Origin of the sequence: Ensifer soli, assembly GCF_041928815.1 — a bacterium.
In the GTDB taxonomy this organism is placed as follows: domain Bacteria; phylum Pseudomonadota; class Alphaproteobacteria; order Rhizobiales; family Rhizobiaceae; genus JBHFEI01.
Genome location: NZ_JBHFEI010000021.1, coordinates 1 through 50,920, shown reverse-complemented (window position 1 = coordinate 50,920; position 50,920 = coordinate 1). Strand labels below are relative to the sequence as shown.

General features: G+C 66.8%; 48 protein-coding genes, 1 tRNA gene and 1 pseudogene. 25 read left to right on the top strand and 25 right to left on the bottom strand.

What is annotated here, in order from left to right:
* A partial coding sequence (locus ACEVQ6_RS21530; RefSeq protein ID WP_374891099.1) for a hypothetical protein occupies positions 1–260 on the bottom strand: 260 nt, incomplete at its 3' end.
* A 105-nt stretch (positions 261–365) separates the two neighbouring features.
* On the opposite strand from ACEVQ6_RS21530, the gene ACEVQ6_RS21525 reads away from it, so the two are divergent.
* The 3 genes from ACEVQ6_RS21525 (at position 366) to trmFO (ending at position 2,458) form a co-directional block, all read left to right on the top strand.
* Positions 366–509: a DUF1127 domain-containing protein gene (locus ACEVQ6_RS21525; protein WP_374891098.1), complete on the top strand. Its 144-nt coding sequence runs from the start codon at positions 366–368 to the stop codon at positions 507–509.
* Positions 510–793: 284 nt separating this feature from the next.
* Positions 794–937: a DUF1127 domain-containing protein gene (locus ACEVQ6_RS21520; protein ID WP_374891097.1), complete on the top strand. Its 144-nt coding sequence runs from the start codon at positions 794–796 to the stop codon at positions 935–937.
* Positions 938–1,036: 99 nt separating this feature from the next.
* Positions 1,037–2,458 carry a methylenetetrahydrofolate--tRNA-(uracil(54)-C(5))-methyltransferase (FADH(2)-oxidizing) TrmFO gene (trmFO, locus tag ACEVQ6_RS21515; RefSeq protein ID WP_374891096.1) on the top strand — a complete coding sequence of 474 codons (1,422 nt, stop codon included), beginning with the start codon at positions 1,037–1,039 and terminating at the stop codon, positions 2,456–2,458.
* Between the two features lie 28 nt (positions 2,459–2,486).
* Here trmFO and ACEVQ6_RS21510 read toward each other — a convergent pair whose 3' ends face one another.
* The 4 genes from ACEVQ6_RS21510 to yajC form a co-directional block, all read right to left on the bottom strand.
* Positions 2,487–2,924, bottom strand: a complete 438-nt coding sequence (locus ACEVQ6_RS21510; protein WP_374891095.1) for a hypothetical protein — start codon at positions 2,922–2,924, stop codon at positions 2,487–2,489.
* Positions 2,925–3,027: 103 nt separating this feature from the next.
* Positions 3,028–3,894 carry a phytoene/squalene synthase family protein gene (locus ACEVQ6_RS21505; RefSeq protein WP_374891094.1) on the bottom strand — a complete coding sequence of 289 codons (867 nt, stop codon included), beginning with the start codon at positions 3,892–3,894 and terminating at the stop codon, positions 3,028–3,030.
* Positions 3,891–4,277, bottom strand: coding sequence for an Mth938-like domain-containing protein (locus ACEVQ6_RS21500; RefSeq protein WP_374891093.1), 387 nt, complete (start codon positions 4,275–4,277; stop codon positions 3,891–3,893). Before ACEVQ6_RS21500 ends, ACEVQ6_RS21505 begins: the two co-directional genes overlap by 4 nt.
* Before the next feature lie 38 nt (positions 4,278–4,315).
* Positions 4,316–4,651 carry a preprotein translocase subunit YajC gene (yajC, locus tag ACEVQ6_RS21495; protein WP_374891092.1) on the bottom strand — a complete coding sequence of 112 codons (336 nt, stop codon included), beginning with the start codon at positions 4,649–4,651 and terminating at the stop codon, positions 4,316–4,318.
* 239 nt (positions 4,652–4,890) lie between these two features.
* Between yajC and ACEVQ6_RS21490 the strand changes: the two genes are divergently transcribed.
* The gene (locus ACEVQ6_RS21490; RefSeq protein WP_374891101.1) at positions 4,891–5,754 is read left to right on the top strand and encodes an ATP-binding protein; all 864 of its coding nucleotides are present in this window, start codon (positions 4,891–4,893) and stop codon (positions 5,752–5,754) included.
* A 344-nt stretch (positions 5,755–6,098) separates the two neighbouring features.
* On the opposite strand, the gene ACEVQ6_RS21485 is transcribed toward ACEVQ6_RS21490, so the two are convergent.
* The 7 genes from ACEVQ6_RS21485 to ACEVQ6_RS21455 all read right to left on the bottom strand — a co-directional run bounded on the left by ACEVQ6_RS21485 (position 6,099) and on the right by ACEVQ6_RS21455 (position 14,433).
* Positions 6,099–7,838: a peptidoglycan DD-metalloendopeptidase family protein gene (locus tag ACEVQ6_RS21485; protein ID WP_454952541.1), complete on the bottom strand. Its 1,740-nt coding sequence runs from the start codon at positions 7,836–7,838 to the stop codon at positions 6,099–6,101.
* Between the two features lie 141 nt (positions 7,839–7,979).
* Positions 7,980–8,597 (bottom strand): ABC-type transport auxiliary lipoprotein family protein, encoded by a 618-nt coding sequence (locus ACEVQ6_RS21480; protein WP_374891090.1) that lies wholly within the window; start codon positions 8,595–8,597, stop codon positions 7,980–7,982.
* A 94-nt stretch (positions 8,598–8,691) separates the two neighbouring features.
* Complete coding sequence (locus tag ACEVQ6_RS21475) at positions 8,692–10,062, bottom strand: MlaD family protein (RefSeq protein WP_374891089.1); 1,371 nt, start codon at positions 10,060–10,062, stop codon at positions 8,692–8,694.
* Between the two features lie 9 nt (positions 10,063–10,071).
* Positions 10,072–10,905, bottom strand: a complete 834-nt coding sequence (locus ACEVQ6_RS21470; RefSeq protein WP_374891088.1) for an ABC transporter ATP-binding protein — start codon at positions 10,903–10,905, stop codon at positions 10,072–10,074.
* An 8-nt stretch (positions 10,906–10,913) separates the two neighbouring features.
* A complete protein-coding gene (locus ACEVQ6_RS21465; protein WP_374891087.1) occupies positions 10,914–12,116 on the bottom strand; it encodes an MlaE family lipid ABC transporter permease subunit in 1,203 nt (400 codons plus the stop codon).
* 98 nt (positions 12,117–12,214) lie between these two features.
* Positions 12,215–13,420: an MFS transporter gene (locus ACEVQ6_RS21460; protein ID WP_374891086.1), complete on the bottom strand. Its 1,206-nt coding sequence runs from the start codon at positions 13,418–13,420 to the stop codon at positions 12,215–12,217.
* A gap of 179 nt (positions 13,421–13,599) precedes the next feature.
* A complete protein-coding gene (locus ACEVQ6_RS21455; protein ID WP_374891085.1) occupies positions 13,600–14,433 on the bottom strand; it encodes a UDP-2,3-diacylglucosamine diphosphatase in 834 nt (277 codons plus the stop codon).
* A 181-nt stretch (positions 14,434–14,614) separates the two neighbouring features.
* Here ACEVQ6_RS21455 and ACEVQ6_RS21450 point away from each other — a divergent pair, with 181 nt between their 5' ends.
* Together ACEVQ6_RS21450 and ACEVQ6_RS21445 are read left to right on the top strand one after the other, a co-directional pair.
* A complete protein-coding gene (locus ACEVQ6_RS21450; RefSeq protein ID WP_374891084.1) occupies positions 14,615–16,927 on the top strand; it encodes an NADP-dependent malic enzyme in 2,313 nt (770 codons plus the stop codon).
* 142 nt (positions 16,928–17,069) lie between these two features.
* On the top strand, positions 17,070–18,161 hold the full coding sequence (locus tag ACEVQ6_RS21445) for a DUF2865 domain-containing protein (RefSeq protein WP_374891100.1): 1,092 nt from the start codon (positions 17,070–17,072) through the stop codon (positions 18,159–18,161).
* Between the two features lie 26 nt (positions 18,162–18,187).
* On the opposite strand, the gene ACEVQ6_RS21440 is transcribed toward ACEVQ6_RS21445, so the two are convergent.
* Complete coding sequence (locus ACEVQ6_RS21440; RefSeq protein WP_374891083.1) at positions 18,188–18,964, bottom strand: NYN domain-containing protein; 777 nt, start codon at positions 18,962–18,964, stop codon at positions 18,188–18,190.
* Between the two features lie 123 nt (positions 18,965–19,087).
* Complete coding sequence (locus ACEVQ6_RS21435) at positions 19,088–20,761, bottom strand: NAD+ synthase (protein WP_374891082.1); 1,674 nt, start codon at positions 20,759–20,761, stop codon at positions 19,088–19,090.
* Positions 20,762–21,010: 249 nt separating this feature from the next.
* On the opposite strand from ACEVQ6_RS21435, the gene ACEVQ6_RS21430 reads away from it, so the two are divergent.
* The 4 genes from ACEVQ6_RS21430 to ACEVQ6_RS21415 all read left to right on the top strand — a co-directional run bounded on the left by ACEVQ6_RS21430 (position 21,011) and on the right by ACEVQ6_RS21415 (position 25,880).
* Positions 21,011–22,936, top strand: a complete 1,926-nt coding sequence (locus tag ACEVQ6_RS21430; RefSeq protein WP_374891081.1) for an LTA synthase family protein — start codon at positions 21,011–21,013, stop codon at positions 22,934–22,936.
* Between the two features lie 111 nt (positions 22,937–23,047).
* On the top strand, positions 23,048–23,611 hold the full coding sequence (locus ACEVQ6_RS21425; protein WP_374891080.1) for a DUF1003 domain-containing protein: 564 nt from the start codon (positions 23,048–23,050) through the stop codon (positions 23,609–23,611).
* Between the two features lie 131 nt (positions 23,612–23,742).
* A complete protein-coding gene (locus tag ACEVQ6_RS21420) occupies positions 23,743–24,162 on the top strand; it encodes a TadE family protein (protein WP_374891079.1) in 420 nt (139 codons plus the stop codon).
* Entirely contained in the window at positions 24,162–25,880 is a 1,719-nt protein-coding gene (locus ACEVQ6_RS21415; RefSeq protein ID WP_374891078.1) for a pilus assembly protein TadG-related protein, read from the top strand. The genes ACEVQ6_RS21420 and ACEVQ6_RS21415 overlap by 1 nt, the downstream gene beginning before the upstream one ends.
* Positions 25,881–25,884: 4 nt before the next feature.
* Here ACEVQ6_RS21415 and ACEVQ6_RS21410 read toward each other — a convergent pair whose 3' ends face one another.
* Complete coding sequence (locus ACEVQ6_RS21410; RefSeq protein WP_374891077.1) at positions 25,885–26,286, bottom strand: GFA family protein; 402 nt, start codon at positions 26,284–26,286, stop codon at positions 25,885–25,887.
* A gap of 105 nt (positions 26,287–26,391) precedes the next feature.
* Positions 26,392–27,765, bottom strand: a complete 1,374-nt coding sequence (locus tag ACEVQ6_RS21405) for a class II 3-deoxy-7-phosphoheptulonate synthase (RefSeq protein ID WP_374891076.1) — start codon at positions 27,763–27,765, stop codon at positions 26,392–26,394.
* Between the two features lie 384 nt (positions 27,766–28,149).
* On the opposite strand from ACEVQ6_RS21405, the gene ACEVQ6_RS21400 reads away from it, so the two are divergent.
* Positions 28,150–29,493 carry a pilus assembly protein TadG-related protein gene (locus tag ACEVQ6_RS21400; RefSeq protein WP_374891075.1) on the top strand — a complete coding sequence of 448 codons (1,344 nt, stop codon included), beginning with the start codon at positions 28,150–28,152 and terminating at the stop codon, positions 29,491–29,493.
* Positions 29,494–29,555: 62 nt separating this feature from the next.
* Here ACEVQ6_RS21400 and ACEVQ6_RS21395 read toward each other — a convergent pair whose 3' ends face one another.
* The 4 genes from ACEVQ6_RS21395 to rpiA form a co-directional block, all read right to left on the bottom strand.
* Positions 29,556–29,753 (bottom strand): hypothetical protein, encoded by a 198-nt coding sequence (locus ACEVQ6_RS21395; RefSeq protein ID WP_374891074.1) that lies wholly within the window; start codon positions 29,751–29,753, stop codon positions 29,556–29,558.
* The gene (gene gor / locus ACEVQ6_RS21390; protein WP_374891073.1) at positions 29,753–31,147 is read right to left on the bottom strand and encodes a glutathione-disulfide reductase; all 1,395 of its coding nucleotides are present in this window, start codon (positions 31,145–31,147) and stop codon (positions 29,753–29,755) included. The genes ACEVQ6_RS21395 and gor overlap by 1 nt, the downstream gene beginning before the upstream one ends.
* A 39-nt stretch (positions 31,148–31,186) precedes the next feature.
* On the bottom strand, positions 31,187–31,735 hold the full coding sequence (locus tag ACEVQ6_RS21385; RefSeq protein WP_374891072.1) for a DUF2059 domain-containing protein: 549 nt from the start codon (positions 31,733–31,735) through the stop codon (positions 31,187–31,189).
* Positions 31,736–31,837: 102 nt separating this feature from the next.
* A complete protein-coding gene (gene rpiA, locus ACEVQ6_RS21380) occupies positions 31,838–32,533 on the bottom strand; it encodes a ribose-5-phosphate isomerase RpiA (RefSeq protein WP_374891071.1) in 696 nt (231 codons plus the stop codon).
* 316 nt (positions 32,534–32,849) lie between these two features.
* Here rpiA and ACEVQ6_RS21375 point away from each other — a divergent pair, with 316 nt between their 5' ends.
* A complete protein-coding gene (locus tag ACEVQ6_RS21375) occupies positions 32,850–33,542 on the top strand; it encodes an HAD family hydrolase (RefSeq protein WP_374891070.1) in 693 nt (230 codons plus the stop codon).
* A gap of 99 nt (positions 33,543–33,641) precedes the next feature.
* Here the strand turns inward: ACEVQ6_RS21375 and ACEVQ6_RS21370 are convergent, their stop codons facing one another.
* Positions 33,642–35,537, bottom strand: coding sequence for a L,D-transpeptidase family protein (locus tag ACEVQ6_RS21370; protein WP_374891069.1), 1,896 nt, complete (start codon positions 35,535–35,537; stop codon positions 33,642–33,644).
* 356 nt (positions 35,538–35,893) lie between these two features.
* On the opposite strand from ACEVQ6_RS21370, the gene fumC reads away from it, so the two are divergent.
* Both fumC and ACEVQ6_RS21360 read left to right on the top strand, forming a co-directional pair.
* On the top strand, positions 35,894–37,285 hold the full coding sequence (fumC, locus tag ACEVQ6_RS21365) for a class II fumarate hydratase (protein ID WP_374891068.1): 1,392 nt from the start codon (positions 35,894–35,896) through the stop codon (positions 37,283–37,285).
* Positions 37,286–37,575: 290 nt separating this feature from the next.
* The gene (locus ACEVQ6_RS21360) at positions 37,576–38,649 is read left to right on the top strand and encodes a GGDEF domain-containing protein (protein WP_374891067.1); all 1,074 of its coding nucleotides are present in this window, start codon (positions 37,576–37,578) and stop codon (positions 38,647–38,649) included.
* Between the two features lie 22 nt (positions 38,650–38,671).
* Here the strand turns inward: ACEVQ6_RS21360 and ACEVQ6_RS21355 are convergent, their stop codons facing one another.
* Together ACEVQ6_RS21355 and ACEVQ6_RS21350 are read right to left on the bottom strand one after the other, a co-directional pair.
* Positions 38,672–39,280, bottom strand: coding sequence for a pyridoxamine 5'-phosphate oxidase family protein (locus ACEVQ6_RS21355; RefSeq protein ID WP_374891066.1), 609 nt, complete (start codon positions 39,278–39,280; stop codon positions 38,672–38,674).
* 85 nt (positions 39,281–39,365) lie between these two features.
* Positions 39,366–39,740 (bottom strand): gamma-butyrobetaine hydroxylase-like domain-containing protein, encoded by a 375-nt coding sequence (locus ACEVQ6_RS21350; protein WP_374891065.1) that lies wholly within the window; start codon positions 39,738–39,740, stop codon positions 39,366–39,368.
* A 176-nt stretch (positions 39,741–39,916) separates the two neighbouring features.
* Between ACEVQ6_RS21350 and moaA the strand changes: the two genes are divergently transcribed.
* The 5 genes from moaA (at position 39,917) to mobB (ending at position 44,406) form a co-directional block, all read left to right on the top strand.
* Positions 39,917–40,969 (top strand): GTP 3',8-cyclase MoaA, encoded by a 1,053-nt coding sequence (moaA, locus tag ACEVQ6_RS21345; RefSeq protein ID WP_374891064.1) that lies wholly within the window; start codon positions 39,917–39,919, stop codon positions 40,967–40,969.
* 158 nt (positions 40,970–41,127) lie between these two features.
* Positions 41,128–42,036 (top strand): DMT family transporter, encoded by a 909-nt coding sequence (locus ACEVQ6_RS21340; protein WP_374891063.1) that lies wholly within the window; start codon positions 41,128–41,130, stop codon positions 42,034–42,036.
* Between the two features lie 20 nt (positions 42,037–42,056).
* Positions 42,057–43,268, top strand: a complete 1,212-nt coding sequence (locus ACEVQ6_RS21335; protein WP_374891062.1) for a multidrug effflux MFS transporter — start codon at positions 42,057–42,059, stop codon at positions 43,266–43,268.
* Complete coding sequence (mobA, locus tag ACEVQ6_RS21330) at positions 43,265–43,885, top strand: molybdenum cofactor guanylyltransferase MobA (RefSeq protein WP_374891061.1); 621 nt, start codon at positions 43,265–43,267, stop codon at positions 43,883–43,885. The genes ACEVQ6_RS21335 and mobA overlap by 4 nt, the downstream gene beginning before the upstream one ends.
* Before the next feature lie 2 nt (positions 43,886–43,887).
* Positions 43,888–44,406, top strand: a complete 519-nt coding sequence (mobB, locus tag ACEVQ6_RS21325; protein ID WP_374891060.1) for a molybdopterin-guanine dinucleotide biosynthesis protein B — start codon at positions 43,888–43,890, stop codon at positions 44,404–44,406.
* A gap of 74 nt (positions 44,407–44,480) precedes the next feature.
* Here mobB and ACEVQ6_RS21320 read toward each other — a convergent pair whose 3' ends face one another.
* Positions 44,481–46,544 carry an OmpA family protein gene (locus ACEVQ6_RS21320; RefSeq protein ID WP_374891059.1) on the bottom strand — a complete coding sequence of 688 codons (2,064 nt, stop codon included), beginning with the start codon at positions 46,542–46,544 and terminating at the stop codon, positions 44,481–44,483.
* 417 nt (positions 46,545–46,961) lie between these two features.
* On the opposite strand from ACEVQ6_RS21320, the gene ACEVQ6_RS21315 reads away from it, so the two are divergent.
* The 6 genes from ACEVQ6_RS21315 (at position 46,962) to ACEVQ6_RS21290 (ending at position 50,540) form a co-directional block, all read left to right on the top strand.
* Complete coding sequence (locus ACEVQ6_RS21315; protein WP_374891058.1) at positions 46,962–47,744, top strand: ABC transporter substrate-binding protein; 783 nt, start codon at positions 46,962–46,964, stop codon at positions 47,742–47,744.
* Between the two features lie 171 nt (positions 47,745–47,915).
* Positions 47,916–48,698, top strand: a complete 783-nt coding sequence (locus ACEVQ6_RS21310; protein ID WP_374891057.1) for an ABC transporter permease — start codon at positions 47,916–47,918, stop codon at positions 48,696–48,698.
* Positions 48,695–49,525, top strand: coding sequence for an ABC transporter permease (locus ACEVQ6_RS21305; protein ID WP_374891056.1), 831 nt, complete (start codon positions 48,695–48,697; stop codon positions 49,523–49,525). Before ACEVQ6_RS21310 ends, ACEVQ6_RS21305 begins: the two co-directional genes overlap by 4 nt.
* Positions 49,526–49,678: 153 nt before the next feature.
* Positions 49,679–49,984, top strand: coding sequence for an ETC complex I subunit (locus ACEVQ6_RS21300; RefSeq protein WP_374891055.1), 306 nt, complete (start codon positions 49,679–49,681; stop codon positions 49,982–49,984).
* A gap of 52 nt (positions 49,985–50,036) precedes the next feature.
* A tRNA-Arg gene (locus ACEVQ6_RS21295) sits at positions 50,037–50,113 on the top strand.
* A gap of 172 nt (positions 50,114–50,285) precedes the next feature.
* Positions 50,286–50,540, top strand: a complete 255-nt coding sequence (locus ACEVQ6_RS21290; protein WP_374891054.1) for a hypothetical protein — start codon at positions 50,286–50,288, stop codon at positions 50,538–50,540.
* A 39-nt stretch (positions 50,541–50,579) separates the two neighbouring features.
* Here ACEVQ6_RS21290 and ACEVQ6_RS21285 read toward each other — a convergent pair.
* Positions 50,580–50,920 (bottom strand): annotated as a pseudogene (locus ACEVQ6_RS21285) (hypothetical protein); the annotation flags it as partial.

Genomic DNA, 50,920 nt, shown 5'->3' with positions numbered 1-50,920 from the left:
GTCGAGGCGGACAAACTGGAAGAAGCGCTGCAGCCGCCGATAATGGGAGGAATGGCTGGCAGGACCGGGGCAATGGCGCGCTTCGAACGCGCATGGAAACATGAGATCATCGCGCCGGCACCTGCCCATCCGTGGCGGAGCCCGGAGCGCAAGGCTGAAATCGAGAGGTTGTCCGTTCTTTCGTCTCTCGAGCCTCCCCCTCGAACGGCCGTCAACAGCAGTTGCAGCAATGCGCGGTCCGCATGGGTGCGATGCAGCATTCACGCTGGGTTCGGCGCTGAACGGGCGCTATAGTCAGCGTCATAGAACGACGGCCAGCCAAGAGATGACGAAGCGCTGGCAATGACCCTGGAAAGGATAGGATCATGAACATCGCACGCTCTTTCAGCACCTGGCGCAAGTACCGGCAGACCTGCGTCGAGCTCAACCGCATGAGCGACCGGGAACTGAACGACCTCGGCATCGGCCGCGGCGATATCCCGCAGGTTGCCCGCAAGGCCGTCCGCTAAGCGCGACGCCGAAGCTTTTTGCCTGCTATCATTGAAGCGCCCGTCGGAGCCTCTCCGGCGGGCGCTTTGCATCGGGCGTATCGCCGATCCCATGGGCGGAAGTCTTGCCCGCAAGACGCAGCACATCCCGACGGCATTGCGTCGACATGCCGAGAATTTGGGCGTGCAATGCTTAATCGCATAGCAGATGCCTTCCCTTTGCACTCCCGTTCCACCGCGAAAGGGCGTATATCCGCGCCATGACAGCGTGCCGTCTTGGCCGCACCCATCTTTCGAGGAACCCCATGAACCCCGTCCGCATCGCCAGGAGCTGGCTCAACTATCGTCGCACGCTCGCCGAACTCGCCGGCCTCTCCAACCACACCCTTTCCGACATCGGCATCACCCGGTTCGACATCCGCACGATCGCTTCGCGCTCGTTCCGCTGATCGCGCAGAGCTTGCCGATGACGTTACGGCGCCCTTCGGGCGCCGTTTTTGTTTGAGCGCTGTTGGAAGCCTCCCGTCCCCGTGATAAGGAGCGCGCCCATGAACGAAGACGCAGACAGACCATCCGAGGTCCACATCATCGGCGGCGGCCTTGCGGGCTGCGAGGCGGCATGGCAGGCGGCCGAAATGGGCGTGCCGGTCGTCCTCCACGAGATGCGCGGCGTGCGCGGCACGGACGCCCACAAGACCGACGGGCTCGCCGAGCTCGTCTGCTCGAATTCCTTCCGCTCGGACGATGCCGAATCGAATGCGGTCGGCGTGCTGCATGCGGAGATGCGCCTTGCCGGGTCGCTGATCATGCGCGCGGCCGATGCCCACAAGGTCCCGGCCGGCGGCGCGCTCGCCGTCGATCGCGACGGGTTTTCGCAGGCGGTGACGGCAGCGATCGAAACCCACCCGCTGATCCGCGTGGAACGCGAGGAGGTCACCGGCCTGCCGCCGTCGGAATGGGACCAGGCGATCATCGCCACCGGGCCGCTCACGGCGCCTTTGCTCGCCGAGGCGATCCGCGCGGAGACGGGAGAGGATGCGCTCGCCTTTTTCGACGCCATCGCGCCGATCGTCCACACCGATTCGATCGACATGGGGATCTGCTGGTACCAGTCGCGCTATGACAAGCCCGGCCCGGGCGGCACGGGCAAGGACTATATCAACTGCCCGATGACGGAAGCGCAGTACAACGCCTTCGTCGACGCGCTGATTTCCAGCGACAAGACCGGCTTCAAGGAATGGGAAGGCACGCCGTATTTCGACGGCTGCCTGCCGATCGAGGTCATGGCGGAGCGCGGCCGGGAAACCCTGCGCCACGGACCGATGAAGCCGATGGGCCTGACCAATGCGCACCAGCCGGCCATCAAGCCCTATGCGGTGGTGCAGATGCGCCAGGACAATGCGCTCGGCACGCTCTACAACATGGTCGGCTTCCAGACGAAGCTGAAATACGGTGCGCAGACGGATGTCTTCCGCATGATCCCCGGGTTGGAGAATGCCGAATTCGCAAGACTCGGCGGCCTGCACCGCAACACCTACATCCACTCGCCCGTGCTGCTTGACCGGTCGCTCGCGTTGAAGACGCGGCCGGGATTGCGGTTCGCGGGCCAGATCACCGGTTGCGAGGGCTATGTCGAGAGCGCCGGCATCGGCCTGCTCGCCGGACGCTTCGCCGCCGGTGAACGCTTGGGCCGTGCTCCGTCGCTTCCGCCCGAAACCACGGCGCTCGGGGCGCTGCTCGCCCATATCACCGGGGGGCACCTCGTCTCGGACGAAGAGCCCGGAAAGCGGTCGTTCCAGCCGATGAACATCAATTTCGGCCTGTTTCCCCCGCTGGAGCCCGGCGCCATCGAGAGGCCGGACGGCGCGAAGCGTTTTCGCGGCAAGGAAAAGGCGCTTGCGAAACGTGCCGCAACCGCCAGGCGCGCCCTGGCGGACTGCGCAGACTGGCTGGCCGAAGGCGGGCGCTGAGCCGGAAAACCGCCGGCGTGCGATGCCGTCAGGGCGCAGCGTCCGGCGCCTCGATGCCGCGCGGCGCATAGCCCGACAGCATCCACAACGCCACGTCCGCAGCCTCGTCAGCACTCTTGAACGTATAGACCCCGTCGAGGCCGCGCATGTCGGCAAAGGCGAGCTGCAGCGCATCCTCGCCGATCACCTCGGCACGGCCCCGGCCCGGTTCGACGAGATGGCAGATCGCCCGCCGGCCCTGGGCCTGCATGAACCCGGTCTTGCCGTCGTTGAGGCGCAGAAACGTCGTCCGGCCGTCGCGGGTGACGTGCATGGAGCGGATCGGCTCGCCCGGATAGGCCCGGCCGAATTCGACGATGGCGAGGCCGGCATCCGGGGTGGCGGCGTCCTCGGCGGCGCGGGCACGCATCCAGCGATAGAACAGGGCCGCGGCCGCGGCGAGAAAAATCAGGATCACCCAGGTCACGCCGCGTCCTCCCCTTCCGGTACCATGCGCACTGATTAGAACGAATTACCGCTGGCGACAAATTCTCCCTCGCGGGCACGTTGCCGGCCGGCGGAAGAGCCGTTCAGAAGCGCCCTGTCCGCAGCGTCCGCCACATCCGCCACTGGCGCCGCCATTGTGCCGGCGGTGACGGCGGGGCCAGCATCTGGGCAGTACCCGCGCGCTCCGCCTGTCGGAAGACGGGTTCGCAGAGGGAAACGCCGAGAAAGGCGGGAATGTTGCCGGCCGAAATCGTCTCCGCCGCGCGGCGCGCCTTTTCGAGATGCTCGCGGCCGAGGGAGACGAAGGCGCGGATGGCGGCGTCGACCGCGGCGCGCGGCGCCCCGGCGAGGAACGTGTCACGGTCGAGGCCGGTCGCCCGGAGCAGGTCGCCGGGGAGATAGACCTGCCCCCGCGCCCGGTGGCGCGGCAGCAGCAGCAGCAGCCCCGCGATCGCCTGGGCGACCCCGGCATGGCCGGCGGCGGTCGCTGAGCGCGCCGCCGCCGCCGGATCGAGCACGAGGCAGGCAAGCTGGATCAGGGCCGACGTCGTCTCGCCGGCATAGCCCTCGAGCGCGGTGCGGTCTTCCATCGGATCGTCGTAGAGATCGAAAATGCGCGCGTCGATCATCGCCTCCAGCACAGGCACCGGAAGATCATGGGCGTTTATCGCGTCAAGGAGCTGGTCGGCGACCGGATGGCCGCTGCGCGCCTCCGGCGATGCGCCGGCAAGCACATCGCGCCACCACTGCAGCCGGATCTCGCCGGGAAGGGCTTCGCGGGCCAGATCGCGCACGCGCGCGATTTCGGCATGGAAGGCATAGAGCGCCGCCAGCGCCGGACGGGCCTGCGGCGGCGCGAGCAGGCAGGCGAGATACCGGTCGCGATCGGTGTCGCGCAGCGTCGCGAGACAGTCGCCGGCATCCGCTGAAGGCAGGGACGCGCCGGTCATACGGCGATCAGCGCCGCCGCGACCGCGCGCGATTCGGCCAGCATGACGTTGAACGTGCGCACGGCGGCTCCGGTGCTCATCGGATCGGAAATGATCCCGGCGGCGCGAAGGCTCGCCTTCAGGTCGGCCGGAAGCGGCCGGATCGACACGCCGGTGCCGACCAGCAGCACCTCGATCGCCGAGGCTTCGGAAAGGACCTGCGCCAAGGACTGCGGCGTCAGCGCGTCGCCTTCCGCCATGTCCCAGCCGTAAATGCCGGACGGCAGCATCAGCACGGAGCCGCGATGCGACATATCGGCAAAGCGGAACCCGCCATTGCCATAGGCGTCGACCGGCGCACGCCCGGGGAAATGCGCCTGCCGGATTTCAATGCCCTTGGCCATGCGTGCTTGAGCCCCTGCCCGGCAAACCGCGTCGGCCCTTACTCCTTGACCGGCTCGCCCTTGACGCGGACCTCGCTGACGGCGCTGCGCACGACGCGGGTCTTGATGCCCTCGGCGATCTCGACTTCCAGTTCGGTGTCGTCGACGACCTTGGTGACCTTGCCGATGATGCCGCCGCCGGTGACGACCTGGTCGCCGCGACGGATGTTCTTCAGGATCTCGGCGCGCTTCTTCATCTGGGCGCGCTGCGGGCGGATGATCAGGAAATACATCACGACGAAGATCAGCAGGAAGGGCAGGATCGACATCAGGATGTCGGCCCCTCCGGCGGAAGCCGGTGCTGCCGCCTGTGCGTATGCTTCGGTGATGAACATGAAAATCTCCTGTGGTGATCGGTCGTTTGCGGCCGGCACACGCAGCCTCGCTGCCCCCGTGCCCCCTGGAACTGTCGCCGGCAATATAGGAATGGTGGTCGTGAATGCAACCTCAACCGGCGCTCCGGAACCGTTACTCCCGGGGAATCGCGGGCCTCTCTCGCGATCTGCGCGCTTTTCCCCCCGGCCCCGGCATGCTAGGCGACCGTGACGCGACAAGGATGGGCGGCATGATGGAATTGAACGAGGCGAAGATCGATCTGCTTCTCGGCGAAATGCGCCGGTTGTCCGCGGCGCTGGAGCGCATCGCTGGCCCGGCGCCGGCGGAGAACGATTGGGAGGCGGCGGACTGTTTCGTCTGGTCGCCGGCGCGCCGGCACCTGCAGCCGGTGACGCGGCCGAACCGGGTCGACCTCGACCTGATCCGCGGTGTCGACCACGTCAAGCAGATCCTCCTCGACAACACGCTGCGCTTCGCCACCGGACTGCCGGCCAACAACGTGCTGCTCTGGGGCGCGCGCGGCATGGGCAAGTCCTCGCTCGTCAAGGCGGTGCAGAAGAGCGTCGCCGAGCGGACCGGATCCGCGCTGAAACTGGTCGAGGTGCACCGCGAGGACATCGCCACGCTGCCCGCCCTGATGGAGGTGGTCAAGGACGGCCCGGCGCCGGTCCTCGTCTTCTGCGACGATCTTTCCTTCGACCATGACGACACGTCCTACAAGTCGCTGAAGGCCGTTCTCGATGGCGGCGTCGAGGGGCGGCCGAGGAACGTGCTCCTCTACGCCACCTCGAACCGCCGCCATCTTCTGCCGCGCGACATGATGGAGAACGAGCAGTCGACGGCGATCAATCCGTCGGAGGCGGTGGAGGAAAAGGTGTCGCTCTCCGACCGCTTCGGCCTCTGGCTCGGCTTCTACAAATGCAGCCAGCCGGAGTATCTGGAGATGATCGACGGCTATGCCGACTATTTCGGGCTGGAGACAGACCGGCAGACGATGCATGCCGAGGCGCTCGAATGGGCGACGACACGCGGATCGCGCTCGGGCCGCGTCGCCTGGCAGTTCATCCAGGATCTCGCCGGCCGCCTCGGCAAGGCGATCTAGAGCATTTCCAGCCGAAGCGTGATCGCTTCGGCGCCGGAGAATGCGACAAAAATAACGACTTAGAGCATTGAAGGTGATCCCGTTATCACCTTCAATGCTCTAGCGGATGGCTCGCACGTGCGTGCGGCGGTTTTGCGAAAGAAAAGAGTAAAAACAAAAATCGAAGCGTAGGCGCGGATCTCGAGGGTGGCGACGCACGTTAGAGCGCAGGTCGATCCGACGGCGTCAGAACGGCGTCCTGAACGCGTTGTTTCGAGTGTGATGGTGAGACCCGCTTCAAACCGGTCGGATCATGCCCTCCGGATCGCCCGTCGCTGAACGGGTGATCCGGAGGGCAAGCCGTTCTATTCGAGATAGGTGGCCGGATTGACCGGGGTCGCGTTCTTGCGCACCTCGAAATGCAGTTGCGGCTGCGTCGCCTTGCCGGTCATGCCGGAGGAGGCGATGGTCTGGCCACGCTGCACCTTCTGGCCGCGCTGGACGTTCAGCGTCGCGGCGTTGCCATAGACCGTGACCGTGCCGTCGTCGTGGCGCACGAGCACCGCATTGCCGAGCTCCTTCAGGCTGCTGCCGGAATAGATGACGACGCCGTTCTCGGCCGCCTTGACCGGGGTTCCCTCGGGCACGGAGATGTTAATCCCCTCGTTGCGGGTGCCGTCGACATTGGTGCCGTAGCCGGCGGTGACCGCGCCGCGCACCGGCCAGCGATACTTGCTGATGCCGGTCGACTTCGGCGAGGCCTCGGCGACGTCCTGCTGCGCGGCCTCCGTCACGCTCTTGCGCGCGACAGGCGGCGTGTATTCGGCCGGCGCCTTGCCGTCCGCCTTGGCGACCTGCTTCGGCTCGGCCTTCGTTTCCGCCTTCTGCGGCACCGAGGCGGTGCGGATCTCGTCGGTCGCGACCTTGCCGCCCTTCGGCACGACCAGCGTCTGGCCGACGCGGATCGCCGGGGAATTGAGGCCGTTCGCCTGCTTCAGCGCCTCGACCGGCACGCCGGTCGCCTTGGCGATCTTGTTGAGGGAATCCCCCGGCTTGACGACGTATCCGCCACCTTCCGGTGCGGCGGCGACGCGGGCAGGCGCCGCCTTCTCGATGGACGCCGCCTTCTCGGCCGGCGCCACCTTCTCGAGCGGCGCGACCTTTTCGGGGCTCAGCGATGCGGTGCGCTGCGGCCGGCCGGTGGGAACGGCCGCGCGTTCGACGGCGTCTGCCTGCTCCGGCGGCTTGCCCTCGCCGCGATCGCCGAGCTTGCCGCTCGCCGTCTCGCCGGCACGCGCACCCTTTTCGCGGGACTGCGTCTGGCCCGGCAGGATGGCGACCTCCCGGCCTTCGGTTGGAACCGGGACCGGCGCGTTGCCGCGTCCGTCGAGCGCGGCCGCGCGGTCGGAGGCCGCGGCCTTCGCCGGGCTGCCGGCGACGCCGTAGACGGGGATGACGAGGCGCTGGCCGGGCGCGGCCTGGCCGGCCGACGTCAGATCGTTCGCCTTGAGAATTTCCTTTTCCGGAACGCCGAACCGGCGCGACAGGCTCGCCACGGTGTCGCCCTGCCGCATCATCACGCTCGGCGCGTTGGCCGTCGTCCATCCCGGCCGGCCGCTGCCCGTCGTTACCGGGTCGGGCGTCGCCTGCTGGCGCTCTGCCTGGCGCTCTTCCGGGAACGGCTGCACGGCGGGACGCGCCCGCTCGGCGAGCGTCGGCGTCGCGATCTCGGAGCGCTGGACACGCATCGGCGTCGATGCGAGGCGGGCGCCGCCGGACACGGGCGTCGTCGCGGTGCGTACGGGATCGTAGGCGGGAAGCGCCTGACCCTGCTCCGGGAAGGGCTGGCTCAGCGCCTCGTCCCGCGCCACGGACGCGGCGACCGACGGAACGCCGCCGACGTCGCGGCGCGGCACAGGCACGTCGCCGCCCATCCCGCGGGCCGGAATCGAATTGGTGGTGATCTGATCGGAAGAGCGGGAGAAGAGACCGCCGCCGAAACGCGACACGTCGGAACTGCAACCACCCAAGGCACTGGCCAGAAGAACGACTGCGCTGACCCGGATCAGTGATTTCGTTGCAGTCGGCGGTACTCTGTTACGCATGACGCTAACCCGTAAAGACGCATTTCATTGGATTCGATTAAAACGCATCAGAGTTACCGCGCGGTTAAGGTCGGCCGTCCTCTCCCCGATTTTGCCGAAGTGATAACCATCCGCGCCGCGGCACGGCATGGCCGGTGGCGATCAGATCGCGCCGAGCGTCCAGTCGACGATCTCCGCCGCCACCTTGGAGAAGGCCTGGTCAAGGGCGCGCACGAACTGGGCGTTGCCGCTGCCGGAAACCGGAGAGAGCGCACGGAAAAGGCGCTGTGCCTTGACGGTACCGTTGCGGTCATCGACGATCTTGGCGAAGATCTCGACGGTGGCGGTGCTGCGCCCGTCGGTCGCCACCTCGAAGGCGCGGATGTCGGTGATCACCTGGAAATCGATCGCAAGCCCCTCGCCCGGCTTGCCGACGCCGCCGACACGCCCGGTGTTCTCGAAGGTGCGCACCAGCGCCGACTGCACCATCCGCGGCAACCGGTCGCTCCACTGGGAGCGGGCGAGATACTGGATCTCCGAGGAGGAGAGCCTGACGACGATCTGCTCGCTGTCGAGCGCCTTCAATGCGGTCGGTTCGGGCACGAGGATCTGCCGGCTGGCCGAGGCGCGGCCCTTGACGACGGGCGCGGCGGACAGGCCGAACGTGTCGTTCACCGCCTGTCCGGCGCCGCAGGCGGCAAGAATCGGCAGGAACAGCAGCATGACGGCCGTTCCGAGACGCGCGACCCGGCTGCCGCGCCTTGCATTGCGATGTTCCATGCCCCTCAAGACCCTCTTCTGCCGCGTCGCAATGTAGATGCGGCCATCGCCAAGGCAAGCCCGAATCGCTGCGGGCCCGCCGTTCTGCCGGTCGTCAGCGTCGCGTGCGGCCGTCATACTGCTTGACCGTGTCGCCGCCGAAGAGCAGGCGCTGCGGATCCTTGTCGAATTTCGAGATCGTCGCGTCGAGGCCCTGGACCGTGCGCCGCGTGTCGTCGATCAGGGCGTCGAGATTGCGCAGGCCCGTGCCCGAGAAGCGGCGCAGGTTTTCCGCGATCGGCCCGATCTGGGCGTTGAGATTGTTGGCGAGCGTGCGGAAGGATTCGAGCGTGGCGCGCGCGTCGGCCGACAGCGACTTGCCGTCGGCATCGCCGATGAAGCCGTCGAGCTTGGCAAGAAGGCCGTCGACGCGGTTCGACGCCGCGTTGAGCTTCTGCGCCATCTCGGTGACGTCGGTGATCGCCTCGTCGATCTCCGGACGGCGCTTTTCGACGCCCTCGGCGAGGCGGGCGACGGAGGCGGCCGCCTTGCGGGCGTCGGCGCTGGCGACCGACACGTCGTTGACGACGTTTCCGACCTTCTGCGTGTCGACGGAGCCGATCAGCGCATCGACCTTGTCGAGCGAGGCGGTCGCCTTGCGGCCGAACGCGTCATAGGTATCGACGGTCCGGCGGATGCTGACGAGCGTCTCGGAGACGCTGCCAGTGGCGTCGGCGACGTCGGAACTGACCTTTTCGGCATTGCTGACGATCAGTTCGATCTTCTGCGGATCGACCGCCTTGACGAGGGAATCGACCGAGGCGAGCGTCGAATCGAGCTTGTCGGCGGCCGCATTGATCGATCCGGACAGCGCGCTGACGCTTTCCAGGAACCGGTCGATGCCCTCGCTGTTGTTGGCGAGCGCCTCGGAAAAGCGCTCGGCGTTGCGGATCGTCTGGGTCAGGGGCTGGCGCACGTCGCTGACGAAGCCCTGCAGGTCACCGATCGCCTGGTTGGCGCGGTCGAGGATGGCGTCGGCGGTCGCAAGCAGGCTGTTGACGCTCGACTGGTCGGCGGTGAGCCGCGCGGGCTGCTCGCTTTCGAGCGCCTGCCGCAGGATGTTCTCGTCACCCTTGTTGCCCCCCGAAAGCTCGATATAGGCGGCCCCGGTCAGGCCCTGGATCTCGAGCGTCGCCTTGGTCGAGGTCAGAACGGGCGCATTGGCCGAGACCTCGGTTTCGGCGACCGAATAACGCGGATCGTTCGAATCGATCGCCAGGCTGCGCACGGAACCGACCGGTATGCCGTTGAAGCGGACCGGGGAGCCGACGCTGAGGCCGTTGGCGGATCCCGGAATGCTGATGACGAGCCGCGCCATCTCGCCGCCGCGGCCATATTGCGACATCCAGTAGACGAAGCCGAAGGCCGCGAGCGCGACGAAGACGGTGAAGAAGCCGACAATGGCGTAATTGGCTTTTGTTTCCATGGCAGCCGGTCACCTCCGGGACTGAAGCGCCGGGTCGACGGACCCGGCTGGCACGATGGAGCGGGCGCGCTTGCCCTGGAAATAGGACTGCACCCAGGGATCGTCAAAGGCGAGCATGTCCTCGATCGTCCCCTCGACGATGACACGCTTCTTGCCGAGCACGGCGATGCGGTCGCAGACGGAAAAGAGGCTATCGAGGTCGTGGGTCACCATGTAGACCGTCAGGCCCAGCGTGTCGCGCAGCTTGGCGATCAGGTCGTCGAATTCGGCCGCGCCGATCGGGTCGAGGCCCGAGGTCGGTTCGTCGAGGAAGACGAGGTCCGGGTCGAGCGCCAGCGCGCGGGCAAGGGCCGCGCGCTTGATCATGCCGCCGGAAAGCTCGGAGGGAAAGCGGTGCGCCGCCTCGGGCGCGAGGCCGACCAGTTCGATCTTCAGCCGCGCCAGTTCGTCCATCATCGCCTGCGGCAGGTCGAGATATTCCCGCATCGGCACCTGGATGTTTTCCATCACCGTCAGCGACGAGAAGAGCGCGCCATGCTGGAACAGCACGCCGAGGCGGGTGTCGAGCCGGATCCGCTCGGCCGCGCTCACCGTGTCGAATTCGGTGCCGAGCAGGTGGATCGTGCCCGCCCGCTTCGGCAGGAGGCGCAAAACCGTGCGCATCAGCACGGATTTCCCCGTGCCCGAGGCCCCGACGAAGCCGAGAATCTCGCCGCGATAGACGTCGAGGTCGAGCCGGTCGAGAACGATGTTCGAACCGAAACCAACGGTCAGCCCGCGCACGGCAAGAACCGTCTCGCGCCGGGCGGCCTGCGTCTCGTCGGTCGGTGGCGCGTCGTCCATCCCCATCCTCAAAAATCGATCGCGGCGTAAAAGATGGCGAAGAGGCCATCGACGAGGATGACGACGAAGATCGCCTTCACCACGGAGGCGGTGACGCGCTTGCCGAGCGATTCGGCGCTGCCGCCGACCTTCAGCCCCTCGACCGCGGCGACGATGCCGATGATCAGCGCCATGAACGGCGCCTTGATCATGCCGGCGGCGATGGACGAGAAGTCCACCGCCTCCTGCAGCCGCGACAGGAAGGTGGCGAAGGTGATGCCGGAATAGCTCCAGGCGACGAGCGCCGCCCCGGCGAGCGCGGCGAAGTTGGCGATGACCGTCAGGAGCGGCAGCACCACCGTCAGCGCCACCAGACGCGGAAAGACCAGGATGCCGATCGGGCTGAGGCCCATCACCTTCAGCGCGTCGATTTCCTCGCGCATCTTCATCGAGCCGATCTCGGCCGTGATCGCGCTTCCCGAGCGCCCGGCGATCATGATCGCGGTCAGGAGCACGCCGATCTCTCGCAGCTGGAGAATGCCGACCAGGTCGACGACGAAGAGCTCCGCGCCGAAATACCGCAGCTGGAACGCGCCCTGCTGCGCGATGATCGCGCCGATCAGGAAGGACATCAGCGTGATGATCGGCACGGCCTGGACGCCCATGCGGTCCATCTGGCTGACGATCGCGGCCGGCGACATGCCGCTGTTCCTGCCGGACTTGACCTGGGCGCCGCGCACCGCCGAGCCGATGATGAACATCGCGGCGAGCAGGTCTTCCCAGATCGCCGCCATCGCCTCGCCGAGCGGCGCGAAGAGGCGCTGGAACAGGGTGGGCCGGGTCTTGCCGGATTTCGGCTGCGGCAGGCGCTCCGGAAGCGCGTTGATCAGTTCGGCGAACCGCTCGGCACCCGGTTCCAGCCGGACCGAGCCGCCCGCGTCGGCGATGCGCGTCATGAAGCGACGGATCAGCCAAGCCCCGGCCGTATCCATGCCGGTGATGCCGCCGAGGTCGAGGGCGCAGTCTCCCCCGGCCTTACCGGCGAGGCCGTCGAGCGCGGCCGCCATCGCCGGCATGGTGCTCTGCCGCCACTCGCCTACCAGCCGGAGCAGCGCCACGCCGTCGCCGGTCGTGTCGGCCGGTTCGACGGCGGCGTTTTGGGGAGCGGCGTTGCGGACCAAAGGCGGCGATTCTTTTTCTTGGATTTGAGGTTGTCGGATCGGCTCCGTCATAGCGGCTCGGCGCAGTCCTGTCACCGAACCAACCCGAATTCGGACTGCGGCGCTGCGGCAATTGCGAGGATGCGTTGCAGAAATGGCCCCATCCGGCCCTATGCCATGGCCATGGCACGATCGCGCCGCTCGACGAGGCGGGCGCAAAGCACGAAACCGGCGCCGATGCAGACGATCAGCGACATGCCGTAGAAGCCTTCCACACCGAATCGCTCATAGAGCACGCCCGAAAGCAGCGTGAACAGCGCCAGGAAACCACCATTGTAGAAGAAGTAGAGCCCCTGCGCGGCGCCTTCCTGTTCCTCCGGCACCTGCTGCACCAGCTTGTTCTGCATCGCGGCATGCATGATCGCGAAGGTGAAGGCGTGGAAGCACTGGAGAACGAAGAAGCCCGCGAAGCCGGGATCGAGCGGGAACAGGATCCAGCGCAGCGCCGCGAGGCAGGAGCCCGTCGCCATCATCGACCACAGGCTGAAGCGCCGCAGCATCCGGCGGGCACACAGGAACATCACCACCTCCGAGGCGACGCCCGCGCTCCACAACAGTCCGATCTCCGTTCCGCCGAAGCCGATCGCCTGCCAGTGGATCGCGGAAAAGGCGAACAGCATGGCATGGCTGCCGTTGATCATCGTCACGCCGACCATCAGCAGTTGCAGGTCGAGCTTGCGCAGTGCGCGCGGCGGCGCCTGCGTCAGCGTCGCGACCGGAGACGGCCGCCGCGGACGGCCGACCCGCGGCGCGAACAGCGCCATGGCGAGCATCAGCACGGTGCCGACGACGATCGCCGGCACCACCATGGCGCCGCCGACGATGCCGATCAGCACGCCGCCGACCATGTTGGCGGCGATGAAGGCGATCGATCCGCCGAAACGCATGCGGCCATAGTCGAAGCGCCAGCGCCGCACGCCGGTGAGCGCGATCGCCTCGACGATCGGCACATAGGGCGCGAAGAAGGCGGATTGCAGCGTGTAGACGATGAGGACGGGCAGGAAGCTTCCGGTGAAGAGCAAAAGGACGGCGCTGACGAGCGCCAGCGCCGCCGTCCAGACCAGCACGTTGGCCCGCTCGCCGATCCGGTCGGCGATCAGGCCGGCGACCGGCGCGGTCAGGACGCGGATAAAGAGCGCGGTCGACAGAACGATGCCGATCTCGACGTCGCTTAACGAAAGGGAGCGGAGCCAGACCGGAAAATACGGCATGGCGAAACCGTTGAGGATCAGCGGCGCGCAGAAGAGAAGGGCGATGCGCCCGGCGAAATGACGGGGCGCGCCCCCGGCGGGCGGCAGTGCGGAAGAGGCATTCATGAAACGGACCCGACGACGGCATCGCCGAGGGCGCCCGCATTCGTTGGCGCGCGCCTGTCGACGGCGCCGACGGTCGCATGTTCGCGGGCCCGTGTCGACGCCGGCGAACGCCACGCTTTCACATGGGGCCGCCGGCGTGGCGAACCGGCATCACCCGCCGCTTTGCCGCCGATGCCGGCTCAGGCGGCGCGATCGGCCATCGGTGGCGCCAGCAGCCGGAGGCGGCGCTCGGCCGAGGCCGGCGTCGCGCTGGCGCGCTGCCAGGTGATCAGTTCCATCGTGCCGTCGTGATGCTCGGCGATCGCCGTGCAGCTTTCGACCCAGTCGCCCGTGTTGATGTAGCGGATGCCGTCGATGTCGTCCTCGATCACCGCATGGTGGATATGGCCGCAGATCACCCCTTCCGCGCCGGAGCGCCGCGCCTCGTCGGCCACGACACTCTGGAAGGCGCCGATGAAGTTGACCGCGTGCTTCACCTGCAGCTTCGCCCATTGCGAGAACGACCAGTAGGGCAGGCCGATGCGGCGCCGGATCGCGGCCAGGCCGATATTGACGACGATCGCCGCATCATAGGCCCAGTCGCCGAGATAGGCGAGAAGACGGGCATTGCGGACGACGACGTCGAACTCGTCGCCATGCAGCACGAGATAGGTCCGCCCGTCGGCGCCCTCATGCGTGAACCGTTCCGCCACCTCGATGCCGCCGAAATGGACGCCGGGGAAATCGCGCAGGAACTCGTCGTGATTGCCGGGGATGTAGACGATCCGCGTACCCTTGCGTGCCTTGCGCAGGAGCTTCTGCACCACGTCGTTGCAGGCCTGCGGCCAGTGCCAGCTCCGCTTCAGCCGCCAGCCGTCGACGATGTCGCCGACGAGAACCAGCGTCTCGGCCTCGTGATGTTTCAGGAAGTCGAGCAGATAGTCGGTGCGCGCCGCCTTGGAGCCGAGATGCACGTCGGACAGGAACAGGGTGCGGAAGCGCCGGGGCGCGTCGTCGTCGGTCTCGGCGGTCATGCCTGATCTCACAGATTGATCGTGATTGCCTGACTGCCGTGAAGACCAGACTCCTGTATCAGGATGATGACATGACAGGGCGATGACAGGCACGGCGCGCAGACGCGGGCCGATTGCGATGTTGTGCGCGGCCGCCCTTCATGCCAGAACGGCCGCAACCGAGAGACGGAGATCCAAGGCGATGACGAGCGGCGACAATTCTCGCAACCCCGGTCCCCCGACGAGCGGCGACCTCGACCAGCAGGCCCTGTTCTTCCATCGCTATCCGCGCCCGGGCAAGCTGGAGATCCAGCCGACCAAGCCGCTCGGCAACCAGCGCGACCTGGCGCTCGCCTATTCGCCGGGCGTCGCCGCCCCCTGTCTCGCCATCCACGAGGACCCGGCCAAGGCCGCCGACTTCACCGCCCGCGCCAATCTCGTCGCGGTCGTGTCGAACGGATCGGCCGTGCTCGGGCTCGGCAATATCGGCCCCCTCGCCTCCAAGCCGGTGATGGAGGGCAAGGCGGTGCTCTTCAAGAAATTCGCCGGCATCGACGTCTTCGACATCGAGATCGACGCGCCCGGCATCGAGCGCATGGTCGACGTCGTCTCGGCTCTGGAGCCGACCTTCGGCGGCATCAACCTCGAGGACATCAAGGCGCCGGAATGTTTCGAGGTCGAGCGCCGGCTGCGCGAGACGATGGACATCCCGGTCTTCCACGACGACCAGCACGGCACGGCGATCATCGTCGCCGCCGCGATCCTCAACGGCCTCGAACTCGCCGGCAAGGACATTTCCGAGGCGAAGATCGTCACCTCCGGCGCAGGCGCCGCGGCCCTTGCCTGCCTCAACCTGCTGGTCACGCTCGGCGCCCGGCGCGGCAACATCTGGGTGCACGACATCGAGGGCCTCGTCTACGAGGGCCGAACCGAATTGATGGACCAGTGGAAGGCCGTCTACGCCCAGCCGAGCGACAAGCGGACGCTCGCCGAATCGATCGCCGGCGCCGACGTCTTCCTCGGCCTGTCGGCGGCCGGCGTGCTGAAGCCGGAGCTGCTCAAGGAAATGGCGGAGAAGCCGCTGATCATGGCGCTCGCCAATCCGAACCCGGAGATCATGCCGGCGGTCGCCCGCGCCGCGCGGCCCGACGCGATGATCTGCACCGGGCGGTCGGATTTTCCGAACCAGGTCAACAATGTCCTCTGCTTCCCCTACATCTTCCGCGGCGCGCTCGACTGCGGCGCGCGCACGATCAACGAGGAGATGAAGATGGCGGCCGTCAGGGCGATCGCAGGGCTCGCCCGCGAGGAGCCGTCCGATGTCGCCGCGCGCGCCTATTCCGGCGAGACGCCGATCTTCGGGCCCGACTACCTGATCCCCTCGCCCTTCGACCAGCGCCTGATCCTGAGGATCGCGCCGGCCGTCGCCCGTGCGGCCGCCGAAAGCGGCGTCGCCGCCCGGCCGATCTCGGACGTCCCCGCCTATCTCGACCAGTTGAACCGCTTCGTCTTCCGCTCGGGCTTCATCATGAAGCCGATCTTCGCCGCCGCGAAGGATGCGCCGAAGAACCGCGTCATCTTCGCGGAAGGCGAGGACGAACGCGTTCTGCGCGCCGCGCAGGTGCTCCTCGAAGAGGGGACGGCGCGGCCGATCCTGATCGGCCGTCCCCCGATCATCGAGGCCCGGCTGAAGCGATACGGCCTGCGCATCCGCCCCGACCAGGATTTCGAGGTGGTCAATCCGGAAGGCGATCCGCGCTACCGCGACTATGTCGACGAATATTTCGCGCTGGTCGGTCGCAAGGGCGTGATCCCGGAGGCGGCCCGCACCATCGTGCGCACCAACACGACGGTGATCGGCGCGCTGTCGGTGAAGCGCGGCGACGCCGACGCGCTGATCTGCGGCGTCGAGGGACGCTATGCCCGGCACCTACGCGACGTGTCGCAGATCATCGGCAAGCGGGCAGGCGTCGGCGCCTTCTCGGCGCTGAGCCTGTTGATTTCGCAACGCGGCGCCACCTTCTTCACCGATACCTATGTCACCTACAGCCCGTCGGCCGAGGAAATCGCCCAGATGACGGCGATGGCGGCCCGCACGATCCGCCGCTTCGGCATCACGCCGCGCGCGGCCCTCGTCTCCCATTCGAACTTCGGATCGCGCGATTCCGACAGCGCCTTCAAGATGCGCCGCGCCATGGAACTGGTGCGGGAACTGGCGCCGGACCTCGAGGCGGACGGCGAGATGCACGGCGATTCGGCGATCTCGGAGGCGCTGCGTCACCGCGTCATGCCGCAATCGACGCTGACGGGCGAAGCCAACCTTCTCGTGTTTCCGAACCTCGACGCGGCGAATATCTCGCTCGGCGTCGTCAAGAGCATGACCGACAGCCTGCATGTCGGGCCGATCCTGCTCGGCGCCGCCCTGCCCGCCCATATCCTTTCGCCCTCCGTCACCTCGCGCGGCGTGGTCAACATGGCGGCGCTCGCAGTCGTCGAGGCGACCTATCCGCAATAAGCGGAGCAATCACGCGATTGTTGGGCAAGATCGTTGCGGCCCGGACCGCGCTGCATTGGCGCGGCCACCGTTTGGCTGTATCCTGCATGCTCCGGCCGACGGCGCCCTTCCCGTCGGCGGCGACGGCATTTCCGGAGACGATATCGTGCGGCGTCTGAGCAGCCTTCTTTCTCTCGCCCTCCTCGCTCTGCTGGCGACGGCGGAAACGTCGGCGGCGCTGACGCTCTGCGAGCGGCTGGAGCGCAAGCTCGCCAGTCTCCCGGAAACCTTAGCCTCCACCGGCGGCGCGCGCGAATTCACCAGCGCGATCTCCGCCCGCGGCATCGAGCTGCGCCGGGCGCGCAACGAGCGGCGGCGCCTGGGATGCGGCGGCGGCAGCGTGGTCGTCATCGGCGGCCCCCAGGCCGAGGCCTGCCGGGAGATCGCCGATGAGATCGCGCTGATGGAACACAATCTGGAGCGGCTGAAATCGCGCCGCCGCGAGGCGATCAGCGGCGGCGACACGGGCGACGAGCGCCGGCGCGTCGTCGCGGCTCTTGAAGTGAACCGCTGCGCCGAAAAGCAGGTCGAGCGCATGGAGGCGGCGGCGCGCGAGCCGGAGACCTTCCGCAACATCATCAGCGACCTGCCCCCGGCCGGCATGTCGGTGCCGCCCGGCGGCGGCGGCGTCATCGACCTTTCGGTTCCCGGTGCAGACCAGGCCGGGCCGCTGCGCACGGTCTGCGTGCGAACCTGCGACGGCGCCTTCTTCCCGATCTCGTCGCAGGCGACACCTGCGGACTTCCCGCGCGACATCGCGGCGTGCGAGGCGCGCTGCCCGGGCGCCGAGACGGAACTTTACTACCATGCGCTGGCGACGGAGGAGAGCGACGACATGGTCTCGGCGATCACCGGCAGGCCCTACCGCGACATGCCGAAGGCGTTCGCCTATCGCACCGCCGCGCGCGGCAGCCAGTGCGGCTGCTCGCTGCCGACGCTTGCTCGCGAGCACGACGGCGAGAAGGCGCCGCCGCAGGCGACGGCAAAGACCCCCTCCGTCGTCGACGTGACCACCGCGACGGCGGCGGTCGACAGCGAGGCGACGAAACCGCCCGTCGTCATCGAGGAGCGGCCCTACGATCCGGCCAACAGCAAGGTCAGGGTCGTCGGCCCGACATACCTGCCGACGGAGGAATCGAAGATCGACCTGAAGAACCCCGCCGGTCCCCGCTACCAGCCGCAGCAGGAAAACTGAACTCGATCTGCATAGGACGTTCGCCCTCAGGCGTTCTTGCGCTCTTCCACGCTGCCGCGGAGCCGGAAGACCATCCCCCTCTTCTCGTCGATGCGCACCTCGATCCCCGGCATGGCGCGAAGCGCCTTTCCGAGCGCCCCGCCATAGGGCGCCAGCGAATATCCGGGGTGATCGCGGCTGAGCGCGGCGCCGAGCAAACCCGGATGCAGCCAGCCATCCTGGTCGGGCTGGAGGGAGGCGGCAGCACGCCGCACGAGATCAACCGCCTGCCGCTGTTCCTTCGTCAGCCTACCGTCTTGCGCGAGCGCGGCCTTGGCTATGAGCGGAAGCGCGACCACGGTCGCCGTCTTTACCGGCGCCACCGCTGCGGGCGGCGACACGGCGACGAAACGGTCGCAGGCCGCGCGAAACGCGTCCGACACATCCGCCTTGCCATAGGCGGTGACGCGGACGCCGGCACCGCGCAGATAGCTCGCGAGCGGCGCGAAATCGCCGTCCGACGAGACGAGGCAGACATGGTCAACGCCGTCACGGCGAAAAAGCTCGATCGCATCGATGGCGAGGCGGATGTCCGTCGCGTTCTTCGTCCTGCCGGCCGACGGCACCTGCACCAGATCGAAGCCCAGGCTCCAGGCGGCATTCAACCATGCCGTGCCGCGCCCGCCGGCGAAGTCGGCGAAGGCGCGGCGCGCGACGACGCGGCCGGCGGCCTCCATCTCGGTGACGATCCGCGCCGCCGCGTCAGCCGCCATGTTCTCGGCGTCCACCAGAATTGCGATTGTCGCCCTGCCCCCTCGATCCATGCCGCCTCGATCCATGCCGTCCCTCGCCGCTCGGTCGCAAGCAGCATCGCCGATGCGAGATGCGTGGGCAAGGCGGCGAGGACCCGTATGGCGTGTCCTGGTTAATGCGACGGCAACGCCGGATCAGCGGTCACGGAAGCGGTTGGTGATCGGATAGCGGCGGTCACGGCCGAAATTCTTGCGGGTGATCTTCACGCCCGGCGCCGACTGGCGGCGCTTGTATTCGGCGATATAGAGCAGGTGCTCGATCCGGTGCACCGTCGCCACGTCATGGCCGCGCGCGACGATCTCGTCTACCCCCATCTCGCGCTCCACCAGGCATTCGAGGATATCGTCGAGAACCGGATAGGGCGGCAGGGAATCCTGGTCCGTCTGGTTCGGCCTGAGTTCGGCCGAGGGCGCCTTGTCGATGATGTTCTGCGGGATGACGACGCCGGAAGGACCGAGCGCGCCCGGCGGCACATGGGCGTTGCGCCAGCGAGACAGGGCGTAGACCTGCATCTTGTAGAGGTCCTTGATCGGGTTGAACCCGCCGTTCATGTCGCCGTAGAGCGTGGCGTAGCCGACGGACATCTCCGACTTGTTGCCGGTGGTGACCACCATCGAGCCGAACTTGTTGGAGACCGCCATCAGGATGGTACCCCGGGTGCGGCTCTGCAGGTTCTCCTCGGGGATGCCGCTCTCCGTCCCCTCGAACATGTCCGAAAGGGCATCGAGAAATCCCTGTACCGGCGCCTCGATCGGGACGGTGTCGTAGTGGCAGCCGAGCGCCTTCGCGCAATCGGCGGCGTCCTTGAATGACTCTTCCGAGGTGTAGCGGTAGGGCAGCATCAGCGTGCGCACGCGCTCCTCGCCGAGCGCGTCGACGGCGAGCGCCGCGCAGATCGCCGAATCGATGCCGCCCGAAAGCCCGAGCACGACGGTGCGGAAACCGTTCTTGTTGACGTAGTCGCGCAGGCCCTGCATGCAGGCGCGGTAATCCGCCTCCTCCGCCTCCGGCAGGCGCGACATGAGCCCCGGCCGGCAGGCCCAGCCGTCCGGTCCCCGCTCCCATTCGGAGACGGAAAGCGCCTCCTCGAACTGGCTCATCTGGAAGGCAAGCGTATGGTCGGCGTTGAAGGCGAAGCTGCCGCCGTCGAAGACGAGCTCGTCCTGGCCGCCGAGCTGGTTGGCATAGAGCATCGGCAGTCCGGTCTCCATCACCCGGCGAAGGACGACCTGATGCCGGATATCGATCTTGCCCCGGTAATAGGGCGAGCCGTTCGGCGACAGCAGGATTTCCGCCCCGCTCTCGGCGAGCGTCTCGCAGACGCCGAGCTCGCCCCAGATGTCCTCGCAGATCGGGATGCCGAGGCGCACGCCGCGAAGATTGACCGGACCGGGCATGGCGCCGGGCACGAAGACGCGCTTTTCGTCGAATTCGCCGTAGTTCGGCAGGTCGACCTTGTCGCGGATCGCCACGATGCGGCCGGCATCGAGGACGGCGACGGAATTGTGCCGGCCGGCCTCGCCGAGCCTCGGGAAACCGACGATGACGGCGGGGCCGCCATCGGCCGTGTCGGCCGCAAGCGCCTCGACCGCCTTCAGGCAGGCGCCGAGGAAGGCCGGCTTCAGCACGAGGTCCTCCGGCGGATAGCCGGAGAGGAACAGCTCCGTCATCAGGAGCACGTCGGCCCCCTCGCGCGCCGCGTCGGCGCGCGCGGCACGGACCTTGGCGAGATTGCCGGCGATGTCGCCGACGGTCGGGTTCATCTGCGCGGTTGCGATGCGGAGGAGATCGGTCGTGTCTACGGTCATCGGCAGGCCTGCATGTCATGGGCGGGACGCGCGGTGATGCGCGGGTCCAGTCTTAGCGCATCGATGGCGGCGATAGACAGGCCCGGCGCGGATTTTTTCGGGTGGATGAAGACGTGGGAGATTGGTGGAAGGCGGGACGTCCGCATGGTTTCCGCGCGATCGCGCCTGCCGGAACAAAACCATTCAGCTTCTGTTCAAGGTGACATCCCTATGACAGTTTGATGACATTTGCATGAAATGGAGTGCATCTTGGCCGGAGTCGATAGTCTCGCCGTCCCGTCGACCCACCGCCTCGGCGCAGAAGGGTTCAGCCTCGACGTGCGCGTCGCGCGACTTCCGGGCCTCTTTAAGCATCTCGCCCTGACGCTGTTGATGGCGGCGGCGCTGGTCGCCACGATCGAACTCATCACCCGCGCCTCCCTGTCCGAGACGGTCGCCTATGTCCTCGACCCGATGCGCCCGGCGACGACGGCGATCGGCCTGGTCTTTCTGGTGCTGATCGCCTTCGATGCCCTCTTCGGCCGGCGGCACATGGGGGTGCTCGTCCTTGCGCCCTTCGCCGTCATTCCGGCGCTGATCTCCAAGCAGAAGCAGATCTTTCTCTCTGACCCTCTCTATCCGACGGACCTTCTGTTCGGCCGCCAGATCGTCGAGCTTTTGCCGGCGATGGTGCGGGACCGGCCGGGAACGGCAATCGCGATCGCTGTCGGCCTTGTCGCCGGCGTGGCGCTGCTGACCTTCGCGCTGCGCCATGCCTGGCGCCGCTTCGCCAGGATCGGCCTTCAGGGCCGGCTGGTGCGGCTCGCCGTCGCGCTGCCGCTGATCGCCGGCTTCGTCAGCATCATGGACTACAACCAGTTCTCCTGGTTGCGTGACCGGCTGCGCGTCATCCCGATCATGTGGGACCAGACGGAGAACTACCGGCACAACGGTTTCCTGCTCGCCTTCTCGATCAACGTGCCGATGGCCAATGTCAGCACACCGTCCGGCTATTCGCTCGACGCGATCGAGCGGATTGCGTCCGAACCGCTGCCTGCCGGCACGACCCACCGGATGAAGCCGGACGTGATCGTCCTAATGAGCGAATCGCTGTTCGACCCGACGCGCCTGCCGAACGTCACGCTCGAACCCGATCCGATGCCGACCATCCGCGCGATGCAGGGCGGCAACGTCTTCTCGCCGGAGTTCGGCGGCATGACCTCCAATGTCGAGTTCGAGGCACTGACCGGGTTCTCGAACGCCTTCCTGCCTTATGGCAGCATTCCCTACCAGCAGTATATCCGCGAATCGCTGCCCTCGCTCGCGACCTTCTTCCGCGGAGAGGGCTATGTCTCGCGCGCGATCCACCCGTTCCAGAAATGGTTCTGGAACCGCGGCTCGGTATACCAGTCCTTCGGCTTCGATGCCTTCGCGTCCGAGGAAACCATGCCGCCGATGGTCAAGCGCGGCATCTTCGCCTCCGACGAATCGCTGACGGGGGAGATCATCCGGCAGGCGGACATACTGGACGATCCCTTCTTCTTCTTCGCCGTGACGCTGCAGGGGCACGGCCCCTACGAAGCGAACCGCTACGCCCACAACACGATCAAGGTCACCGGCGACCTGCCGCAGGCCGACCGCCAGGTGCTCGAGACCTATGCCCAGGGCGTCAAGGAGGCCGACGACAACCTGCGCCGCCTGATGGACTGGGCGCGCGAGCGCGACCGGGAAACGATCATCGTCATCTTCGGCGACCATCTGCCGCCGCTGAACACCGTCTACACGTCCACCGGCTTCATGCCGCAGGTGACGGCGTCGCGCAAAGGCAGCCTCGACGAGATGAAGATCCAGCACGAGACGCCGCTCGTCGTCTGGTCGAACAAGACGGGCGCGCGAAAGGACATCGGCACGATCAGCCCGGCCTTCCTCTCCTACCAGATCCTGAAGACCGCCGGCTACGAACATCCCTATTATACCGGCTTCCTCGGCACCGTCTTCGAGCGCTTTCCTGTCATCGACCGCTATATGCTCATCGACCGGCGCGGGCGCGAAACGGTCGACTGGCTGCGCAGGCCGAAGATCGTCTCGACGATCCGCGACTACCGCTTCCTCCAGCACGACATGATGTTCGGCAAGCGCCACGGCATCGACCGCTTCTTCCGTCCGCAGGACCTGCCGCATCTGCCGCAGACCTGAGCGGCGCGCAGCTCCCCCAATCCGCCCCTTGGGGCAGAGCGCGTGCATTTTTGCTTGCGATGGGTTCGCGGCTGCGAATGATGCGGCGATCATCATTCGGGAATCGGTGCGATGCGGACATTCAACGAGGCGGCGAAGGCGATCTTCGGCAAGAGCGGCGAGACACTCGGCGAGACGGAGCGCCATGTCCTCGACCGGGTTCGGGAAAAGCGCCCGGTCTCGGTCGACACCAACGTCGCCTTCAGCGCCGGCCAGACATTCGGCGCGCGGCTTGCGGACGGGATCGCCCGGGTCGGCGGTTCCTGGGGCTTCATCATCGGGTTCCTGCTCTTCCTCGTGCTCTGGACCGGCATCAACACCGTGCTTCTGACGGCGGATGCCTTCGACCCCTACCCGTTCATCTTTCTCAACCTGCTGCTGTCGATGATCGCCGCCATCCAGGCGCCGATCATCATGATGTCGCAGAACAGGCAGGCGGCCCGCGACCGCTTCGAGGCGTCGAAGGACTACGAGGTCAACCTCAAGGCGGAGGTGGAGCTGATCGCGCTCCACCACAAGATCGACGGCGTGCTGCTGAAGGAGATCGCCGAGCTCAGGAACGAGATCCTCCGCCTGCACGCCCGCCTTGACCCCCAAGCCGGACAGGATGCGGGCCGACAAGACCGAGAGCCGTAAAACACAACCCCTGATTTATTTCTCTCCGGAAAAATCTGCTTCCGATCGTATCAAACTGTTTACGCCTCTTCTGCACCATATGCGTGTTTCACAATTTTATGCACGCATTAGGGGATGAAAGGGGTTTCAAGATGCACTGGCCGAGGGTGACGACGGATCGGAGCGGCACCGCCGCCGTCGAGTTCGCGATCGTGGCGCCGATCTTCCTGATGATGCTGATGTCGCTGATCGGTTACGGCATCTTCCTGAGCGCCTCGCATGCGATCCAGCAGATCGCCGCCGATGCGGCGCGCACGGCCGTCGCCGGACTGACCCTCGACGAGCGCGTCATGCTGGTGCGAAGCTTCATCGACCGCGCGACGCTGGACTATGCCTTCATCGACCGGCGCGACCTCGTCGTCAACCTCGCCGGCGATGCCGCCGATCCGAGCCAGTTCACCGTGACGCTCTCCTACGACGCCGGCGATCTGCCAATCTGGAACATGTATGCCTTCGCCATGCCGGAGCGGACCATCACCCGTTTCTCCACCATCCGCCTCGGAGGCCTGTGATGCGCCTGCGCCGTCTCCTTGAGCACACGGGTGGCAATATCGGCGTCCTCTCGGCCATGGTGATGCCGATGGTGATCGTCACGCTCGGCCTCGGCGTCGATTACGGCGCGCTGACGCTGGAGAAGCGCCGGTTGCAGTCGATCGCGGATCTGAGCGCCATCGCCGCCGCCGCCGCGATCGCCGACCCCGAGGCGGCGGTGCGCCGCCATTTCCGCGACAACGGCGTGACGATGCTGATCGAGACCCGCTCGGGCTTCCTCGACGGCAACGGCATCCCCGTCACCGATGCCGCGACGATCGCCGCACGCGGCTCCGTTTCGATCGTCAAGGGTCATTACGCACCGGATCCGGCCATCGCGGCCGCGCGGCGCTTCGCGCCGCTGGCGACACCCGCCAATGCGGTCGAGATCCGCGCCCGCAAACAGGGATCGCTGTTCTTCGCCGCGATGTTCGCCGATCCGCCGCCGATCACCGCGACGGGGCGGGCCGCGCAGACGCCGCTCGCCGCCTTCTCGATCGGTTCGCGGCTGGCAAGCCTCGACGGCGGCATCGTCAATGCGCTTCTCGGCACCCTTCTCGGCGCCTCGGTCTCGCTCGACGTGATGGACTATCGGGCGCTCATCGACACCGACATTGCGGTTCAGCCCTTCCTGCGGACCCTGTCGACCGAGATCGGCCTGACGGCGGCGACCTATGACGCGGCTCTCGATGCGGACATCGCGGTGCCACGCCTTTTCCGCGCGCTTGCGGCGACGCCCGGCGTGCGCCCCGCGGCGGCGGCGGCCCTGCACGCCCTTGCGACGGCGACCGGATCGAACCGGCGGACGATCCGCCTGCTGCGCATCCTCAACCTCGATCCGAAGCGCGGCCTCTCGCTCGATGCGGGGTCCCATCTCGGCATGTCGGTCAATGCGCTCGACCTCGTCACGGCGGCGGCGGGCATCGCCAATGGCGGCAGCCAGATGGCGCTCGATCTCGGCGCCACCCTGCCGGGGCTCGCCTCGACGCGTGTCCGCCTCGCCATCGGCGAGCCTCCGGTGGCGACCCCCGCCCATCGTCTCGGCGCCCCGGGTTCAGCGGTGCGTACCGCCCAGACCCGCCTTGCCGTCGATGTGTCCGTCACCGGGCTCGCCGCGCTCCTCGGCCTGCGCATCGAGCTTCCGCTCTATGTCGAGGTCGCCTATGGCGAAGCAAAGCTGGCGGCGATCCGCTGCACCCCCGGCAACGCAGCGAGCGCCGGCGTCGGCATCGACACGGTGCCGGGCGTCGCCGAGGTCGCGATCGGCGCGGTCGATGCCGCCGTGCTTTCCAACTTCGACACGGTGCCGCGGGTGACGCCCGCCCGCATCCTCGACGCGACGCTCGTCAGGATCGACGCGGTCGCGCATGTCGAGGCGACCAACCGGACGGCGACGCGGCTCGGCTTTTCCGGCGCCGAGATCGCCGCCGGCACGGTGAAGACCGTCTCGACCCGCGAGATCCTCACCTCGACCACGCAGAGCCTTCTCGAAAACCTGCGCGTCGAGATCCGCCTGCCGCTGATCACCCTGGTCACGCCGACCCTTATCCAGCAGGCGCTCGCCCAGACGCTTGCGGCCGTGACGCCGCAGATCGACAGGCTGCTCTACAACCTGCTCCTCGTCGCCGGCGTGCGCGTCGGCGAGGCGGATGTTCGTGTCACGGCCGTCGACTGCGCCCGACCGGTGCTGGTCCAGTAGGCGGTCACGATCGCCCGCGCGCAAATTGCGGCAGGCCGTCGGCGATCGGGTAGAAGTCGCCCTTGTCGTCGCAATGGATGTGATAGCCGCCCTGAAGGCCGGAGGGCATGTCGAGGAGGCCAGCCATGATCGAGACCTCGCCGGCGCCGTCCTCGCGCCAGAACAGCGCCGAGCCGCAGCGGCGGCAGAAGCCCCGTTCCGCCGTCTCGCTCGACCGGTAGATCGAGGCCTGTTCGAGCCCGTCCCAGACGAGCGCGCCCTTGTCGACCGTCACGGAGGCGTAATAGAGGCCGGTCTGCCGCCGGCACTGCGAGCAATGGCAGTAGCCAACCGCGGGCAACGCGCCCGAAAGCGTGAAGGAGACGGCGCCGCAGCCGCAGCGGCCGTGGTGGATCGGTGGGTTCATGGCGCATCTCCGCAAAAGACAAGGGGCGCGGACATCCTTTCCGGATCTCCGCGCCCCGTCAAATGCCGAAGACTGATGCCGCCGTCAGCGCTGCTGATCGCCGCCTCAGCCGTTGACCGCCAGCTTCTTCTCGTCGCGACCGCCCTTCATCCGCTCGGCGAGCAGGAAGGCAAGCTCCAGCGCCTGGTCGGCGTTGAGCCGCGGGTCGCAATGGGTGTGGTAGCGGTCGGCGAGATCGGCGCCGGAGACCGCGCGGGCGCCGCCCGTGCATTCGGTCACGTCCTTGCCGGTCATCTCGATATGGATGCCGCCCGGATGGGTGCCCTCGGCACGGTGGATCTGGAAGAAGCTTTCGACTTCCGAGAGGATCCGCTCGAAGGGACGGGTCTTGTAGCTGTTGAGCGTGATCGTGTTGCCGTGCATCGGATCGCAGGACCAGACGACCTTCTTGCCTTCGCGCTCGACGGCGCGGATGAGACGCGGCAGGTGCTCGGCGACCTTGTCATGGCCGAAGCGGCAGATCAGCGTCAGGCGCCCCGCCTCGTTCGCCGGGTTGAGGATGTCGATCAGTTCCAGAAGCCCGTCGGCCGACAGCGACGGCCCGCATTTCAGGCCGAGCGGGTTCTTGATGCCGCGGCAATATTCGACATGGGCATGGTCCGGCTGGCGGGTACGGTCGCCGATCCAGATCATATGGCCGGACGTGGCGTACCAGTCGCCCGAGGTCGAGTCGACGCGCGTCAGCGCCTGCTCGTAGCCGAGCAGCAACGCCTCGTGGCTGGTGAAGAAATCGGTCTCCCGCAGGCTCGGATTGCTCTCGGCATTGATGCCGATCGCGCGCATGAAATCCATCGTCTCGGAGATCCGGTCGGCGAGCTTCCTGTAGCGCTCCGCCTGCGGGCTGTCCTTGACGAAGCCGAGCATCCACTGATGCACGTTTTCGAGATTGGCGTAGCCGCCCATGGCAAAGGCGCGCAGAAGGTTCAGCGTCGCGGCCGACTGGCGATAGGCCATGATCTGGCGCTCCGGATTGGGAACGCGCGCCTCCGGAGTGAACTCGATGCCGTTGATGATGTCGCCGCGATAGCTCGGCAGCTCGACGTCGCCCTGCTTCTCGATGCCCGAGGAGCGGGGCTTGGCGAACTGTCCGGCGATGCGGCCGACCTTGACGACCGGCTGCTGGGCGCCGAAGGTCAGCACCACCGCCATCTGCAGGAAGGCGCGGAAGAAGTCGCGGATCGTGTCGGCGCCGTGCTCGGCGAAGGCCTCGGCGCAATCGCCGCCCTGGAGCAGAAAACCCTTGCCCTCGGCGACCTTCGCCAGCGAGGACTTCAGGCGGCGCGCCTCGCCGGCGAAGACGAGCGGCGGAAAGGTCGCAAGCTGCGCCTCGGCCGCCTCCAGTGCTGCCTGTTCCGGATAGTCGGGCACCTGGCTGATCGGCTTCTGCCGCCAGCTCGTCGGGTTCCAGTTCTGTACCATGTCGTCACCTGTCCTTGGCGGGCGGCTCTTGTCGCTCAACGCCCCGTGGTCTGCCCTCTCCCGTGCGCCCGTCGTGCCGAAGGGCCTTTCGGCCTTTCGCGTCGTCCGCATCGATGGCGGACGGTCCCGGCGTCTTTCCCTCGGGGCGCGGATGCGGGCTTATAGAGCCTTCAGATGGTGAATGCAAAGTCAATGTGCCAGGGGAGCCCCGGCGCGCCGCAAAGGTGCGCCAAAAACGACAGTCGTTCAAATCCGAACGATTTGCTTCGGCAATATTTAAACTCTCCGACGCAACGTGGCGGTCAGACTTCAAGACCACATCAACACGCCTCGCCGCCGGACCGAACGCCGCTCCGGCCGCTTCGCGATTGCCGGAGATCCCGCATGCGCCGTCGGTTCAAATCGCTTTTCCTCGACCGGTCGGGCAATTTCGGCATGCTGGCCGCGATCAGCATGGTGCCGATGATCGGCATCGCCGGCCTGTCGATCGATTTTACACGGGCGCTGCAGACCCGCGCGGAGGTGCAGGAAAGTGCGGACGCCGCGGCGCTCGCGGTGCTTGCCGAAGGATCCGTCGGCATGCTTCAGGCGCTGGCGATGAGCGGCAACGGCGAGGTGCCGCTTGCGGAAGAGGACGCGAAGGCCTTCTTCCGCGCCGCCGCCCGCGCGAACGGCCAGGCACCTGAAGACACGAACGGCAGCGCCGAACTCGCCCTCTCCAACCTTTCCGTCAGCGCCGTGGTGACGAAAAGCGGACGCGACCTCAAATCGGTCATCCATTACGAGATGACCATCCCGACCAGCCTGCTGCGGGTCATCGGCAAGGACAGCCTGACGGTTTCTGGAACGGCGACCGCCGTCTACCAGACGAACGCCTTCATGGATTTCTACATGCTGCTCGACAATACGCCGTCGATGGGGCTCGGCGCCACGACGTCGGACATCAACCTGATGGTGCAGAACACGCCGGATGCCTGCGCCTTCGCCTGCCACATCGTGTCCGAGGCGGGCGTCGACAACGCCAACAGCTACTACCATCTCGCCAAGCGCATCGGCGCGAAGATCCGCATCGACGTGGTGGCGCAGGCGACGGCGGCGCTGATGGACGAGGCGATCCGCCAGCAGAAATACGTCCAGCAGTTCCGCGTCGGCGCCTTCACCTTCGGCAAGAACGCCCAGAACGTCACGCTGCAGACCATCTCGCCGCTGACCGACAACCTGCGCGACGTCAAGCAGAAGGCGACTGAGATCGGCCTGATGAGCATTCCCTACCAGAACTACGACAACGACCAGCAGACGAGCTTCGACAAGGCGTTCTCGCAGGTGAACAGCGTCATCGACACGCCCGGCACCGGGGATTCGATCACAGACCGGCAGAAGATCGTCTTCTTCGTCTCCGACGGCGTCGGTGACAGTTCCAAGGCGTCGAACTGCACGAAACGGCTGGCAGGGGCCACGCGGTGCCAGGAACCGATCGATGTCAGAGCCTGCCAGGCGCTGAAGGCGCGCGGCATCAAGATCGCCGTGCTCTACACGACCTACCTGCCACTGCCGACGAACAGCTGGTACAACAGCTGGATCCGCCCCTTCCAGAGCGAGATCGCGACGAACATGGAGGCCTGCGCCTCGGACGGACTGTTCTTCGAGGTCACGCCGAGCCAGGGGATTGCCGAGGCCATGCGCGCACTGTTCATCAAGACGATCAAGAGCCCGCGCCTCGCAAGCTGAGCGCGCCTGCGTCACACAAAGCGCGAGACCCTGTGCCGAAAGGCGCCGGGTCGATGCGTTTTTCAGAGGAAGCCGAACAGGATGCCGGCGAGAAGGTAGGCCGAATAGAGGATGGAGGCCACCGTCGCCAGCATGACGACACCGATGATGCCGAAAGTGAGAATGAGCGTCCAGTTGCGCCCGCCGCCGCCGGCTTCGCCGCCGAGCGCCGCCTCGTCCTCGGCCAGCAGCATCATCCGCCGGGCGAACGGCGCCTGCATCACGCCTCCGCCTTCACGCCGTCACGCAAGATGTAGCTCGGCCTGTACATGGTGACGAGTTCCTCGGCGGCCGTCGGGTGGACGGCCATTGTCCGGTCGAAATCGTCCTTGGTGCAGCCCGCCTTCAGCGTGATGCCGAGGAGCTGCGCCATCTCGCCGGCGTCGTGGCCGAGGATGTGGACGCCGACGACCTTGCGGTCGGCGCCGTTGACGAGCAGCTTCATGATCATCCGCTCCTCCCGGCCCGACAGCGTCGCCTTCATCGGACGGAAGTCGGCGCGGTAGACCTCGACATGCGGATAGGCCTCGCCCGCCTGCGCTTCCGTCATGCCGACGGTGCCGATCTCGGGCTGCGAGAACACGGCGGTCGCGATCAGGTCGTGGTCCGGCGAGGTCGGGTTGCCCTTGTATTCGGTCTCGATGAAGCACATCGCCTCGTGGATCGCGACCGGCGTCAGCTGCACGCGGTCGGTGACGTCGCCGATCGCGTAGATGCCTGGGGCGCTGGTGCGCGAGAAGGCGTCGACGAGGATCGCGCCCTTGTCGTCGGTCTTGACGCCGGCGGCCTCAAGGCCGAGGCCTTCGGTGTTGGGCACGCGGCCGATCGCGAGCATCACCTGGTCGACGGCGATCTCCTCGCCCCGGCGCGTGCGCACGATCCGCCGCCCGGCCTCGTCGCTGGCAATCGACGCGATCACGTCTTCCGTCACGATGCGGATGCCCTTGCGGGTCATCGCCGCCGCAAGGCCGCGCCTCAGATCATGGTCGAAGCGCGACAGGATCTCCTTGCCACGGTAGATCAGCGTCACGTCGACGCCGAGACCATGGAAGATGTTGGCGAATTCGACGGCGATGTAGCCGCCGCCGGCAATCAGGATCGAGCCGGGCAGCTCCGGCAGGTCGAATGCCTCGTTCGAGGAGATGCAGAGATCGTGACCCTCGACTTCGGGAAGCGCGAAGGGACGGCCGCCGGTGGCGATCACGATGCGCTCGGCCGTCACGGTCTCGCCGGTCGCCGCGAGGCGGATCGCGTTCGGGCCGGCCAGTTCCGCGCGGCTGTTGAGGATGGTCGCGCCGGCGCCGTCCAGCCCCTTGCGATAGAGGCCTTCCAGCCGCGTGATCTCCGCGTCCTTTGCGGCGACAAGGCGCTTCCAGTCGAAGCGCGCCTCGCCGACGTCCCAGCCGAAACCGCGCGCATCCTCGAAATGCTCGGAGAACTGCGAGGCATAGACATAGAGCTTCTTCGGCACGCAGCCGCGGATCACGCAGGTTCCGCCATAGCGGAATTCCTCCGCGATGGCGACCTTGCGGCCGAGCGAGGCGGCGACGCGGGCGCTGCGGACACCGCCCGATCCCCCGCCGATGACGAAGAGGTCATAGTCGTAACTGGTCATGTCGCTCGCCGTTCTTCGCGCCTTTTGCGGCGCCGGTGATCACTGCTTGGGAACGAGCTCGCCCGGCGCGATGGCGTCGGTCGGGACCGCAGCGCCGACCGTCGGCTCCAGCGCCTTCGTCACCTCGGTGTTCAGGTCGCGCGAGACGCCCGCGGCCCAGATGTCGGCGGCCCTCAGCAGTTCGCGCGCCGCGATCGGCCCGTCGTTCAGCAGCTTCTTGCCGGCCGGCGAATTGTAGAAGGCGGCGATCGCGTTCAGCTCTTCCACCGTGAACGTCTTGGCATAGATCGCGGCCGCCTCGTTCTCGAGGTCGGCACGGCGCGGCGCAAGGCCGATCGCCTTCTCGTCGACGGCGCTGGTGATCACGTCCTGGAAGTTCGGCGACTCCTGGATCAGCGCGTTCTTCAGCCGCGCGGCGAGGTTCGGCAGGATGTTGTCGAAGGCGTTGGTCGCGCCGAGCGCGCCGATCGTCGCCCGCGCCGCCTTCAGCTGCTCCGCATTCACATCCTGGGCGCCCGCGGTCGATACGCCGCAGAGGAAGGCGAACGCGGCTGCGAGGGAGAGGCCTGCGCCTGCAAATCTGGTCATACTGTCAAAGCTCCTGTCGGTTCGCCCGCGCGAGGGGTGGACGCGATCCGCCTGCCTCGAGCGCATGTCTTCATCACCGGCTTCATTCGGGACGCCGGCACGTCACTGCGGCGTCATCACCCGCACGCCCTGCGGACCCGCGATGATCGCGAGCGTCGCGATGCCGATGAACAGGCCGTGCTCGACCACGCCGGGAATGTCGTTCAGCGCCTGCGCCAGCGCACCTGCATCAGGAATGCGGCCAAAAGATGCATCGAGAATATAGTGCCCGCCGTCGGTGGTGAACGGCCCGTCGCCGGAGGCGCGCACGACGATCTCGCCCGAAAGTCCGAGCCGGCGCGCCGCCGCCTCGACCGCGAGCCGCGTCGCCGCCAGGCCGAAAATATTGACCTCGATCGGCAGCTTGAAGGCGCCGAGCGTGTCGACCGTCTTCGTCTCGTCGGCGATGACGATCATCCGCTTCGAGGCCGCCGCGACGATCTTCTCGCGCAGCAGCGCGCCGCCGCCGCCCTTGATCAGGCTCAGCGCGCCGTCGACCTCGTCGGCGCCGTCGATGGTCAGATCGAGCTCCGGGCACTCGTCGAGCGACTGCAGCGGTACGCCGAGCTCCAGGCAGAGCCGAGCGGTGCGCTCGGAGGTCGGCACGCCGATGATCTTCAATCCTCCGGCGACCCTCTCTGCCAGCAGCCGGACGAATTCATTGGCCGTCGAACCGGTGCCGATGCCAAGCCGCATGCCGTCCCCGACATGTTCCAACGCCGCCGCCGCGGCCTTGATCTTCATCTGAAGCGGGTCCATGCGCCTCCTCTCGCCTTCCGTCACTGAGCGCGCACCGGCCCGAGAGCCCGCCCGCCAAACCGGTGAGAGACTTACACGCTGGACCGCGCAAACAAAAGTCCAATTCGGCGGGCAGACACAAATGCGGGGCCGTGTCGCCCCCTCATGCTCGGGATTGCGCCGGGGACGACCACACGCCTATAGACCCTTTAGAAACCTCAAGCCCGGGACCGCGCGCGAGACGGCCGGTCGCCCTCGAACGCCCCGCCGAGGCGGAACGCCCGCACGATCGGCGCGCGTCCCGGCCGGAACCCACGGAACCCACGGAACACCCTTCTTGACCCGACCGACCATTCTTTTCGATCTCGACGGCACGCTGGTCGACACCGCGACCGATCTCATCGCCAGCCTCAACCATGCCGTCGGCCAGGCCGGGATGGAACCGGTGACCTATGACGACCTGACCCATCTCGTCGGCCATGGCGCGCGAGCGATGATCGAGCGCACCTTCCGTCTCAGGGACAGGCCGCTCGACGACGAGACGCTCGCCTGGCAACTGAAGGAATTTCTCGATTTCTACGAAGGGTCGATGCCGGGCCTGTCGCTGCCCTATCCGGGTGTCATCCAGGCGATCGAGCGGCTGGGCCGCGACGGCATGGTCTTTGCCGTCTGCACCAACAAGACGGAGAGGCTGGCGCGAACGCTGGTCGACACCCTCGGCCTCGGCCATCTCTTCGCGGCGATCGCCGGCGGCGACACGTTTCCCGTGCGCAAGCCCGACCCCGGCCATATTCTCGGAACGATCGCGATGGCGGGTGGATCGCCGCAGCACGCGGTGATGATCGGCGACAGCCGTTCGGACATTCTCGGCGCCCGCCATGCCGGCATCCCGTCGATCGGCGTGCCCTTCGGCTATTCCGACGTTCCGGTTGCCGATCTCGAGCCGGACGCGCTGATCGAGCATTTCGACCAGCTCGACGCCGCGCTGGTGCTCCGGCTCATGTCCGCACGCAACGCTCCGGCCCGCTAGAACACGTTCGGTGAACACCGGTTCATCGGACGTGCTCTCTCCTTTTGTTTCTGCCGCATTGTCCGGCGCCGAAGCGATCCCGCCTCGGCTGGACATGCCCTAGCTGCGCGCGCTGCGGGCCGCGCGGGTCGCCTCGATCGCGCGCTGCATGTAGCCGTCGCGCTCGTAGACGTCGTCGAAATATTCGACCCGGCCGTCCTTGTCGGGCCAGGCGGTGAAATAGGACACATAGACGGGGATCTTCTGCGAGAGCTGGCGCGCCTTGTTGCGCCCGCCGGCGATCTCCTTGGCGACGTCGTCGACGCTGATGCCGAGGACGGCGGCCGCCATCTTGCGCGGCTCGGCAAGGCGCACGCAGCCATGGCTCAGCGCCCGCATGTCCTTCTTGAAGAAGCTCTTCGACGGCGTGTCGTGCATGTAGATCGCATGGGCGTTGGGGAAGAGGATCTTAAGCTCGCCGAGCGCATTGTCGCTCGAGGGCGGCTGGCGGACGGCGACGCCGCTGGTCGAGCCGTGCCAGTTGACCGCAGACGACGAGACGGGACGACCGCCGAGCTCGACCTGGTAGCCCATCCGGTCGAGATAGCTCGGATCGTTGCGCAGCTTCGGCAGCATCTCGTTGATGATGATCGACTGCGGCACGCCCCAATAGGGGTTGAATTCGACCGTCTGGATCTCGTCCTCGAAGAAATAGGTCTGGTTCGACTTTGAGCCGACGACGACGCGCATCGAAAACTGCTCGCGATCATCCTCGTGATAATAGGCCATGAAGGCCGGCTGGTTGATGAAGACGTAGCGGCTGCCGAGATCGGCCGGCAGCCAGCGCGCCTGCTCCATGGCGATCCGCACCTTGTCGATCTTGCTCGCGGACGTGTCGCCGCCGGTCAGCACGCGGATCGAGGCGCGACCGACGATCCCGTCCGGCTTCAACCCGTGTTCCGCCTGGAAGGCCTCGACCAGCGCCACGAGGTCCGGCGTATAGTCCGGCGTCGCCGCATAGGCCGCAAGCGTCGCCGCGTGCGCCGCCTTCAGCGCGTCCGATCCGCGCGCGCGGATCGCCGCGACGATGTTGGCGAGCTCCGCATTGCTCTCGCCCGGCTTCAGCACCGTCCCGGGCGCGATGCGGATGACGGTGTCCGCGCCGTTTTCCGCCCTCAGCCTCTGGAGTTCAGCCTTGAGCGCGGCGAATTCCGGGCCGGACGGCGTGCGGCTGGCGATATAGGCGGCGGGCGCATGGCTCGCCGCGAGAACCGTGACGACGCGGGCGAGATCGACGGGCTTGCGGACGAAATCGTGGTAACCCGAAATCCGGTTCGGATCGATGCGGCCGCGCACGGTGTCGCGCATGTAGGTCAGCGCGGCGGCCGAAAGCGCGAGCTCGAAACGGGCGAGTTCCTTCTGCCGGGCGGTGGCATCGAGCGGATCGAGCGCGGTTTCCGGCAGCGCGACCGCATAGTCGGCGGCATCGAGGCCGACCGTGTCGGCGGCGGCGAGCACGGCGATCACCGCGCGGGCACGGTCGTTCGGGCCCGTCTCGTCGACCCAGAGGAAATCGGGATGGCCGGCATAGAATGCCTCCAGCGCCGCCGCGACATCGCCCTCCGCCATCACCTTGACGTCGGCGAGATAGGGACGGATCGGGTTTTCGGCGGCATGCGCCGCCGCCGAGGCATCGAGCGAGCCGGTATAGACGGGATCGACGAGCTTGCCCGTGTCGACCGCGCGCAGCGCCGGCGCCTTGTAAGTGTAGTATTGCGGCCCGGTGACGCGCGGCAGCGGCTTGGCGGCGACCTTCGGCTTTGCCGGCTGCGCCTCGGGATAGGCTACGCCGGCATCGACCCCCGGCAGGCTTGCAGGCTCTTCGGCGACCACGCGCTTCTTGCCGCCCCGGATCAGGTCCATCAGCGTGATCGCCGCCGAGGGGCGAACGTCGACGGTCGCGACCGCCGTTCCCGCGAGGAGTGCCAGAAGTGCTGCGGTTCTGATCATGCCCATGAAATCGTCTCGTTCCCGTCTTGTCGCCCGCGCGCCCCGGCCGGACCGACCCGGCACGCCCTTCCGTTATGACAAGGCTTGGTGAATGAATCGGTAACGCAACCGAGCCTTAGCCCTGACCACCGGCCACGACAATGACGAAGCAGGGAGGGGAATTATTTGCGCATCCGACAGCGATTCGCCGTGGCAGAAACATCACGTTTGCGTCAAGCCAGACCGACGATCGTCTGAGGCGGCCCGGCCGCCTGCCCCTTTACAAGGCGGCCGGGCTCAGCCAGAGAGAGGGCCGAGCGGCAGGGGGTGGGTCGCCGCCCTCCGCTATTTCCGCATCCGCGAGCACGAAGGCAGGGATCGAGATGACGTCAACCCGCATCGAAACAGACACGTTCGGCCCGATCGAGGTCGATGCCTCGCGCTATTGGGGCGCGCAGGCGCAGCGTTCGCTCGGCAATTTCAAGATCGGCTGGGAAAAGCAGCCTTTGTCTGTCGTCCGCGCGCTCGGCATCGTCAAGCAGGCCGCCGCCCGCGCCAACATGGCGCTCAGCCGCCTCGATCCCGCCGTCGGCGATGCCATCGTCCGGGCAGCGCAGGAGGTGATCGACGGCACGCTCGATGACCACTTCCCCCTCGTCGTCTGGCAGACCGGCTCCGGCACGCAGTCCAACATGAACGCCAACGAGGTGATCTCCAACCGGGCGATCGAGCTTCTCGGCGGCGTGATGGGCTCGAAGAAGCCCGTGCATCCGAACGACCACGTCAACATGAGCCAGTCGTCGAACGACACCTATCCGACGGCCATGCACATCGCCTGCGCCGAGCGCATCGTCCACGGGCTGCTGCCGGCGCTGAAGCACCTGCTCGCCGCGCTCGAGGCCAAGGTGAAGGCCTTCGACCACATTATCAAGATCGGCCGCACCCACACGCAGGACGCGACGCCGCTAACCCTCGGCCAGGAATTTTCCGGCTACGCGGCCCAGGTCGCCTCGTCGATCCGGCGCATCGAGATGACGCTTCCGGGCCTCTGCGAACTCGCCCAGGGCGGCACCGCGGTCGGCACCGGTCTCAACGCGCCGGTCGGCTTCGCAGAAAAGGTAGCCGAAGAGATCGCCGCGATTACCGGCATCGCCTTCGTCACCGCGCCGAACAAGTTCGAGGCGCTCGCCGCGCATGATTCGATGGTGTTCAGCCACGGCGCGATCAATTCGGCCGCCGCCGCCCTCTTCAAGATCGCCAACGACATCCGCTTCCTCGGCTCCGGCCCCCGCTCCGGCCTCGGCGAACTGTCGCTGCCGGAAAACGAGCCGGGCTCCTCGATCATGCCGGGCAAGGTCAACCCGACCCAGTGCGAGGCGCTGACGCAGGTCTGCATCCAGGTCTTCGGCAACCACGCAGCACTCACCTTCGCCGGCAGCCAGGGCCATTTCGAACTCAACGTCTTCAATCCGCTGATGGCTTACAACTTCCTCCAGTCGGTGCAGCTCCTCGGCGACGCGGCGGTCTCGTTTGCCGACAACTGCGTCGTCGGCATCGAGGCGCGCGAGGACAACATCAAGGCCGCGCTCGATCGCTCGCTGATGCTCGTCACGGCGCTCGCGCCGAAGATCGGCTACGACAACGCGGCGAAGATCGCCAAGACCGCGCACAAGAACGGCACGACCCTGCGCGAGGAGGCCGTCGGCGGCGGCTACGTCACCGATGCGGAGTTTGATGCCGTGGTCCGCCCGGAAACGATGATCAGCCCATCCTAAGGTGAGACAGGCCCGGCCTTGCCGCCGGGCCCCTTCGCCGCCCGCCGCAACAACCTGAAATGGTGCGCGTTTTCGAACATCCTGAAATAATCATATTTTTATCGCGCTCGCCCTGCCACGCGAACCGTTAAGACTTCTCAAAGCATTTATCCCTAACACTGGCAGCACTCGGGGCGAAGGCCCCGGCGGCCTCGGGGGAGGCACGCGCCGGACCCGTTTCCGGTGGTTCCCGCGCGGGCGGACCGCCGCCGGCCTGGCGACAATGCGTATGTTCAAAGGGAGTTCGGGTGATGGCATCTGCAGCCGCCTCGGCGAAAGTACAGGTCCCGGATATCGCCGCCCAGGTGACCCATGCGATGCGGGTCATGGGCGTCCCGCCGATCCCGCGCAATTACGAACTCTATTATGAAGCCTATATCGGTTCCAATCCGCGCCTGACCAAGGAACTGGCGGCGCTCGGAAGCCGGGCGACCCAGGAAGAACTCGACGCGATCGGACAGCAGTATTTCAGCCAGCACCATCGCCCGATCGGCATCGACCGCGCCCACCAGAGCATTGTCTCCCAGCTCACCGACCTCCTGAAGCTGCTGCGCGAGGAACAGAACGCGCTCGAGACCTACAACAGGGTGCTCGGCGACACCTACAGCAACATCACGACGAAGAGCCAGACAAGCTCCGAACTCCTGCGCAACGCCATCACCATCATCAGCGAAGCCACCGAGGACACCATGTCCCAGGGCAAGGACCGGGTGGAGAACGTCGTGCAGAAGTCCTTCGAGATGGAGGTGATCCGCCAGGAGCTCGACGAGTACAAGCGCATCGCCAACACGGATTCGCTCACCCGCCTCGCCAACCGGCGCGCCTTCGACGAGAAGCTGGCGGCGATCTTCACGTCCGAACAGACCCGCGCCACGACCGGGCTGCTCGTCGCCGACATCGACCACTTCAAGAAGATCAACGACACCTACGGCCATCCGGTCGGCGACAAGATTCTCGCGACCGTGGCGACGATCATCCGCACGAACCTGCGTCGCGACCAGTTCGTCGCCCGGACCGGCGGCGAAGAATTCGCGATGATCATCACCGATTCGACCGAGGAGGATTGCCTTGCCATCGCCGAGCGCATCCGCAACGCCCTCTCGATCACGCCGTTCAAGAACTCGAAGACCGGCGTCAATTACGGCCCGATCACCATCTCGATCGGCATCTGCATGGGGGGCTCGGCCGACGACGCGATCGACCTCTACAACAAGACCGACATCGCGCTTTACTGCGCCAAGAATTCCGGCCGCAACCGCAGCATGCTGTTCGAGGACGGAATGAAGAAAGAGTCGGGCAAGAGCTGGCTCATCTACCGCAAGTAGGCCTGGGTCCGCGCGCCGTCGCTCACCACATCGTCTTTGCCGCCCGTCCCGGCCAATCGCTGTCATACGTGTCGCCGTCGAAGCCGGCTTTCGCGGCTTTCAGCATCGCGCCCGGCGTCGGCAGCGCCCCGGGCGCGACGAAGCGCGCGGGATCCCAGAGCCCCGCCCTCATCACCGCCCGGGCGCACTGGAAATAGACCTCCCGGATGGTGATGACGACGACGCTGCGCGGATGCGCTCCCTCCATGGCGAAGGACGTCAGCAGGTCCGGATCGACGCTGACGACCGCCGAGCCGTTGATCCGCATCGCGGTCGTGACGCCCGGAACGAGGAAGAGCAGCGCCACGCGCGGATCGCGGACGATGTTTTCGAGCGAATCGATCCGGTTGTTGCCGCGCCAGTCGGGCAGGAGCAGCGTCTTCGCGTCCGCGACCCTGACGACGCTGTCCGCATCGCCGCGCGGCGAGCAGTCGAGCCCTTCCGGACCGACGGTCGCGAGCGCGACGAAGGGCGAGGCCTCGATCATGCGGCGGTATTCTGGCGTCAGCGCCGGCGTCACCTTCGCGGTCGAGGCCTCCGCCGTCGCGCCGTAATGGCGTCGAAGGTCCTCAACCGAGTGGATGATGGTCATCGTCTTGCCCTTTCTTGTCCGGTCGAGGCGGCGTGACCGGTTCCGGTGACAGGCTTAAGACAGTCAACGCCGGAAAGCGCCGGCGTCAGCGCGGCCGCTCCGGTGTGTCGCGGTTCATCCCCTTCTCCGCGAGCGCGCGTTCATAGGCGGCGAAGCGCTCGGTCCCCTCCCGCCCCAGCTCGTCGAGATAGGTCCAGGTAAAGATGCCGCTGTCATGGCCGTCGTCGAAGCCGATGCGCACCGCGTAATTGCCTGTCGGCTGCACCGTGCGGATGGCGACGCTCCGTTTTCCCGGGACCGTGACCGCCTGGCCCGGGCCGTGGCCCTGGACCTCGGCTGAGGGAGACAGCACGCGGAGCATTTCCGCCGGCAGCGCGACGACGGCGCCGTTTTCGAAGGAGACGGTCAGCGTCCGCCGGTCCCCGGAGATCTTCAGTTCGCTCGGCCACACATCGCCCATCGGTCCGTCCCTGCTGCATCCGTCTTGAAGGTCCGGCGACGCTGCCGGCGTGAGGATCGTGATTGAAAACGTTGGCGGGCGGCTGTCAACGTTCTATATGAAGGAAAGAGGAAAGGGCGCGGCCCGGCCCGGTGCGGCGCGATGGCGCGGCCGGGGAGGACGAGGGAGGCTCAGACATGACGATTGCCCGGCCCGACGCCCTGTCGGGAACCCCGCTCGGCGAGACGACGAGGGCGCCGATGATCGACCCGTTCGGCCGGTCGGTGACCTATCTTCGCGTCTCCGTCACGGATCGCTGCGATTTCCGCTGCACCTATTGCATGGCCGAGGACATGACCTTCCTGCCGAAGAAGGATCTCCTGACGCTCGAGGAGCTCGACCGGCTCTGTTCCGCCTTCATCGCCAAGGGCGTGCGCAAGCTGCGGCTGACGGGCGGCGAGCCGCTGGTGCGCAAGAACGTGATGTTCCTCGTCAAGGCGCTGTCGCGCCACCTCGAAAGCGGCGCGCTGGAGGAGCTGACGCTGACGACGAACGGCTCGCAGCTCGCCCGCCACGCGGCGGACCTTGCCGGGCTCGGCGTACGCCGCATCAACGTCTCGCTCGACACGCTGAAACCCGACCTCTTCCGCCAGATCACCCGCTGGGGCGATCTCGCGCGCGTCATGGAAGGGCTTGATGCGGCACAGGCGGCCGGACTGCACGTCAAGATCAATGCGGTGGCGCTGCGGGGCCTCAACGATGCCGAGATCCCCGATCTCCTTCGCTTCGCGCACGGGCGCGGCATGGACCTGACGCTGATCGAGACGATGCCGCTCGGCGAGACCGGGGAAGACCGCCTCGACCGCTACATGCCCCTTTCCGAGATGCGCGCCCGGCTCGAGGAAACATTCACGCTCGTCGACAATCCCTATCGCACCGGCGGGCCAGCCCGCTACGTCACCATCGCCGAGACCGGTGGGCGGCTTGGCCTGATCACGCCGATGACCCACAATTTCTGCGAAAGCTGCAACCGCGTCCGGCTGACCTGCACCGGCACGCTCTATATGTGCCTCGGCCAGGAGGATGCGGCGGACCTGCGCGCGGCGCTCAGGGCATCCGACGACGACGCGCTTTTGAGCGCGGCGATCGACGGCGCCATCGGCCGCAAGCCGAAGGGCCACGACTTCGTCATCGACCGGCGCGCGAACGCTCCCGCCGTGCGCCGGCATATGAGCGTGACGGGCGGTTGAGGCCCGCCGTGAGGGCTGCCCGCGACCGGCCCGGTCCGGGCCCGTTCGATGGAAAAGGCCGAATTTGGCGATTGCTTTCGCAACGTCAGCTGGTCTACGCAGCGTCACGACCCGTAGCCTTTTCCGCCGTAGCGGGCGCCGACCCGGTGGACTGACCGATGCCCACTTCCGCCAATCTTCGCGGCGCCCTGTTCATGTGCCTGGCCATGGCGGGCTTCACGCTGAACGATGCGCTGGTCAAGTCGGTCAGCGGCGCCATGAATGCCGGGCAGATCATGTTCGTGCGCGGGTTGCTGACGACGCTCCTCGTCTTCCTCATCGCCCGGCACATGGGCGCGCTCCGGCCGCTCTCCGTGCTGGCGCTGCCGGCGGTGGCGCTGCGCATCGCCGCCGAGGTCATCGCCTCCGTCAGCTATATCTACGCGCTCGGCCGGATCCCGCTCGCCAACGCCTCGGCGATCCTGCAGGCGCTGCCGCTCGCGGTCACGCTCGGCGCCGCGCTGTTTCTCAAGGAGCCGGTCGGCTGGCGGCGCTGGCTGGCGATCCTCGCCGGTTTTGCCGGTGTCCTCGTCGTGCTGAGGCCAGGCCCGGACGGTTTCGGCTTCGCCGCGCTCGCCGCGATCCTCAGCGTCGTCTTCGCCGCGACGCGCGACCTTTGCACCCGCCGGATCCCGCTCGAGATCCCCTCCCTCCTCATCAGCGCCGTCACCGCGGCCGTCATCACCCTTGCCGGCGGGCTGCTGATCATGCCGCTCGGCGGCTGGCAGCCGGTCGGCGCCGCCGAGCTCGGCCATCTGGCGGTCGCGAGCGTGCTCCTGCTCCTCGGCTACCAGTGCATCGTCATGGCGATGCGCACCGGCGAGATTTCCCTGATCGCGCCTTTCCGCTATACGAGCCTGATCTGGTCGATCGGCATCGGCATGCTCGTCTTTGCCGAGCTCCCGGATCGGACGATGGTCGTCGGCATCGCCATCATCGTTACGTCCGGTCTCTACACCTTCCATCGGGAAAGACGGCGGGGTGCGACGCCGGTCGCCCGCGTCTCCTCTCCCGGATCGCCGAAATGAACGGGGCTCGGAACCAGGGCATGCAGACGCCACGCTTTCTCGACCGCACGACACCGCCCCACATCGTCACGCTGGTGCTGATCGCCGGCCTCAGCGCGCTGAACATGAACATCTTCCTTCCCGCGCTGCCGGCGATGGCGCGCGGATTCGACACGAGCTATGCGACGATCCAGCTGACGCTGTCCGGCTACCTGACGGGAACCGCGATCCTGCAGCTGCTGCTCGGCCCCCTCTCCGACCGCTTCGGCCGCAGGCCGGTGCTGATCGCAAGCCTCGCGATCTTTCTCGTCGCCACCGTCGTCTGCATCCTCGCCCCCTCGATCCAGCTCTTCCTCGCCGGCCGCTTCGTCCAGACGACGCTGATCGCCGGGCTCGTCCTGTCTCGCGCCATCGTGCGCGACATGGTGCCGATGGAGGAGGCGGCGTCGATGATCGGCTATGTGACGATGGGCATGACCATCGTGCCGATGGTCGGCCCCGTGCTCGGCGGGCTGCTGGTCGATGTCTTTCCGTGGCAATCGACCTTCGTCCTCGTCTTCGCCTTCGGCCTCGCCGTGCTCGCCGTCGTCTGGCTCGACCTCAAGGAAACGAACCGGAACCGGCCGGAGAGCTTCGCGGCGCAGTTCCATGCCTATCCGGCCCTGCTCGGCTCCGGCCGCTTCTGGGCCTACACGCTGACCACGACCTTTGCCTCCGGGGTGTTCTTCTCCTTTCTCGGCGGCGCCCCCTTCGTCGGCACGGTTCTGCTCGACATGACGCCGACGGCGCTCGGCCTGTGGTTCTTCCCGATCGCCTTCGGCTACATGGTCGGCAACTATGTGTCGGGCCGCCACGCCCGGCACCTCGGCATCGGCACGATGATGCTGTCGGGCGGGCTGATCGCGCTGGCGGGCACGCTCATCGCCGCGGCCTTCTTCCTTTCGGGACACGCATCGCCGCTCACCTTCTTCGGGCCGATGGTGCTGATCGGCGTCGGCAACGGCGTCGCGCTGCCGAGCGCCAATGCCGGCATCGTCAGCGTCCGGCCGGAACTCGCCGGCTCTGCCTCCGGGCTCGGCGGCGCGCTGACGATCGGCGGCGGGGCGGCGCTTTCGGCGCTCTCGGGCGCCGTGCTCAGCGTCGAGACCGGCATCTATCCGCTTCTCGCCATCATGGCGGCATCGAGCCTCCTCGGCATCCTCGCCTGTCTCTTCGTCCTTTCGCCGGGCGGGCGCGGCGCGGCACGCCAATGACCGTTCCCGGCTATGTGCTCGCCGGGGGCCTCTCCTCGCGCATGGGGGAGGACAAGGCCGGCCTTGCGCTTGCCGGCGAACCCCTCGTCGCCCGCGTCGTCGCCCGGCTCGCGCGGCAGACGGGTTTCGTCGTCGTCAACAGCAACGAGGCGTTCCTTCCCGGTCTTCCGCCGGGAACGCCCCTCCTGCCGGATGTCGTCGCCGGCCGGCCGGGCCCGCTCGCCGGCGTGCTGACCGCCCTTCTGGACGCGCGGGCGCGAGGCATGGCCCATGCCGTCACAGTTCCGGTGGACGCGCCCTTCTTTCCCGCCGATCTCGTCCGGCGGCTGACGGACGCGGCGCGCGGCCGGATTGCGGTCGCGGCATGCGGCGGGATGCTGCATCCGGTCTTCGCCCTCTGGCCCGTCACGCTCGCCGAGCCGCTCGCGCGCTTCATCGCCACCGACGACACGCGCCGGGTCCGCCACTTCATTGCCATCAATGACGGCGCGACGGTCGATTTTCCGGCGACCGGCGCCTTCGATCCCTTCTTCAACATCAACACGCCGGAAAACCACCGCACCGCCGAAGCCTGGATCGCCGGCCGGACAGGCGGCGACGAAAACGGGGAGGCTTGACCATGGGGCCGAAGATCCTCGGCATCGCAGGCTGGAAGAATTCCGGCAAGACGGGCCTTGCCGTGCGGCTCGTCGCCGAACTCACCCGGCGCGGCTACCGGGTGTCGACGATCAAGCATGCCCATCACGATTTCGACATCGACAAGGTCGGCGCCGACAGTTTCCGCCACAGGGAGGCGGGGGCGCACGAGGTCGCGATCGTCTCCGGCACGCGCTTCGCCATCATGCACGAGCTGCGCGGCGCCGCGGAGCCCGCCTTCGACGAGATCCTCGCGCGGCTCGCCCCTTGCGACCTCGTGCTGATCGAGGGCTACAAGCGCGAGCCCGTGCCGAAGATCGAGGCGCGCCGGCGCGACGCGCGCAACCGCGAGCCGCTCGCCCCGACGGATCCCTTCATCCGCGCCATCGCCACCGACCATCCGGTCGAGGATGCCGGCGGACTGCCGGTCTTCGATCTCGACGACACGCAGGCGCTCGCCGATTTCGCCGAACAGGTCACGGGCCTGACGCCCACCCGATAAAGTGACTCGGACGACACGAAAAAGCCGCCGGATCGGCACCCGGCGGCTTTCTTTACGATGATGCGCGTGCAGGATTACTGCTTGGCGCTCGCCACCGGCTTCACGAGCGCGGTGACGCGGCGGATGGTGACGCGGCGGTTGAGCTGCTCGGGACCTTGCGTGTTCACCTTCAGGTAACGCTCGCCATAGCCCTGCGTCGTCAGGTTCTCCGGCGGCACGCCATAGACGTCCGTCAGCACCTCGGCGACCGATTCCGCCCGCTCGTCCGACAGGATCAGGTTCGACTCGTCGCTGCCGACCGCGTCCGTATGGCCTTCGATCAGGAAGGTCTCGGACGGGTCGTTGTCGAGCACCTTCAGGATCGCGTCGGAGAGCTTGCGCAGCGTCGCGGCCTGCGCCTTCGACACTTCCGCGCTGCCCGTGGCAAAGGTGATCGTATCGAGGTCGATACGGCGGACCTTGTCGCGGACGCGGGCGGAATACTTCACCTCGTCGAGCGAATAGACCCGCTCCACCTGCTCGACCGGAGGTTCGCGCAGGAACTGGTAGTAGTCGCGGTCGGGGTTGCTCGACGTGTCGATGATGTAGTCCTCGACGGGGATTTCGAGCTCCATCGGCGGCAGGTCGTCATAGATCTCGCGCACCGCCGGCGGCCGGCCGGCATCGGCCTCGGGCGAATAGACGAGCAGGTATTCGCGACCGTCGCGCTCCAGGCGCGAACGCTGCACCACGTCGCCATAGGCATTGCGGATGGTGATGATGCGCACGCCGTTCGGGCGGATGATCGTCTCGCGGACGCGGCCCCGCGGCAGCCGCTCGACATAGGTCTCCTCGGCGCCGCGGCCGAGGCGGCGGTCCTCGTCGCCGCGCACCCAGATATCCGGCCCGATGCGGAAGACCTCGCGGTCATCGTCCAGGCGACGGTCGATGCGGTAGCCGTCGGGCTCGCGATATTCCGGTCGGCCGTCGATGCGGCGTCCTTCTTCCGAAATGATCGAGCCGATGCGCACGGGATCGCGGCGGCGGATGCGGCCGTCCTCATCGATCACACCCTGGGCATCCGCGTCCGAACCGGGCGTGACGTCGCGCGTCTGCTGGCGGCGCGCATCGAGGCGCTTGCGACGCTCCTCGATCCGCCTCTCGCGCTCGGCCCGGCGCTCCGCGCTCATCTCGCGATCGTCGGCGCGCTTGTCGCTGTCGAGCACCGCCGCGCCGTTCTTGACGGGAAGAACGACCTCGCCATCCTCGTTGACGCGGTTGCCCTGCGCTTCCTGGCGCTTGCGCCGTTCCTCAACCCTCTGGCGGATCCGCGCGTCGCGGCGCTCCTGGCGGATGGCATCGGGATCGCGCGCTTCGCCGGCCTGCTCGGCCTTGCCGCCGGCATCCTCGCCCTGCTGCTGCGCCTCGCGCTGCTTGCGACGTTCCTCGATGCGCTGCTGGCGGCGCTGTTCGGCGGCATCGTCGCCACCGCCCTGCTCGGCATTGCCCTCGCCCTGGCGAGCACGTTGTTCCTCGCGCTGCTTGCGCCGCTCCTCGATGCGCTGCTGGCGCCGCTGCTCGGCGGCATCGTCGCCACCGCCCTGCTCGGCATTGCCATCGCCCTGGCGAGCACGCTGCTCTTCCCGCTGCTTGCGACGTTCCTCGATGCGCTGCTGGCGGCGCTGTTCGGCAGCATCGTCGCCACCGCCCTGATCGCCATTGCCCTCGCCCTGGCGAGCGCGCTGCTCTTCCCGCTGCTTGCGCCGCTCCTCGATGCGCTGCTGGCGGCGCTGTTCGGCGGCGTCGTCACCACCGCCCTGTTCGGCATTGCCCTCGCCCTGGCGAGCACGCTGCTCTTCCCGCTGCTTGCGACGTTCCTCGATGCGCTGCTGGCGGCGCTGTTCGGCGGCATCGTCGCCACCGCCCTGCTCGCCGCCGCCCTCGCCCTGCCGGGCGCGCTGCTCTTCCCGCTGCTTGCGCCGCTCCTCGATGCGTTGCTGGCGCCGCAGGAGCTCTTCTTCCTCGTCGCCGGCCTGCGCGACTTCATAGGCGCCGGACCGCAGGTCGAGGCCGGCGGCGTAGGCCGCCGGCGGCACGATCGACGTGATCGTGAACACCGGTATCGCGACGGTCGCGAAAAGTCTGGATTTGATCGTCATCTTCCGTTTCCTCCTTCGAGGGATATACCGCTCGTTGTCTGCGACACCTTGTCGGGACACCTCGCCCGCCATGCCGGCATTTTCATGTCCCGTCCGGACACTGCGGACCGGTTGCACCCTTCCGCTCGTCCTGAGAACGGGCGACACGCCGCCTGTCATCGTCGAATTGTCTAAAATACCCGTCATTAACTCGCGATGAACGCATCGTTCATCGAGGTTAGGTCCCCGTGCGACGCGGATGCGCCGGTCCGCGTTAAAGCCCGGCCTGTGCAATCGTTCCATCAGCACACCGATTCCCAGTTGATTTTTTTCGCGGAAGCGTAGGAATATCGAAACAGGCGACGTCACCGGGCCGGACGAGGGGCAACGGAAACAAGGATCAACAAGCGACGTCCGCTTCAAACCGAGAGGATAATCATGCGTATCTCCAAACGTCTCGCCGCCGCGGCATCGGCCGTCATGCTGATGGCCACCGCCGGCACCGCACTGGCCGAGGGCGAGAAGATCGTGATCGGTACCGAGGGCGCCTACCCGCCCTTCAACGCGCTCGCCGCCGACGGCACGCTGTCGGGCTTCGACATCGACATCGCCAAGGCGCTCTGCGAGGAAATGAAGGCCGAGTGCACCTTCGTGACGCAGGACTGGGACGGCATCATCCCGGCGCTGATCGCCAAGAAGTTCGACGCCATCGTCGCATCGATGTCGATCACGGCGGAACGCAAGGAACAGGTCGACTTCACCCACAAATATTACAACACGCCGCCTGCGATCGCGGTGCCGAAGGACAGCGACATCACCGAGGCGACCGCCGCCGCCCTTGCCGGAAAGACGCTCGGCGCGCAATCCTCGACCACCCATTCGAACTATGCCGAAGCGCATATGAAGGACTCCGACCTCAAGCTCTATCCGACCGCCGACGAATACAAGCTCGACGTCGCCAACGGCCGCATCGATGCCGTCATCGACGACGTCGTCGTTCTGTCGGAATGGCTGAAGAGCGATGACGGCGCCTGCTGCAAACTGCTCGGCACCCTGCCGATCGACCCGGTCATCAACGGCGAGGGCGCCGGCATCGCCATCCGCAAGGGCGAGGATGCGCTGCGCGAAAAGTTCAACGCCGCGATCGATGCGATTCGCGCAAACGGAAAATACAAGGAAATCAACGAGAAGTATTTCGCCTTCGACGTCTACGGCGGCTGAGGCGCGACGATGGCGATCCGCGTGGCGGCACGAAGCCTGAAAGACGAGGCGCGCGGATCGACGCGGCATTGACGAGACGGCGGAAGACCAGGTCTTCCGCCGTTTTCGTTGGCAGGGCACCACAGAAAAGAGCCGGGAGAAAAAACCCGGACGACAGGGGATACAGAAGCGATGAGCGGATATCTTGCCGCCCTTTTCAGTTGGATCGATCCGTTGTGCGGGCCGATCGGCATCTTCACGCTTTTCGGTGAAGGCACGCAGCTTGCCTGCAGCGGCGAGGGATGGGGCGACGAGATCGCGTCGGGCTTCATGGTGACGGCCGGGCTCGCGGTCGCGACGCTTCCGATCGGCCTCATGCTCGGCTTCCTGATCGCGCTCGCCAAGCAATCGGACGAACGCTCGCTCCGGCTCGCATCGAACATCTACACCACGCTGTTCCGCGGCCTTCCCGAACTTCTGACGCTCTTCATCATCTATTACGGGCTGCAGATCGGCCTGCAGCGCGTCCTCGATCTCTTAGGCTTCGGTGGCCAGTTCGAGATGAACCCGTTCGTCGCCGGCATGGTCGCGCTCGGCGTCGTCTTCTCCGCCTATTGCTCCGAAGTTCTGCTCTCGGCGTTCAAGGCGATCCCGAACGGGCAGTACGAGGCGGGCGACGCGCTCGGCCTGCGCCGCAGCCGGACGATGCTGCTGGTCATCCTGCCGCAGCTGGTGCGCATCGCGCTTCCGGGCCTCGGCAATCTCTGGATGGCGCTGCTGAAGGACACCGCCCTCGTCTCGATCATCGGCCTGCCGGACATCCTGCGCCAGACCGGGATTGCCGCGCGCGTCACCAAGGAGGCCTTCCAGTTCTTCGGCATCGCCTGCCTGCTGTTCCTGATCCTGTCCATGCTCTCCTCGGTGGCGATCGTCGCGCTTGAACGCTGGAGCCGGCGCGCGGAGATGAGCCGATGACCCATGTCACCGTGATGCTGCCGCCGCAGGCCCCTCCGCCCGCGCCCCCCCGCCCCTACACGCTCGCCCGTTTCGCCGGTTCCGTCTGGCTCGGCATCTGGCTCGCGGCCGCCGTCGGCATCTTCCTCACCGTCACCGGCGGGTGGGACAGCGACAAGTTCGTGCGCTACGGACCGGCCTATCTCTCGGGGCTTGGCGTGACGCTCTCGCTGGTGACGCTGTCGATCCTTCTCGGGGCCGTGCTTTCGGTGCCGGTCGCGCTCGGCCGCATGTCGACGAACCGGTTCTTTTCCGGGCTGGCGTTCACCTATGTCTATTTCTTTCGCGGCACGCCGCTGATCACCCAGCTCTTCCTCGTCTATTACGGGCTCGGCGCGTTCCGGCCGGAACTCCAGGCGGTCGGGCTCTGGTGGTTTTTCCGCGAGGCCTGGTATTGCGCGCTCTTCACCTTCACGCTGAACACCGCCGCCTATCAGGCCGAAATCCTGCGCGGCGCGATCGCGAGCGTGCCGCGCGGCCAGCGCGAGGGTGCTGCCTCGCTCGGGCTTCCGGCGCGCGTCGCATTCTTCAAGGTGATCCTGCCGCAGGCACTGATCGTGGCGTTGCGTCCCTATGGCAACGAGATCATCCTGATGATCAAGGGATCGGCGATCGTCGCCATCGTCACCGTCTTCGACCTGATGGGCGAGACGCGCCGCGCCTTTTCCCGCACCTTCGACTACCAGACCTATATCTGGGCGGCGCTCCTCTACCTCCTGATCGTCGAGGCATTGCGCAATCTCTGGGCCTGGCTCGAACTCCGCCTGACGCGGCACCTGAAGCGCTGAGGACGGGCAACGCGACGCGGACGCGGAACAACGGCCCGGCGCGGGAATTTTGTGGCGGATGGTCATTCCGTTCCGCCGCATTCTGCGCTATGGAATGGCCCGGATACACGGCCGCACGCATGGCCGCCACAACGGGATCGGGTACGTTCGGATATGTCAGCAAAAATCTTCAAGCCGGCAAAGACCGCGATGCAGTCGGGCAAGGCGAAGACCGGGCTCTGGGTTCTTGAATTTGACCAGGACGTGGCGCGCAAGATCGATCCGGTCATGGGATACACGACGTCGAGCGACACGCGCCAGCAGCTGCGACTGAATTTCGAGACGGCCGAGCAGGCGATCGGCTATGCGGAAAAGCACGGCATCGACTATCGCGTGATCGCGCCGAAGGAACCGGTACGCAAGAACGTCTCCTACAGCGACAACTTCCGTTTCAACCGCCAGCAACCCTGGACGCATTGACGCAAAGGCGCGCGACGACGACGCATCCGCGTCGAAGCAGCGCACTACCGCCGGCCCCTTAGCTCAGCTGGATAGAGCACCTGCCTTCTAAGCAGGTTGTCGCAGGTTCGAGCCCTGCAGGGGTCGCCAATCAACCACCTGAAAAGACTGGTTTTTTCCTTTCTTCGCCAAGTTGCCGCAAGTCCCTGGAGTGGAATGTAAGGAAACCAAAATCCCGGAATGAGCACTTTCATTGCCGGAATAGTCCCGGAATTTCCCGGACTGAATTCTCCATCCTCCCATGCCAGCGGGAGGTCCGTTCATGACAGTGATTATCCGCTGGCGGCTTGCCGCCGCACACTCTGGTCGCAGAGCCGCTGACAAGCTCTTCGAGCGTGACAGCAGACCCTCTGACGCCCGCGTGAAGATCGTCCTCGACGTCATCTGCACCGGCCTTGCCGAGCTTATGCTGGAGCACAGAGAGAATGACGACACGATAGATGAAGCCGCCGCCGCGATGGCGGATGCATTCATTGAGCGTGTCACGATTTTGGAAACAGCCTGCATCGTGGATTGAAAAAGCAATGCCCCCGGTCGTGTCCAAAAACCGGGGGCATCACGGACAGCAGACAAAGTGAACGGTCGGGTGCCCTAACCGGCGGAAGTTCTCGATTCGGCGTCCCACAATGGCTTCAAGCGTCGTGTCCAGCAATTTACCAGCAATGCGATCTCGCAAGATAGGTATCATCGTGTCGTCCAATTCGACGCTGGCATGCAAATGCGTGGTGTTTCTCAACTCTGCATCGAAAGCCAGTTGTGAGTTATAGCTGGCTAACGCCATCTGATCGACTGTCAGAGGGTAGCGGCCGGATGTGATGGGTGGTCTTCCCCCTGAAAAGTGGTCCTCCGTGAAGTAGGCTATTGAGCCTGAGAGAGGACGTTGGAATGCCCCAGAAG

Bases quoted from the DNA above. Each gene is read 5' to 3' on its own strand.
- ACEVQ6_RS21465 (WP_374891087.1), bottom strand. From the start codon at position 12,116: ATGACGGAGCCGATCCGACAACCTCAAATCCAAGAAAAAGAATCGCCG.
- ACEVQ6_RS21410 (WP_374891077.1), bottom strand. From the start codon at position 26,286: ATGAACCCACCGATCCACCACGGCCGCTGCGGCTGCGGCGCCGTCTCC.
- ACEVQ6_RS21400 (WP_374891075.1), top strand. From the start codon at position 28,150: ATGCGCCGTCGGTTCAAATCGCTTTTCCTCGACCGGTCGGGCAATTTC.
- ACEVQ6_RS21425 (WP_374891080.1), top strand. From the start codon at position 23,048: ATGCGGACATTCAACGAGGCGGCGAAGGCGATCTTCGGCAAGAGCGGC.
- ACEVQ6_RS21505 (WP_374891094.1), bottom strand. From the start codon at position 3,894: ATGACCGGCGCGTCCCTGCCTTCAGCGGATGCCGGCGACTGTCTCGCG.
- ACEVQ6_RS21350 (WP_374891065.1), bottom strand. From the start codon at position 39,740: ATGGGCGATGTGTGGCCGAGCGAACTGAAGATCTCCGGGGACCGGCGG.
- ACEVQ6_RS21395 (WP_374891074.1), bottom strand. From the start codon at position 29,753: ATGCAGGCGCCGTTCGCCCGGCGGATGATGCTGCTGGCCGAGGACGAG.
- ACEVQ6_RS21315 (WP_374891058.1), top strand. From the start codon at position 46,962: ATGCGTATCTCCAAACGTCTCGCCGCCGCGGCATCGGCCGTCATGCTG.
- ACEVQ6_RS21405 (WP_374891076.1), bottom strand. From the start codon at position 27,765: ATGGTACAGAACTGGAACCCGACGAGCTGGCGGCAGAAGCCGATCAGC.
- mobB (WP_374891060.1), top strand. From the start codon at position 43,888: ATGGGGCCGAAGATCCTCGGCATCGCAGGCTGGAAGAATTCCGGCAAG.
- ACEVQ6_RS21385 (WP_374891072.1), bottom strand. From the start codon at position 31,735: ATGACCAGATTTGCAGGCGCAGGCCTCTCCCTCGCAGCCGCGTTCGCC.
- ACEVQ6_RS21320 (WP_374891059.1), bottom strand. From the start codon at position 46,544: ATGACGATCAAATCCAGACTTTTCGCGACCGTCGCGATACCGGTGTTC.
- ACEVQ6_RS21415 (WP_374891078.1), top strand. From the start codon at position 24,162: ATGCGCCTGCGCCGTCTCCTTGAGCACACGGGTGGCAATATCGGCGTC.
- ACEVQ6_RS21435 (WP_374891082.1), bottom strand. From the start codon at position 20,761: ATGACCGTAGACACGACCGATCTCCTCCGCATCGCAACCGCGCAGATG.
- rpiA (WP_374891071.1), bottom strand. From the start codon at position 32,533: ATGGACCCGCTTCAGATGAAGATCAAGGCCGCGGCGGCGGCGTTGGAA.
- ACEVQ6_RS21460 (WP_374891086.1), bottom strand. From the start codon at position 13,420: ATGAATGCCTCTTCCGCACTGCCGCCCGCCGGGGGCGCGCCCCGTCAT.
- ACEVQ6_RS21340 (WP_374891063.1), top strand. From the start codon at position 41,128: ATGCCCACTTCCGCCAATCTTCGCGGCGCCCTGTTCATGTGCCTGGCC.
- ACEVQ6_RS21420 (WP_374891079.1), top strand. From the start codon at position 23,743: ATGCACTGGCCGAGGGTGACGACGGATCGGAGCGGCACCGCCGCCGTC.
- fumC (WP_374891068.1), top strand. From the start codon at position 35,894: ATGACGTCAACCCGCATCGAAACAGACACGTTCGGCCCGATCGAGGTC.
- ACEVQ6_RS21500 (WP_374891093.1), bottom strand. From the start codon at position 4,277: ATGGCCAAGGGCATTGAAATCCGGCAGGCGCATTTCCCCGGGCGTGCG.
- ACEVQ6_RS21470 (WP_374891088.1), bottom strand. From the start codon at position 10,905: ATGGACGACGCGCCACCGACCGACGAGACGCAGGCCGCCCGGCGCGAG.
- ACEVQ6_RS21440 (WP_374891083.1), bottom strand. From the start codon at position 18,964: ATGGATCGAGGGGGCAGGGCGACAATCGCAATTCTGGTGGACGCCGAG.
- ACEVQ6_RS21335 (WP_374891062.1), top strand. From the start codon at position 42,057: ATGCAGACGCCACGCTTTCTCGACCGCACGACACCGCCCCACATCGTC.
- ACEVQ6_RS21450 (WP_374891084.1), top strand. From the start codon at position 14,615: ATGACGAGCGGCGACAATTCTCGCAACCCCGGTCCCCCGACGAGCGGC.
- ACEVQ6_RS21520 (WP_374891097.1), top strand. From the start codon at position 794: ATGAACCCCGTCCGCATCGCCAGGAGCTGGCTCAACTATCGTCGCACG.
- ACEVQ6_RS21290 (WP_374891054.1), top strand. From the start codon at position 50,286: ATGACAGTGATTATCCGCTGGCGGCTTGCCGCCGCACACTCTGGTCGC.
- ACEVQ6_RS21525 (WP_374891098.1), top strand. From the start codon at position 366: ATGAACATCGCACGCTCTTTCAGCACCTGGCGCAAGTACCGGCAGACC.
- ACEVQ6_RS21370 (WP_374891069.1), bottom strand. From the start codon at position 35,537: ATGGGCATGATCAGAACCGCAGCACTTCTGGCACTCCTCGCGGGAACG.
- ACEVQ6_RS21455 (WP_374891085.1), bottom strand. From the start codon at position 14,433: ATGACCGCCGAGACCGACGACGACGCGCCCCGGCGCTTCCGCACCCTG.
- yajC (WP_374891092.1), bottom strand. From the start codon at position 4,651: ATGTTCATCACCGAAGCATACGCACAGGCGGCAGCACCGGCTTCCGCC.
- ACEVQ6_RS21360 (WP_374891067.1), top strand. From the start codon at position 37,576: ATGGCATCTGCAGCCGCCTCGGCGAAAGTACAGGTCCCGGATATCGCC.
- ACEVQ6_RS21305 (WP_374891056.1), top strand. From the start codon at position 48,695: ATGACCCATGTCACCGTGATGCTGCCGCCGCAGGCCCCTCCGCCCGCG.
- ACEVQ6_RS21300 (WP_374891055.1), top strand. From the start codon at position 49,679: ATGTCAGCAAAAATCTTCAAGCCGGCAAAGACCGCGATGCAGTCGGGC.
- ACEVQ6_RS21485 (WP_454952541.1), bottom strand. From the start codon at position 7,838: ATGCGTAACAGAGTACCGCCGACTGCAACGAAATCACTGATCCGGGTC.
- mobA (WP_374891061.1), top strand. From the start codon at position 43,265: ATGACCGTTCCCGGCTATGTGCTCGCCGGGGGCCTCTCCTCGCGCATG.
- moaA (WP_374891064.1), top strand. From the start codon at position 39,917: ATGACGATTGCCCGGCCCGACGCCCTGTCGGGAACCCCGCTCGGCGAG.
- ACEVQ6_RS21480 (WP_374891090.1), bottom strand. From the start codon at position 8,597: ATGGAACATCGCAATGCAAGGCGCGGCAGCCGGGTCGCGCGTCTCGGA.
- trmFO (WP_374891096.1), top strand. From the start codon at position 1,037: ATGAACGAAGACGCAGACAGACCATCCGAGGTCCACATCATCGGCGGC.
- gor (WP_374891073.1), bottom strand. From the start codon at position 31,147: ATGACCAGTTACGACTATGACCTCTTCGTCATCGGCGGGGGATCGGGC.
- ACEVQ6_RS21355 (WP_374891066.1), bottom strand. From the start codon at position 39,280: ATGACCATCATCCACTCGGTTGAGGACCTTCGACGCCATTACGGCGCG.
- ACEVQ6_RS21310 (WP_374891057.1), top strand. From the start codon at position 47,916: ATGAGCGGATATCTTGCCGCCCTTTTCAGTTGGATCGATCCGTTGTGC.
- ACEVQ6_RS21475 (WP_374891089.1), bottom strand. From the start codon at position 10,062: ATGGAAACAAAAGCCAATTACGCCATTGTCGGCTTCTTCACCGTCTTC.